We start from the raw sequence: 57,671 nt of genomic DNA on the forward strand, positions 1-57,671 counted from the left end.
ATAAGGTTTTCTATCCATAATTATACAATGTTGAAAAATATACCCATAATGCTTGTTTTTGAAAATGTGTAATTCTAAGAAATACAGAGATATTTTAAGAAAACGTTAGATTATAGAGGGAGGTTTACAAAATGAATTTTCAGCAAATTATTTTAGCGTTAAATAAATTTTGGTCTGAACAGAACTGTATTATTCAACAACCCTATGACATTGAAAAGGGTGCTGGCACCATGAACCCAGCAACCTTCCTCCGGGCGCTAGGTCCTGAGCCTTGGCGGGTGGCCTATGTGGAACCTTCCCGTCGGCCCACCGATGGCCGCTACGGGGAGAACCCCAACCGGTTGCAACACTACTTCCAGTATCAAGTGATTTTAAAACCATCACCGGATGATGTTATTGAAGTGTATTTAGATAGTCTTAGAGCCATTGGCATTGACCCGGAACAGCACGATATTCGTTTTGTGGAAGACAACTGGGAGTCTCCCACTTTGGGAGCCTGGGGCCTTGGTTGGGAAGTGTGGTTGGATGGTATGGAGATTACCCAGTTTACCTACTTCCAGCAATGCGGTGGCATTGACTGCAAACCGGTATCCGCAGAGATCACCTATGGCTTGGAGCGGCTAGCCACCTTTATTCAAGGGGTGGACAGTGTTTATGACATTGAATGGGTAGATGGCATTAAATATGGTGACGTTTATCATCAAAACGAAGTGGAACAGTCTGCTTACAACTTTGAAGTGGCTGATACCGATATGCTGTTCAAAATGTTTGATATGTTTGAGGCCGAAGCCATTCGGGTGGCCGAAAGGGAACTGGTGCTACCGGCCTATGATTACGTACTTAAATGTTCCCACACCTTTAACCTGTTGGATGCCAGGGGGGCCATTAGCGTCAGCGAGCGCACCGCCTATATTGGTCGGGTGAGACACTTGGCTCGACTTTGTGCCCAAGGTTATGTGCAGCAGCGTGAAAAATTAGGCTACCCACTGCTGAAAAAGGAGGCAAAATAACATGGCCAAGGACTTCTTATTGGAAATCGGTATTGAAGAAATTCCTGCTCGGTTTATTGAACCGGCGTTAAAGCAATTAAAGGAATTGACAACTAAGCAATTAAGCGAGCTGCGGATTGATTTTGACGAGATCAACACCTACGCCACCCCCCGTCGGCTGGTGCTGTATATTAAAGAACTGGCAGAACAACAGCAATCATTGACTAAAGAAGTTAAAGGCCCTGCTAAAAAGGCGGCCTTTGATGCCGACGGCAATCCCACTAAAGCCATTCTAGGTTTCACCAAAGGCCAGGGTGTTGCTGTTAAAGATTTGGAGGTACGCCTGTTAAACAACGTGGAGTATATGTATGCCATTAAAAAAGAAGAAGGACAGTCCACTGCCAAGGTGTTGACGGAAATTGCTCCTCAAATTATCTCTCAATTACACTTCCCCAAACCAATGCGTTGGGGAGACTTAGACTACCGCTTTGCCCGTCCCATCCGTTGGATTGTGGCTTTGTTCGGCAGTAAGATTGTACCCTTTGTGTTGGCAGATAAAGCCAGTGGCCGCTTCACTTACGGTCATCGTTTCTTAAGTGACGGGGCGTTGAAGGTAGAAACCGCCGCGGACTATTTTGAGGTACTAAAGAAAGGATATGTGATTTTAGATAGCCACCAGCGTCGGGAAATTATTTGGCAACAGGTGCAGCAGTTGGCCGCCGGTGTGGGTGGTAAAGTGGAGCCAGATGAAGACCTGTTGCAAGAGATTAGCAATATTGTAGAATATCCCACTGCCTTAATGGGAAGTTTTAAAGAGGATTACCTAAGGTTGCCAGATGAGGTGATTATCACCCCCATGCGGGAACACCAGCGTTACTTCCCGGTGCAGGATGCCAATGGCAAACTGTTGCCTAAGTTTATTGCCGTCCGCAACGGCACTGACAAGTACTTAGATATTGTAACCGCTGGCAATGAAAAGGTATTGACGGCGCGGTTGGCAGATGCTCAGTTTTTCTACCAAGAAGACTTAAAAACCCCGCTGGCCGATAAAGTTGACGGCCTTAAAAAGGTAGTCTGGTTAGAAGGCCTGGGCACCGTTTATGCCAAGGTGGAGCGCATTGCTAAACTGGCGGCAAACTTTGCTGACGCCCTAAAGGCTAACGATCAGCAAAAACAACAGGTGGCTCGGGGGGCGCTGCTGGCCAAAGCCGATCTAGAAACCAACATGGTTTATGAATTTCCCGAGTTGCAGGGGATTATCGGCCGGGAATATGCACTGCGCAATGGTGAAGACGGGGCAGTGGCAGAGGCTATTTATGAGCACTATTTGCCTCGGTTTGCCGGCGACGAGTTGCCTGCCAGCTTGCCTGGTCAAGTGCTGAGCTTGGCAGATAAAATGGATAGCATTGTCGGATGTTTTGCCATCGGCATTCAGCCCACCGGCTCCCAAGACCCCTATGCTTTACGTCGCCAAGCATTGGCCATTGCTCATATTATTTTTGCTGCCGGTCTGCCGTTGTCACTTAAAGATATGGTTGTCAGTGCGTATAACGGTTATCAAAACAACGTAGAATTAAAACTAAGTTTAGAGCAAGTAACGGAAGAAATATTAGAATTCTTTAAGCAGCGGATTAAGGGTATTTTTACCGACGAAGGCCTTTCTTACGATACCATCGATGCAGTGCTGGAAGCGGGCTTTGACAACTTGGCTGATGCGTGGCAGCGGGGGCAGGCGCTAACGGAGTTTCGGCAACAGGCGGCCTTTAACGATCTGTTAACTGCCTTTAACCGGGCAAACAATTTAGCCAAGAAATCGGCAAGCACTGTCATTAATGAAACATTATTGCAACAGGAGGCCGAAAAGGAACTATATCAAAAGTATGTCACATTTAATAATGTGATGGATCAATATTTAGCAGTTAAAGACTATCAAGCTGCCCTCAATGAGATAGCAGAGTTATTGACGCCAATCAATAACTTTTTTGAGCAAATCATGGTGATGGTGGATGACGAAGCGTTGCGCAACAACCGGTTGGCGCTACTTTACAACCTGGCCAATCGTATGAAGGCGGTGGCGGACTTCTCGAAAATTGTAGCTTAATAAAAAAATAATGCACATAAATAATAAAAATTTTAGTAAAAAGGAGGGATTTTTTAACCGATATCTAATATAATTAGTATGTCACAATTAATAAAGGGGTGATGGGATGGAGCTTACCCACCGCCAGGAAAAAATATTAGAAATTGTTAAAGCAGAGGGTCCGATAACCGGAGAGAATATTGCAGAAAAGCTGAGTTTGACTAGGGCTACGTTAAGGCCTGATTTAGCAATCTTGACTATGTCAGGCCTGTTGGAAGCTCGTCCCCGGGTAGGATATTTCTACAGTGGCAAATCACCGGAACGGATGGTTGCTGAAAAATTAAAGAGAATTTCAGTTGGGGATACCAAATCAGTGCCCATCGTTGTTAATGAAAATTGTTCGGTTTATGATGCCATTGTCACGATGTTTATTGAAGACGTGGGCACGTTAATCATTGTCGGTGACAACGGAAAATTAGAAGGAGTTGTGTCCCGAAAGGATTTTCTAAAAACCACCATTGGCGGTCAAGATATACACAAATTACCAGTGGGGGTAGTGATGACCCGAATGCCCAATGTGGTGGTGGCCCAACCAGAAGATTCGGTATGGTTGGCAGCCCGGCGTTTGTTGACCCATGAAGTGGACTGCTTGCCAGTGGTCCGTCCGATGTCTGAAAATGCCGATGATGGTTATGAAGTGGTTGGGCGTTTTACCAAAACCAATATTGCTCAACTGTTTGTAGAACTGGTGGAAGAATAGAGTTTAGGGGGCGTTTGCTATTAGCCAAATAGTGGATGCAAAGCCAAAGGTTTATGTGGTGTCAGATTCTGTTGGCGACACTGCAGAATTGGTGGTCAAGGCAGCAGAAAGCCAATTTAACCACGATGTTGTAGAAATCATTCGGGTACCCTATGTAAAATCTACCCGTGATATCTTTGATGTTTTAAAGGATGCATCGGTCAATAATTCAGTAATTGCTTATACCTTGGTACTGCCGGAACTAAGGGATTTACTGGTGGCCGAAGCTGACCGACTGAATATTCCAGTGGTGGATATTATGGGACCAATTATGAATGCCATTTCACTCATCACCAATCGGGCACCTAGACATGAGCCTGGTTTGGTGAGAAGGTTGGATGAAGAATACTTTAGAAAAGTGGAAGCCATAGAATTTGCTGTTAAATATGATGATGGTAAAGATCCCCGGGGCATCACCAAGTCAGACTTGGTGATACTGGGAGTGTCCCGCACATCTAAAACACCACTGTGTATGTATTTAGCCCATAAGCGTATTAAAGCAGCCAATGTACCGTTAGTACCAGAGGTATCGCCACCGGATGAAATATTCCAACTGCCACCCGGCAAGGTTATTGGTTTAACCATCCGTCCGCAACAGTTGAATGTAATTAGGCAGGAAAGATTGCGCACGCTGGGTTTAACATCCCATGCCGATTACGCCAGCATGGAACGGATATTAAAAGAGTTGGAATATTCAGAGGAAATTATGAAAAAAGTTGGTTGCACCGTCATTGATGTAACCAATAAAGCGGTGGAGGAAACGGCCAGTAAAGTGCTGGAATACTTCTATCGCAATAACAGACAAAGGCGTTAACAGTATTACCAAATTTATTCCAGGGAGGAATTTGTTGAGCTATGTCAACTGCTAAGTATGTTTATTTTTTTAATGAGGGACGAGCAGATATGAAATCATTGCTCGGTGGTAAAGGCGCCAACCTGGCAGAAATGACCAATATTGGTTTGCCGGTCCCCCCAGGGTTTATTATTTCCACCGAGGCCTGTATTGATTTTTACAATGCCGGTCAACAGTTCCCAGCCGGTATGGAAGAGCAAGTGCTGGCCCAGGTAAAACACTTGGAAGAAGTCACTGGTAAAAAGTTTGGCTCTAAAGAGAATCCACTTTTAGTATCTGTTCGCTCCGGTGCAGTTATTTCGATGCCCGGTATGATGGACACTGTCTTAAACCTAGGTTTAAATGATGAAACAGTGGCAGGACTGGCTGCCAATACCAATAACCCTCGCTTTGCTTACGACTGTTATCGTCGTTTCATTCAAATGTTTGGTGACGTAGTTTTAGGTATTGAGCACCATAAGTTTGAATCAGTACTGGATAAAAAGAAGTTTGAGAAAAATGTTAGCTTTGACAATCAACTAACTGCAGAGGACTGGCAAGATGTAATTGAGCAGTTCAAAGATATCGTGGAAAGGGAGTATGGCAAACCGTTCCCACAGGATCCTTCCGAGCAATTATTTAATGCTATCTATGCTGTGTTTAACTCTTGGAATACTGAACGGGCTGTGGTGTACCGAAAAGTACACAAAATTCCCGATGACTTGGGAACAGCCGTTAACATCGTCACCATGGTATTTGGAAATATGGGTGATGATTCCGGTACTGGTGTGGCCTTTACCCGTAACCCATCCACCGGAGAAAAGAAACTATATGGTGAATACTTAATTAACGCCCAAGGCGAAGATGTGGTGGCCGGTATTCGCACCCCACAACCAATTTCTAAGCTGGAAGAGGAAATGCCAGCGGTATATCAACAGTTTGTAGATACTTATCAACTGTTAGAAAAACACTATCGTGATATGCAAGATATTGAGTTTACCATTGAACGGGGTAAACTTTGGATATTACAAACCCGTAACGGTAAACGCACCGCCCAAGCTGCCATTAAGATTGCTGTAGACATGGTGTCAGAGGGTTTAATTACCAAAGAAGAAGCCATCACACGGGTAGACCCCAACCAGTTGAACCAACTGTTGCACCGCCGTATTGATCCAGATGCCAAACTGGAGGTGGTTGCCAAAGGTTTACCGGCATCCCCTGGCTCAGCTTGCGGTGCAGTGGTTTTTGACGCCGATGAAGCTGAAAAGCTAGCTGGTGAAGGTGAAAAGGTAGTGCTGGTGCGCATGGAAACCACACCTGATGATATTCATGGCATTGTGGTTGCTCAAGGGGTATTAACCTCCCGGGGCGGAATGACCAGTCATGCTGCGGTGGTAGCCCGGGGCATGGGTAAACCGTGTGTTTGCGGTTGCGAAGCGTTGAAACTGGATTATGCCAACAACACCTTTACAGTTGGCGAGTTAGTGGTTAAAAAGGGAGATGTAATCTCGATAGACGGCAGCAGCGGTCAAGTGATGTTGGGCGAAGTGCCAATGATTGACCCAGAGCTGTCCGATGAGTTCCAAGCATTGTTAGATTGGGCTGACGAAATCCGTAAATTGGAAGTAAGAGCTAACGCTGATAACCCAGCAGATGCTGCTAAAGCCAGAGAATTTGGTGCCCAAGGTATTGGTTTAACCCGTACCGAGCACATGTTTATGGCCCAAGATCGTCTGCCAATTGTACAAAAAATGATTTTAGCCCATGACTTTGAAGGTAGGAAGGAAGCATTGGCTGAGCTACTGCCAATGCAACAAGATGACTTCTACGGCATTTTAAAAGCCATGGATGGACTGCCGGTATGTATCCGCTTGCTGGACCCACCGTTGCATGAGTTCTTGCCAGATGCTGAAGAATTGGCGGTAGAAATTGCCACCATGAAGTTAACTAACGCCACTGCCGCAGACATCAAGAAGAAGGAAGACCTGCTGCGTCAAGTGCGGTCATTGTCCGAGTTTAACCCAATGCTGGGACATCGTGGTTGCCGCTTAGGTATCACCTTCCCAGAAATCTATGCTATGCAGGCCAGAGCAATCTTCCAAGCCACTGCCCAATTGGTAAAAGAAGGCGTTGACGTAAAACCAGAGGTAGAAATTCCACTGGTTATTGAAGAAAAAGAGCTGGGCTTCTTAAAAGATGTAGTGGTTGACATGGCTAATAAAGTGAAAGAAGAAACTGGAGTTGATTTCCATTACCAGGTGGGTACCATGATTGAGATGCCAAGGGCAGCGCTGACGGCAGATGAAATTGCCGAGCATGCAGAGTTTTTCTCCTTTGGTACCAACGACTTGACCCAAACCACTCTAGGCTTTTCCAGGGACGATGCCGAAGGCAAGTTTTTACCTCATTACATTGAGCGGAAGATTTTAGCCGACAACCCATTTGCAGTGCTGGACCGCAAAGGGGTTGGTAAACTAATGAAAACAGCTGTGGAACTAGGCCGTAAAGTGCGCCCAGACCTGTTAATCGGTATCTGCGGTGAACACGGCGGCGAACCAAGCTCAGTGGAATTCTGCCACATGATTGGCTTAGACTACGTCAGCTGTTCACCATACCGGGTGCCAATTGCCCGCTTGGCCGCAGCCCAGGCCGCTGTAAAACACTAAAGGCTAATTGAAAGGCGGCTCAATAGAGGTTGGTCAGAGGTAAAAAGCCCTTGTGTATCAAAGATTTGAGGGCATAAATATAAAATAAAGTAAGGGTATTATCTTTTGATATTTTTGAGGGATAATACCCTTTTTTATTTGGTCATTTGCATTTTGTAACAAAAACGGGCTATTATGGAACAATTTAAAGTTCTATTATGATGTCTTAGGGTTAGAAATAATTGCAGATTTCGGAGCAAATGTGACATTAAGCGTAAGCGTGGTATTAAAAAGGATAGATACATGGAAGGATTTTATTAGAACTGATAAAATCTTCTTTCAAAATAATGCTCGTGAGCTGTATTTTGAAGGAGAGGACATGGGTACTTTTGCAAAAAAGCTGTTCCTTCCTGTCTAAAGTGCCGTTCCCTTGCTTGGTACAAACAACCGGGACATGTCAGCACCCTCCAATTCAAGCAATTTTACTTTTGTATGAACGCCCGCGGCATACCCTGTCAAGCTGCCATTTGAGCCTACAACCCGGTGACAAGGGATAATGATAGATATGGGATTATGCCCAACTGCCCCGCCTACCGCTTGACTTGACATGCTTTCCTTGTTCATCTTCGCCGCCATTTTTTTTGCAATGTCGCCATAAGTGATAACCTTGCCATATGGTATTTCACATAAAATATTCCATACTCCTTGACGAAACTTGCCGCCAACGGGAGCTAACGGCAATTCTGAAATGTCGGGCTTTTCACCCGCAAAGTATCTGTCCAACCATTTTTTAGTGGTGTCGAATATCGGCATGTCGTTGCTTTCTATCATATCTTCCAGTATAGTATCCCCGTGATACTTTTGTCCCTCAATCCATAAGCCAACAAGACTACTTCCGTCACACGCAAGTGTAATTATTCCTAAGGATGACGGATATGTTGCTCTATAATACATTTTATACCTCCTATAGTGTGTTCCAAAGGTTAACGGTGGCATAACTGCGCCACGGTCGCCATGCTGCTGCCATTTTCAATAATTCCTTTGCTGTGTAGGGCTGTAATGCCTTTTTTAAGCCCGCATCTGTTTCAAGGAAAGCGTCAGGCTATTCCATAGTACGCATAGCAATATATTGTGATGTCCAGCTTCCAATACCTCGAATAGCCATCAACTTTTCCCATCAAAGCGAGCGTCTTTCGCTTTAAATGCTGCATATAGACCGCTATCGTTATCTATCATTATTTTTCGCCTCCTTGCTTGCAGTCGATTTAATTATATCGCGTTTAACATAAATATCTCGCTATTTTCGGACATGTTTTTTATATAAGCAATTTCTGAAACAATCGTCTATACGATTTTGTGCAGTTAGTCAAAACAGTCATACAACTTTTGAATTACAAGAAGTGTTCCATAATAGCAAAAATGTATTATCAACTGCATTCTGAACACGCAATAGTAAAAACGGTGATTGGTCTATTTTGATAGCTGGGCTCAGGCCTCTGTTAACAACAAAGACCAATCAAAGTAATAATTTAATAAGTATAAAAACAGGGTATACACTTAATTTTTAAGGGGGTTACCCTGTTTTTGTTTTTTTTACTAGATTTTAGGCAAATGTAAGAGTATAATTTGGCATAATGAATATTAGTAGAAAAGTGTGAATCAGGAGGAGGTGATAATCGGATGAGACGGGTGCGATATCAGGTCGCATGTAGCCTGGATGGCTATATTGCGGGACCGAACGATGAATTTGATTGGATTACGCCGGAGCCTTCGTTCGACTTCGAGGCGCTGTATGCGCAATTCGATACGTTACTGATGGGTCGGCGTACGTACGAGATTGTACGTGCATTGGGTGAGAGCTTTCGCGGAAAGCAAGTGATCGTCGCCTCGCGGTCGCTTCGGAAAGCTGATTATCCCGACGTCGAGATCGTGAGCGAGGGCCTTGAAGCGCGAGTTAAAGAGCTTCGTGCACAACCTGGTCGTGATATCTGGCTCTACGGCGGAGGGGATCTTTTCTCCCAGCTTCTCGCCTGGAATCTGGTTGATACGGTCGAACCAGCGGTCATTCCTATCCTTCTGGGAGGTGGGGTGCAATTGCTCCCCTCGAATGGGATTCGTCGGCATTTGACCCTCGTGGGGCACCGCAACTACCCCAGTGGGATGCTTCTCCTCGAATACAAGGTGTAGCTGGCGGCTTGTTTGGTTTCATTGTCCCATTGCAAAATCAAAGATTCTAAATCTAGTTTTAGATGCTTAACCATTGCATCTATAAACGAATACAGAGAAAGGAAGGTTCAAAATAATGAAAAAATCCTTAATGTGCGGTCTAATATTAGTATTTATGTTCTTGGCTGTAAGCACCAGCGGTTTTGCTAGCGCGGCTCCAGTTGATGGTGTAGCTCCTCCATTGCAGGTGCAATTAAACGGCTCCATAGTAAATGTTCCCCCTTATATGAGTGTAATCGAAGGCCAGGTCATGGTACCATTGCGGTGGTCAGCCGATTTACTGGGAGCTACTTCGGTAGAATGGGATGCCGCCACCCGTACGGTAACTATAACGACCCCGCAGGATTTCTATAGTATGGAGAAATTCAGCGCTTATTCCAGGGCCCTAAAGTCTCCTATTGAGGACATTAACGATCAAATCCGTCCCTTGCCGGATAAGGTTAAAGACATGGGGTTACCTGAACTGCTGCCCGACCGGCATTTTGTATTGAATCTGGAAAAGTTTAGGCCGGCAAGAGAAGGACTGACCCTGCCTGCACCCAGACCTTATATAACCATCACTATTACCAGTCCGGACGGCACTTATGAACATAGCAGCGTGGCACACAGTATCGAAAACTACCAGGATCATTATTACCTGCCTATGGACTGGCTAGGATATTTATTTAATGCCCGGGTTAGTTATAATGAGGCGAGCAATATACTGTCTATTCAGAGCCCTGATCTGGAGCAAATCAAATCCGAAATTGAACGGATAGAAAATGTCCTTATTCCTCACAGTGCTGATGAAGCCATAGAATTGTGGGGTCGGGGCGAGCAAACCCGCAATGGAGCTCTGCAATACGCAGCTTTGTCACCCCAGCTGCGTCAGGAAGCAGATCAAAGCGCTTATGTTCTTCAATCTTACTGGGTTACCGGCGGTTCAAGCCCCCAGGTAGGTCCTATAAGCATAGAAAGTCGGAAGGAAATCAGCGATACTAAAGTCGAGTATACCCTCTCTTTCCCGGAAATCTCTTCTGGCCAGACCTATGCTATAGCAACCGAAAAAATGGTGGTGGAGAAGCTTCATCATAACGGCCGGGAAGGGTGGTTCATAACTGAACTGTTTCAGTCCAGCGGCTATGGGATTATTGAAGGCGAGTTCTCATTAATGGATTCCAAACACAGCGATTGGTCTATTTTGATAGCAGCCGCCCAGGCCGCTGTAAAACACTAAAGGCCAATCAAAGTAAGCCATTAGTCTGCAAGTGACTGAGCCAGGCCCACCGGCGAACTCTGATACGTCGGAATATACAACAGCATAATATGTTATATTAATATAAATCGCAATAAACCTATAGGGGACGTGCATATGACAGAATTCTGGGAATCAAGTTTTATAGAAAAACAAACCATGTGGGGGTTTGAACCTGCAGACTCCGCAATACTTGCAAAGGACTTTTTTCTTGAAAAAGGGATTAAAGACATTTTGATACCAGGCATTGGATACGGTAGAAATGCAAAGGTTTTTATTGATAATGGAATTAATGTAACAGGTATTGAGATTTCCCAAACAGCCATTGAACTATCAAGACAAAAAGGACTTGATATTAAAATCTATCATGGTTCAGTAACTGACATGCCTTTTGACAACAAGCTTTATGATGGAGTATTTTGCTATGCACTTATTCATTTATTGAGTGAAAGTAATAGAGAGAAATTAATAAAAGATTGCTATAATCAGCTAAAGTCCAACGGATATATGATTTTTACTGCTGTTTCAAAGGAAGCACCAATGTATGGAAAGGGTAAACAGCTGGGTAAAGACTACTTCGAGATAATGGAAGGCGTAAATATGTTCTTTTATGATTCTGGCTCAGTAAAAGAGGAGTTTGGAAAGTATGGGCTGATAGAAGTTTCAGAAATTAATGAGCCACATAAAAATATGGAAAATAAACCTCCATTGAAATTCATCATTGTAAAATGTAAAAAAGAACTATGAAACTTATATGGTGATTAACTGCATTTCTTATGAAATTTGCCAAAATCTTAATTTTTCTCCAAACTATTGACATAGATTCAAGGCCTATATGCGGATGGAGATCGGAACACGAACAAAAACAAATATATAGTAAATCCCTCCGGGAAAAAGGAAGGGTACTCACCCAGCAATATGTTGCCCTTCCAAATCACAGCGAACATCAAACGGGTATGGCCATCGACTTGGGACTCAATCAGCCGGACATTGACTTTATTCGTCCCCCCTTTCCATATAACGGGGTTTGCGGGATATTTCCCTTACTAAATTAACCAAATACGGATAAAGCAGAGGAGCAACTTCGTGAAATCATCTTTTATGTTGCGGATGATTCGCGAAGTGTAGATATTGCGATAAATTATCTGGACAAGATAGAAACCGCAATAAACAGATTAAAGGGTTTTCCAAGGTCGGGAAATACACCAAAATATTCAATTTTAAGAAAACAGGGATATCTAGTGCTCATTGTGGAAAGACATCTTGTCTTTTATAAAATAGATGATGAAAAAAAGACTGTAACGGTTTATGCTGTGGTAGATTCTGCCGATGAGCCGTCCTATGTTCCGGCTTTGCATTATTTATTTCTTTTAGTACCATTATATACAAAGGCTTTGGGATCCATTTTAATAAAGGTCCCTTTATCAATGCCGATATCCTTACCACAACAACACTTTATTTTATCATTTTCTTTGATTATATCACTGTAAAGTTTTTCAATCCTTGCTTTGTGGCAACGTAAAACCTCACCTTTACCAATTTTATCATACTTCCACAGTTTATTTTTACAAGAGGCACATCTAATTATTAACAAAAACTTTCTCCCCTTCGAAATTAGGTACAACTATTTCTTTAGCTGGATTTTGTCATTAGTTTAATAGAATTTTGCCAATATGACAAGACATCAGCATTTATCCAGCATTCTATTGAATTTGTAAAAAAGTAACTGGAGGTGTAATATAATCAATTAGATATCAAAAACTTTAGCGTGCTATCGGATTCGTAATGGTATATAAAATATGCAAGGGGGCTACATATGGTAGAAATCGTTGATGTGACTAAAGACAACTTAGAACAAGAACACATTTGCTGTGCAATTTCTAATAATAAGGATTGCCAGGTATTAGCAAAGAAATCTTGGCTTGCAGAGAGATTTGATGATGGTCTGGTTTTTAAAAAAGGCAATGTGCGAGGGAAATGTTTTATTGAGTATATTCCGGCGGAAAAAGCATGGGCGCCAATTGAGGCTGAAGATTACATGTATATTAATTGCTTTTGGGTTTCTGGACAGTTTAACGGGAAGGGCAACTCCAATTTGCTTTTGGACGAGTGTATTAGGGATAGCAAAGCTAAAGGAAAAAAAGGGCTTGTGGTATTGTCCTCTAAAAAGAAGATGCCATATCTCTCTGACCCCAAATATCTGCGCTACAAAGGTTTTCAATTGGCTGATTCCGCTGATCCCTATTATGAATTGCTATATTTACCTTTTAATAGTGAAATACAAAAACCACGTTTTAAAACCACTGTGAAAAATCCTAAGATTGAACAACAAGGATTTGTGCTGTATTATTCACATCAATGTCCGTTCACTGCTAAGTATGTTCCATTAATTGAGAGTGTAGCCAAGGCAAAGAACATTGCATTTAAATCGATTCGATTTGAGACTATGGAACAGGCACAGAACGCCCCTGCGCCTTTTACATCCTATAGTTTGTTTTACGACGGTGAATTTGTAACTAATGAAATTCTATCTGCCAAAAAGTTTGAAAAAACTTTATCCAATAAAGGACTGTAACTAATGGTGATTTGCTAGAAAAATTGAGCATGGCATATAACCAGGGTATTGCCCCATAATAGTTTAACTGCTCCATGGGTCATCAGTCCACCAATTTCGGTGACTAGACCTTTTATCGATACAAACAGTGGTGTCCAGCTAGGGTCGGTAAAGGGATAAGGTCGATCATTCGTTTTGTTTCTTTGGCTTTTTGTTCACCATCCGGCAACTGCTTCAAATGGAAAAAGATAATTACCAGAGCTTTTATAATTTGCTTGACAAAGGCAATGAACTGTGTTATTATAACCTGCAAATTATTAGTTTAACTTGTTGTGTTAGGGATGCCTGTTATTGTAAGGAAATAAGTTATCACAACTAAACAATTACATTAAACCTAAGAACAAGAATAGTAAAAATAACAGCTTGCATTCAGAGAGCCGCCGGTTGGTGAGAGTGCGGTTGCAAAGTTATTTTGAATGGACTTGTGAGGGAAGCCCGAAATCAAAAGAGAGTAGGCGCTTACGGGGATCCTGCCCGTTATCAGTAGGATGCATATGATGGTATGCAAAATGAGCGGGCGTAGAAATACGTCAATTTGGGTGGCACCGCAGAAGCTAAAGCTTTTGTCCCTATCTTGGGATGAAGGCTTTTTTTATATTTTTCTTTAGGCGTTTTAAAAAAATTCTTGGTAAGCAACAGGTTACCTATTTATGAGCAAAAACTAGCTAACAACTAAATAATTGTGTTAAACCTAAGAACAAGAGTAGTAAAAATAACAGCTTGCATTCAGAGAGCCGCCGGTTGGTGAGAGTGCGGTTGCAAGGTTATTTTGAATGGACTTGTGAGGGAAGCCCGAAATCAAAAGAGAGTAGGCGCTTACGGGGATCCTACCCGTTATCAGCAGGATGCATATGATGGTATGCAAAATGAGCGGGCGTAGAAATACGTCAATTTGGGTGGCACCGCAGAAGTTAAAGCTTTTGTCCCTATCTTGGGATGAAAGCTTTTTTTATATCTTCTTTAGGCGTTCTACACTGTTTAAATAAAAAGGAACTCATTTAATCAATTAAAAAGAGGTGATTATTGTGGTAACCCCTGATTACAGAGTAATCAAGCAATTGGCAAAAGAGTACAATATCATTCCAATTTGCAAGGAAATCTATGCTGACATTACAACACCAATTGCAATTTTACGAAAAATTTCCCGCATAAGCAACAGGTACTACCTACTGGAGAGCATTGAAGGCGGTGAGAAATGGGGCAGGTACTCATTTCTGGGCTTTAATCCTATCGCTCATGTAGCATGTAAAAACGGAAAGATAACCATTGTGGATAATGACAAGCAAATAGTGCATTCCCTCAAACCGCTTAAAGAACTAAGGGCATACCTCTCGCAATATAACGCCCCAAAGCTGGCAGGAATGCCACCATTTGCCGGAGGGTTTGTAGGATACTTCTCCTATAGCATGATTGGATATACAGAACCGGTATTAAAGCTCAGGAGCAGTGACTTCAATGATTTTGACCTGATGTTGTTTGACAAGGTAATTGCTTATGATCATCTAAAACAAAAGATTAGCATAGTGGTAAACGTGCGGACTGATGAGTTAGAACAAAATTACAGTAACGCCCTTGCTGATGTTGACGATGTCATTCGGATAATTACTGAACAGGCTTTGTTGCCCAAATCCAAAGTGAAAAGCAAACCTTACTTTACTTGCAATGTGTCAAAGGAAGAATACTGCAATATGGTTGATAAAACAAAGGAACATATAAAAAATGGTGATATATTTCAAGCGGTCATTTCCAGGCGGTTTGAAACGAAGCACGAGGATAGTCTTCTTAATGCTTACCGGGTTTTAAGAACAACTAACCCATCTCCATACATGGTGTTTATGCAAAACGGTGATGTTCAGTTGATCAGTACATCTCCCGAAACCCTAGTAAGGTTGCAAAATGGGATCCTTTCAACCTTTCCGATAGCTGGATCGAGGCCTCGGGGCAAAAACAGCGAGGAGGACAAAGCACTGGAAAGGGAATTGCTGGCAGATGAAAAAGAATTGGCCGAACACAACATGCTGGTTGATCTGGCAAGGAATGATTTAGGGAAAATATCAAAGTATTCCAGTGTGCATGTTGCAAACTATAAAATGGTACAGCGCTATTCAAAGATTATGCATATCACTTCTGAGGTAGAGGGATGCATTAAGGAAGGAAAGGACGCGCTGGATGCAATAGAAGCGCTTCTGCCAGCAGGGACTTTGTCCGGAGCGCCTAAGATTCGTGCATGCCAGATTATTGAAGAACTGGAAAAGGAGCCAAGGGGAATATATGGCGGAGCCATAGGCTATATAGACTTCACCGGCAATATGGACATCTGCATTGCAATACGTATGGCAGTGAAGAAGAATGACAAAGTGCATATTCAGGTGGGGGGAGGAATTGTGGCAGATAGCATTCCGGAGAAGGAATATGAAGAATCTGAAAACAAGGCCAGGGCGGTAATAGAGGCTATTATTGCAGCAAGGGAGGTGGATGAGTGATGATTTTGTTAATTGATAACTACGACAGCTTTTGCTATAACTTGGTCCAGCTTGCAGCAGCTATTAATAATGATGTTCGGGTGATTCGCAATGATGAAACGACTGTGGAAGAAGTAAAAAAAATGTGCCCTTCTCACATTATTATTTCACCAGGCCCAGGCTATCCCAAAGATGCCGGCATTTGTGAAGCGGTTATTAACCAAATGAAGGGAAAGGTTCCCATTCTTGGCATATGCCTTGGTCACCAGGCAATATGTGAGGTGTTTGGAGCTTCTATTGTACTGGCAAAGCGGTTGATGCACGGAAAGCAAAGTAACATTCATATTGCCAATGGAAGCAGCATATTCAAGGGCTTGCCACCTATAATACAGGCGGCGAGATACCACTCGCTGATAGCGCAAAGAGCGTCCCTGCCGGATGAACTTTTGGTAATTGCAGAAGATGACGGAGGGGAAGTAATGGGGGTAAAACACAGGGATTATCAAATATATGGTCTTCAATTCCATCCAGAATCTATATTGACACCACAGGGCGCTGTAATAATGAATAATTTTTTGCAAATAGGTGGTGAAGCATGTTGATAAAGGAAGCAATTAATAAATTGTTAAACAAAGAAAACCTTTCTCTTGATATGACCAAATCGGTTATGGATGAGATTATGAGCGGCAATGCCACAAACGCACAGATAGCATCATTTATTACAGCCATGAGGATGAAGGGTGAAACAATAGACGAAATCACAGCCTGTGCAATGATTATGAGAAAATATGGCACCAAACTAAAGCATCAGGGCGATGTTCTAGATATTGTCGGTACCGGGGGAGATCAGTCATATTCATTTAATATATCCACCGTTTCTTCCTTTGTAATTTCAGCGGCAGGCGTACCTGTGGCAAAGCACGGCAACAGGAGCGTATCCAGCAAATGCGGAAGCGCTGATGTGCTGGAGGCGCTGGGGGTAAAAATAGATATTCCTGTTTCAAAGAGCGAAAGAATTTTAAAAGAAATCGGAATCTGTTTCATGTTTGCTACCCACTACCATTCTTCCATGAAATACGCCGCACCTGTAAGAAAAGAACTGGGGGTACGTACCATTTTTAACATTTTGGGCCCCCTTGCAAACCCTGCCAATGCAAATTTGCAATTGCTGGGCGTGTATGATGAAAATCTGGTGGAGCCTCTTGCCAGAGTGCTTTCCAACCTCGGCCTGAAGAAAGCCATGGTGGTGCATGGACATGACGGCCTGGATGAAATATCTTTAACCACTTCATCCACGGTGTGCGAAGTAAATAATGGTTATTTGAACAGTTTCTTTTTAGATCCGCGCCAATTTGGTTTTGAATACTGCAAGCCCGAGGATTTAACTGGTGGCGGTCCGCAAGAGAATGCTGACATTGCCCGAAGAATATTAAGTGGCGAAAAAGGCCCCAAAAGGGACACAGTGTTGCTGAACTCTGCAGTTTGCCTTTATATGTTTTATGACAGCATTACCTTGAGGGAATGTGTAAAGATGGCAGCAGACATAATCGACAGTGGCAGGGCGCTGGAACAGCTAAACAACTTTGTCAGGTTATCCAATGCGGAAGATTAAGCAGAAGGTTGGTGGCAATATGATTCTTGAAACTTTGGCTGCATCCACCAAGATGCGTGTGGATGCAGCTAAAAGAAGAGTAGCCTTTGATGATTTGAAATCTCAAGTTTTTTATCAAGGAAAGGTAAAAGGCTTTTATAAACAGGCAGCTTTTGCATTTGAGAAAATACTAAAGAGTAAAGAAATTTCCTTCATATGTGAAGTAAAGAGGGCTTCTCCGTCTCAGGGGATGATAGCGCCGGCCTTTCCCTATCAAAAAATTGCTGTTGATTATGAAAAGGCCGGAGCCCATGCCATTTCGGTACTAACAGAGCCGGAGTATTTTAAAGGAAGTGATATTTATCTTAAAGAAATCAGCCAGTTGGTAAATATACCGGTGCTTCGCAAAGACTTCATTGTAGATGAGTATCAGATTTATCAATCAAAGTTGATTGGTGCCGATGCAGTATTACTAATCTGCGCTCTGCTGGATACAGATACCCTCAAGAGATATATCGGAATCTGTGATGAACTAGGTCTGACTGCTCTTGTGGAAGCCCATACCAAAGACGAAGTTAACTCCGCAATTGAGGCGGGAGCAAGGGTAATTGGGGTAAATAATCGCAATCTTAAGACCTTTGAGGTTGATATCCGCAATTGCATAACTTTGAGGGAACTGGTTCCTGAAGATACCATTTATGTGGCGGAAAGTGGTATTCAAACGCGAAATGACATCTCGGTGCTTAAAAAAGCCGGAGTAGATGCGGTTTTGATTGGAGAAGCACTGATGAAAAGTGCGGACAAAAAAGCTATGCTGTCATACCTAAGGGGCGGTAAGAATGACTAAGATTAAAATATGTGGTTTAATGCGGGAACAGGACATAGACACAGTAAATAAAGCCCTTCCGGATTACATTGGTTTTGTTTTTGCCCGGAGCAAAAGACAAATCGATGCTAACAAGGCAAAAACGCTGAAAACACGTTTGCACCCTTTTATAAAGGCAGTGGGGGTTTTTGTCAATGAAGAAATCGATAATGTCGTTAAGCTTTGCAACTCCCAGGTGATTGATATAATTCAGCTCCACGGCGATGAAAGTGAGGATTATATAAGGAAACTAAAAAATTGTGTTTCAAATAAAATTATCAAGGCAATCAGAGTGAAGGGTTTGGAAGACATAAAAAGAGCGATGAAATTTTCCTGTGACTACTTGCTATTTGATGCCTACCATGAAGGGATATATGGGGGCAGCGGTAACACCTTTGACTGGTCTATCATCTCTAATGATATAAACAAACCGTATTTTCTGGCGGGAGGTATTAATTCCGCCAATATAGTGCAGGCGATTGCACAACACAGCCCTTACTGCATTGATATAAGCAGCGGAGTAGAGACCCATGGGTATAAAGATCCACAGAAGATAATGGATATTGTAGCGAGGGCAAAGCAAAATCATGTAATTGGAAAAGGATGATGCATATGTCAAATGGAAGATTCGGAATCTATGGTGGCCAATATATTCCGGAGACACTGATGAATGCTGTTATTGAGCTTGCAGAGGCATATGACCGTTTTAAAGATGATCCAGAATTCAAGACAAAGCTTGACTGTCTTCTGCAGAATTATGCCAGCAGGCCTTCCCTGTTATATTTTGCTGAAAAAATGACCAAAGACCTGGGCGGGGCCAAAATTTATCTCAAAAGGGAGGACCTTAACCACACGGGTTCCCATAAGATCAACAATGTGTTGGGGCAGGTGCTCTTGGCAAAATCTATGGGCAAAACCCGTGTGATTGCTGAGACGGGAGCTGGACAGCATGGTGTTGCTACAGCAACCGCTGCTTCGCTTATGGGTATGGAATGTGAAATATTCATGGGCAAGGAGGACACCGACCGTCAGGCACTTAATGTTTACCGTATGAAGTTACTGGGTGCAAAAGTGCATGTGGTGACGAGCGGTACCCAAAGGCTGAAGGATGCGGTGAATGAAACCCTACGGGAGTGGAGCAGGCGTGTTGATGATACTCATTATGTACTGGGTTCTGTAATGGGGCCTCATCCCTTCCCTACCATTGTTCGCGATTTTCAAAGCGTTATTGGGCGGGAAGTGAAAAAACAAATATTAGAAATAGAAGGCAGGCTACCCGATGTATTGGTGGCATGTGTTGGCGGAGGAAGCAATGCCATAGGCCTTTTTTATGATTTTATTGACGAGCCAAATGTCCGCCTTATTGGCTGCGAGGCTGCCGGTCATGGCATTCATACCCAAAAGACGGCTGCCACAATGACAATTGGAAGGGTAGGTATTTTCCATGGCATGAAGTCATATTTTTGCCAGGATGAGTACGGGCAGATTGCTCCAGTCTATTCCATTTCAGCCGGCCTTGATTATCCGGGGGTAGGCCCCGAACATGCTTACCTACATGACATTGGTAGGGCAAAGTATGTACCGGTTTCTGACGATGAAGCTATAGAAGCCTTTGAATACTTGGCCGGTGTAGAAGGAATTATTCCAGCAATTGAAAGCGCCCATGCGGTTGCTTACGCTAAAAAACTGGCACCTGCAATGAGACCGGAGCAAATTATAGTGGTTGGCCTTTCGGGCAGAGGGGATAAAGATGTTGCCTCAATAGCACGCTACAGGGGGGTGCAGATCTATGAATAGGCTCCAACAGGTATTTGCCAATGGAAAAGCCTTTATTCCGTTTATAACTGCAGGTGATCCTTCGTTAGAAATAACTGAGCAATTGGTGCTTGGTATGGCAGAGGCCGGTGCTGACTTAATTGAGTTGGGTATACCATTTTCTGATCCGGTTGCCGAAGGACAGGTGATTCAGCATGCTAATATCCGTGCTTTAACTGCTGGCGTATCGGTGGACAAAATATTTGACATGCTCAAGCAAATTCGCAAGACATGTAATGTACCGATAGCTTTTATGACCTACACCAATCCGGTATTCGCATATGGTGCCGACAGGTTTTTGCAATATTGCCAGGCTACTGGTGTTGATGCGCTGATCGTTCCTGACCTGCCCTTTGAAGAAAAAGGGGAACTGATGCCATTCTGTTTGCAATATGGAGTTAGCTTAATTTCATTGATTGCGCCTAGCTCCAACAACCGTATCCGCATGATTGCTAAGGAAGCACAGGGGTTTGTTTATTGTGTATCCTCCATGGGGGTAACCGGTGTGCGACAGGACATCGGCAATGATGCACGGCAAATGGTAAAGCTCGTAAAGGAAGTTAATGATATTCCATGCGCAGTAGGTTTTGGCATTTCAACTGCGGAACAGGCAGCGACAATGGCTGAGTTTTCCGATGGCGTAATTGTGGGAAGCGCCATTGTGAAAATTGTGGAGCAATATGGCGCCCGATCTGTACCCCATGTTGTAGAATATGTACGCATAATGAAAAAGGCAGTCCGTAAAGGACTTTAACATCACAGAATAGCAGTGGCCCAGGCGCATTGGTTAAAAATTATGTTTAGTTTTTGTTGAATAAAAACTGTTGCTTAACCCACTATTTTTGTGTTACAAATGAATCAATTACTCTATGCCGGGGGGAATATCTTATATAATGAATGACGAAAAGGCGAGAATACTTACTCTGGTAGAAACAGGGAAAGTCACTGCTGCCGAAGGATTAGAATTAATTAAGGCCTTTGAAGCAGAAACAACTAATAATGATGAAAACAGTCAAGTGTTAATGTCCCGCAATGTAGCTAAAACATTACATGTGCGGGTTGAAGGGGATAAAGTTAAAAAGGCAAATATCAGCTTTCCATTAAACCTAATCAAAGCGGCGTCTAAATTTATGGGCATTGGCATGAACTTCATCCCCAAAGAAATCCGCATGGAATTAGAAAGCAAAGGTATTGACCTAAGCCAGCTGGACTTTGAAGAGCTAATTAAATTAATAGACCAAGGCTTAATCGTGGATAAACTGGTGGATATTGATGTGAACGATCCGGAAAAGGGGTTAATTAAAATAAAAGTATATGTGGAATAAGTGTTTTGTTATTATAAAATTAGAGTGCCGATGGCACTCTAATTTTATTTGGAGGGAAGGAGAATGACCATGACCAATCAACGGAGACTTTTTATAGCAGTTAATCTGCCCACTGACGTAAAAGGACAGTTACACCAACTACAACGTCAGCTTTATGTACTGGGTGGTGGTATTAAATGGGTGGAACCCTATAACTTTCATATTACTATTAAGTTTTTAGGAGAAACTGATCAACAACAATTATCGGTGCTGGAGGGGGCGCTGGCCCAATCAGTAATTGGCATTAATCCCTTTGGGCTGCACCTCAACAAATTGGGGACTTTTCCCCAAAGGGGAACACCGCGGGTGGTATGGGTTGGTCTGGGGGGAGATATAAACTGCTTAAAGACATTACAGCAGCAGGTAGAACATCGGTTGGCAGCGGTTGGCTTTGCCCCGGAAAAACGCAAGTTTTCTCCCCATCTTACATTGGGAAGGGTGAAAACAAATGTTGATGGGTTGCTAACGGCAATTACCACCATTAAGGCATTGGATGTCAATTTTGCGGTAAACTCGGTGGAACTAATGCAGAGTGTATTGACAGGGAAAGGTCCGGTATATAGTCGACTGGCAAGTTATGGTTTGGGGTAGCAGGTATTAAAAAGATTATGTGGAAATAGAATTAAGTAATTATCGCTGGAATAAAGTTAATTTAAACCTCTTAAAAAACGACTGTAAGTACTTAAGTGGTTAACTAGCTAAGGAAGGTGATTTTATCATGTTGATAATCGCATTAAACGGCAGTCCCCATACAGATGGCAACACTGCTTTCTTATTGCGGGAAGCATTGACAACAATAGAACAAGAAGATGGTGTAGAAACAAAATTTTTTCAAGTGTCAGAGGCCATCGCCCAGGCAAAACATCCCTTTTGTACCTGCTGTTCCACCCCCTGCAGTGGTGCATGTTTTAAGGGGACAATGCTAGAGGAAATGTATCAAGACCTGCGTAAAGCCGATGCTTTAATATTGGGTAGTCCGGTGTATTTTGGTACAGTGACTGGGCAAATGAAGGGATTTTGGGATAAAACTAGGCAATTGCGTAAAGAAAAGGCACTGGTGGACGTTGTAGGGGCAGCCATCACTAATGGTGGTTCCTATTATGGTGGTCAAGAAAGCACTGCCCGGGCATTGCAGGAAATTATGCTGACCCAAGGCATGACGGTGGTGGGAGATGGTTTTTATGGTGACGATGCCGGTCACCAAGCAGTCTGTGCCCAAAGGCCAACAGCAGAGGATCGGGTGGCTATAAAAAGGTGTAAAGTTTTGGCTAAAAGAGTGGTGGCGTTGGCCAGAGCAACGGCAGAAATGAGACGTATGCAACGGGAAGAATAAAGGGCAATAGCAAAGAATCTGAACGGGAGTGATGTTGTTTTGGAAAGTCGTTGTATTACCGAAGAACTGGAAGAGACGTGGTTGTCACCCTTTGCGGTTACCAGTAAAGCTAGCCGGGGCAGGGTGCATCCAGAAGAACAATGTCCGGTGCGAACTGTTTTTCAACAGGACCGAGATCGCATTATTCATTCCAAAAGTTTTCGCCGTTTAAAACATAAGACCCAAGTTTTTATTATTCCCGAGGGTGATCATTATCGCACCAGACTGACTCACACTTTAGAAGTTGCCCAAATCGCCCGCACCATTGCTCGAGCGTTGCGTTTAAATGAAGATTTAACTGAAGCCATTGCCCTTGGCCACGATTTAGGCCATACGCCCTTTGGGCATGGAGGAGAAAGCGAATTGGATCGGATATACAGCAAAGGCTTTAAACATAACGAACACAGCTTGCGGGTGGTGGATAAACTTGAAGGCCCTGGGGGGTTAAACCTAACTTGGGAGGTGCGGGATGGCATTGTTAACCACACCGGTAATAATCGTCCTGCCACCCTTGAGGGCATGGTTGTTAAATTTGCCGATCGCATTGGGTATATAAACCATGACATAGATGATGCTATTCGGGGAGGGATTTTAAAACTGTCAGATTTACCTCGCCACAGCCAACTGATCTTGGGTGATAAACATAGTGATCGGATTAATACAATGGTGATAGATGTAATCAAAAATAGCACCGGTAAAAGTAGCATTCAAATGAGTGACCAAGTAAGTCAGGCTATGAGCGAGCTGCGAAATTTCATGTTCGATCATGTGTATATTGGTTCAGCGGCCAAGCGGGAGGAAGATAAGGCCCGGTTGGTAATTCGTAACATTTATCAATACTTTTTAGAGCATCCGCAGCAGTTGCCACCGGAATATACTTGGAGCAATGAAATAGATTTGGAACGGGCGGTGGTGGATTACATTGCTGGGATGACCGACCGCTATGCTATCCGCGTATACCAAAAAATATTTTTACCCAGTCCTTGGGTGGATAAAATGGAAATGTTTTATATGTTTTAAATTATGGAAATACTATTGTTGTTCTATCTCTATTTGTCAATAAAAAAATGTCGAACTAGGGAAGGAAAAAGGCTAAGTGATAGCGAATTGTTGTTAAACTAAGATTTTAATAGAATTATATAATTGGCGAAACCACCCTTATAAAAAGCAGGAAAAAGCGATAAAAGAGCGAATTTGTACATTAAGGGTAAACATTTTATTAGAGGGGTGGTGTTTATGGGGTATATTCCAGAAGAAATTATTGAAGAAATTCTGCATAAAACAGATATCGTTCAAATAATTTCAGAATATGTATTATTAAAGAAACGTGGCAAAAATTATTTTGGCATATGCCCTTTTCACCAGGAGGATACGCCGTCCTTTAGTGTTACGCCAGACAAACAGATCTTTTATTGTTTTGGTTGTAACGCCGGTGGTAATGTCTTAAAATTTCTCATGCTGAAAGAAGGGATCAGTTACCCAGAAGCCATTCGCATGGCAGGTGTAAAAGTGGGGGTGCACGTTCCCGACCATTACAATACTAATAATACCCGAGAAAGCCAAGAAAGGCAACGGTCTTATAAAATTATTGCCACGGCCAGCAAATTTTTTCAACAACATCTATTATATCATAAAGATACCGAAGCACGAAATTATTTGCAGAGCCGTAATATTTCCAGTGACATGATCGAAACCTTTCAAATTGGCTATGCCCCTAGCGGGTGGAATAATCTGCTTAACTTTCTCGCTGCTAAAGGGGCCAAAGTGGATGAATTATTTAAATTGGGCTTGATTGTAAAAAGTCAGCAGGGCACCAATTATTATGATCGCTTTAGAAACCGAGTAATGTTACCCATTCACGATGCTGCTGGTAGAATAGTAGGTTTTGGCGGTCGGACAATAGATGGTGGTAATCCTAAGTACCTTAATTCCCCAGAAACACCCTACTTTAACAAGCGGCACTTGCTCTATGGATTGCATTTGGCAAGGTCTGCCATTCGTGACTGTGGCTATGCCGTTGTAATGGAAGGCTATTTAGATGTGGTGGCCGCGCACCAATATGGTATTAAAAATACAGTTGCCACCCTGGGTACAGCCTTAACTAGAGATCAGGTAAAGCTTTTAATGCGCTATACTGATGAAATTGTAATTTCTTATGATGCCGATGCTGCTGGGGTGCAGGCGGCTATTCGCGGGCTCGATATTATCCAACAATTGGGGTGCCGAGTAAAGGTATTGCACATTCCGGAGGGGAAAGACCCTGACGATTTTATTAGGGCCCATGGTGTTGATGGCTGGCACAAATTAATTAAATCCGCGTACAATTTAATAGATTTTAAATTGCATATCGCCTTTCGCAAGGGAATACCCACTTCTGTTCCAGAAAAAATATCGGTTTTGCAGGAAATTGTACCCAACTTGTCGAACATTAAAAATTCTGTTGAGCAGGAAGAAAGCATTAAAAAAGTGGCGTCAGCTTTAAGTTTAAGTTGGGAATCTGTTATTAGTGAATTAAAGCGATACCAAACAGATTTAGGAAAAAAATCCCCAAATGGGGATAAATTTGTTATCAAAACAGATAATAATATAAAAAGGAAAAGTAAGCTAACTGCCCGTGAACAGGCCGAATTTTTACTTCTTGGGATAATATTAACAGATTTTGAGCTTTTTTCAATAGTTAAACAAGAAATTAAGCTTGAGCATTTTGGCAGTGGCGAGAATCAAAAGATATACAGTTTGCTATTAAAGAGTACAGATGAGCAGAGAAGAGAACCGGCAATGTTAATGCAGCATCTAAATGAAAAGGAACAGAATACATTAAGCCGATTGTTAAGTCAGCAAATACCCGGTGAAAATCCGGTTGATATATTGAATGATTGTATAAAAATTATTAAAGAACAAGCTGGCAAAAAACATCAACAGCAGTTGTTGATGCGATTAAAAGAAGCTGAGAGGGCTGGGGATATGCAACAGGTCGCGGAATTATTACAACAGCTACAGCAGCTCAGTAATACTATGAATACAGATTTGCCCTAGAAGGGGGAAGAATTGTGAAACAAGATAAAAAACAAGAACAATTTATGAACTTATTGGAAAAAGGCAAAAAACAAGGATCTCTAAATTATAAAGAAATAATGGATGCCTTACAGGGTGTTGATTTAACACCAGAACAAATAGATGATATATATGAAAAGCTAGCCTCTATGGGTATTGAGGTTATTCCAGAGTCAAATGAAATTGAAGCACTGGATTCTAATGACATAGGCGTTGAAGATGACAGTGCAGAAGATGTTGATGTAGAGGTAGACCTAAGTGTTCCTGAAGGTGTTGGTATAGATGACCCTGTTCGGATGTACTTAAAAGAGATTGGCAGAGTGCCGCTTTTAACACCGGAACAAGAGGTGGAATTAGCCTTAAGAATGGAACAGGGAGACGAAGAGGCTAAAAGACGTCTGGCAGAAGCAAACTTAAGGTTGGTGGTTAGTATTGCCAAACGTTATGTGGGTCGAGGCATGCTTTTCCTAGATCTAATTCAAGAGGGTAACTTGGGATTAATTAAAGCGGTAGAGAAATTTGATTACCGCAAAGGATTTAAGTTTAGTACCTATGCCACTTGGTGGATTAGGCAAGCAATTACCCGGGCGATAGCCGACCAAGCCAGAACCATTCGCATACCGGTGCACATGGTGGAAACCATAAATAAATTAATTCGTGTTTCTCGTCAGTTACTGCAAGAACTTGGCCGTGAACCACTGCCAGAAGAAATTGCTAAAGAAATGAACATTACCGAGGAAAAGGTACGGGAAATAATGAAGATTGCCCAAGAGCCGGTTTCGTTGGAGACGCCCATCGGTGAAGAAGAAGATTCCCACTTGGGGGACTTTATTGAAGACCATGATGCTAAAGCTCCGGCAGAAGAAGCTTCATATACGCTGCTGAGGGAGCAATTGGATGGAGTATTACACACTTTAACTGACCGGGAACAACGGGTATTGCGGTTAAGATTTGGCTTGGATGATGGCCGGGCCCGCACGCTGGAAGAAGTTGGCCAGCAGTTTGGTGTTACTAGAGAACGGATTCGCCAAATCGAAGCTAAAACACTGCGTAAGCTACGTCATCCCAGTCGTAGTAAGAAACTAAAAGATTATTTGGATTAAAAGAAATCAAGAAAAAGGTATTGACCTAGAATTTAATAATATGTATAATATGTTTTGTTGATAGCGCTCCTCGATAGCTCAACGGTAGAGCAACCGGCTGTTAACCGGTAGGTTGTAGGTTCGAATCCTACTCGAGGAGCCAACTTAATCTCTAAATATGGGCCCATAGCTCAACGGTTAGAGCGCCCGGCTCATAACCGGTCGGTTCTAGGTTCGAATCCTAGTGGGCCCACCAATTCAAAATTGCTTTTCTTGGCCCCTTGGTCAAGCGGTCTAAGACACCGCCCTTTCACGGCGGTAACACGGGTTCGAATCCCGTAGGGGTCACCATGGGCGATTAGCTCAGCTGGGAGAGCGCCTGCCTTACAAGCAGGATGTCGGCAGTTCGATCCTGTCATCGCCCACCAAGCAAAAACACCTGGTATTTATGCCAGGTGTTTTTTAGTATACGAAAAAGGCAATTATGAATTTTGCATGAGTATTTGATGGGGTTTGATTTATCAAACCCACAGAACGTAGCATTTGTTGATAGATAATTTTTGTATTAAGGGGACGGTTCCCTTGACAAGGGCAAAGGAGTTTATCATGTTTTACAAACAAATCGATACTAATCAACAGTTAAATAGCGATCACGCTTGTTTTGATAATGAAATTGCTTTGCTTAAGGATAACATATTAAAAAATTACGGCATAGATATGAAAGTTAATATTAGATACAGCCGGAAATTTACCATGGTCACCATGTTGGACAAAGAGCAACCCCTTCCCGGAGACTGGCAAACAGAGTTCCAATTTCGTACCTGTGGTGTTAATAACAACGGAATATTTCTCAAATTTATTAGACTGCCCAAAGCTAAACAGCGCCTTGGTTTGGGTTCCTACTGTGTGCATTGGCTAGAGGACTGGGCCCAACGGTTTGGTTATAAATATATTGTTTTTAGCTCCAAAGGCACTGCCCAAGGTTTTTGGTATAAGATGGGTTACCATTGCAGTGAAGACCCGGATTTTATTAACGAACTTAATCCCGCTGTGCTTAAGAGGCAAAAAACCTCTAGAATTTAGTGACGTAACGTCGCTCAATTCTAGAAGTTTTTTATGCCTTTATTTTCTTTGGTTGTACCAGCCGCCGAAACCGGGGCCAAAGCCTCCGCCCCAGCCACCACCGAAACCGCTTCTGTAGCAAGGACCTTCACAAATCCAAGGACCAAATGGGTTACCGAACAGCGGACGGCAGGGACCGTTACAAATAAAAGTTCTAAAACCATAGCCTGGGAAACCGCCGTAGCCACCGCCAAAACCGGGGCCAAAGCCAGGCCCGTAACCCTGTCTGGTTTGCTCACGAGTTCTCAAAATAATCCCTCCTTTTGTAGTTGTAATAAAATATGATAAAATGTACTACAATGTTACATATATTTCCTAAATTATTTATTAAATGCAACCCAGCAAAAAAGGGATATATCAACTATCTGGAGAATGATTGAATTATGAGTAAAAATAAAATGGTTACTAATATGTTATCCAGCCGCTTGGCCACTTTAAGCAACTATGTTAAGCCAGGAAGTGTGATGGCTGATATCGGTACAGACCATGGGTACTTGCCTATTTATTTAGTAAAATCTGGAATTTGCCCCAAGGCAATTGCTTGTGATGTGCGGCAAATGCCATTGGAAACTGCAAGAAAGAATGTTTTAGCAAATTGTTTAGACAAAAAGATTGAGTTGCGGTTAGGTGATGGTATCCAGGTTCTAAAGCCTGGCGAAGTGCAAGTGGTTAGTATTGCTGGCATGGGGGGTAGCACCATTCGGCAGATATTAAGTGACAAACCAGATGTGTTAGCTGAACTGGACCGTTTGATACTACAACCGATGGGTGATGAAGAAAGCTTAAGACAGTGGCTACTGACCAATGGTTGGCGTATAATAGATGAAGAACTGGTGCTGGAGGATGAACGCCTTTATACGATTATTGTCAGCGAACAGGGTGCAGAACCATTGCCGGAACCAATTGTTTTAGAAATTGGCCCCAGGCTAATGGAAAAGCATCACTCTCTATTGCCTCAACTTATTGCTAGGTTACAGGATAAGTACAGGCTGATGATTAACGGTTTAGCTAAAAGCAATCGCGCAGAAACCCAAGCTAAATTAGCATTGGCCAAAAAGCGCCTACAGGATTTAGAGGAGGTGGCAACAAAGTGTCAGTAAAAAACAGAGACTTATTTCGGTTGATAGAAGAACTGGCACCAAAGCAACTGGCTGAAGATTGGGATAATGTTGGCCTCCAGGTTGGTAATGACATTGGTGAAGTCAAACGGGTATTAGTAACGTTGGATGTGGATGAAGCGGTTGTAAAGGAAGCAATAGAAAAGGAAATAGATTTAATCATCGCTCATCATCCACTGTTGATGAAGGGGATTAAGAGCATCAACATCGATAGCCCCAAGGGGCTGGTGTTGTCCCAGTTAATAAAAAATAATATCACTGTTTACGCTGCCCACACCAATCTAGATATTGCTGATGGTGGCGTTAATTCAGTGTTAGCTGACAAGCTGGGGTTACAAAACGTCGAAGTGCTGGCTGTAACCGGTAGCCAAAGATATATTAAACTGGTGGTATTTGTACCGATGGAACATCAAGAGCAAGTGAGAACAGCTTTGACTAATGCCGGAGCTGGTTGGATTGGAAACTACAGTGATTGTACCTTCCGCACCACTGGTACTGGCACATTTTTGCCCCGGGAGGGGGCTAACCCCTTTATAGGTGTCGAGGGAAAGGTGGAGCAAGTGGCAGAGGTACGGATTGAAACCATTGTGCCGGTGGAAAAATTAGCCGCTGTAGTAAAAGCTATGGAACAGGCTCACCCCTACGAAGAGGTGGCCTATGATGTTTATCCACTTAATAATCAAGGCCCGGTTTTTGGCTTGGGCAGAATTGGTACCCTAACAGAAGCGGTACCCTTTACTGAATTTGTATTGCAGTTAAAAGAAGCCTTAAATTTAAAGACAGTTAAAGTTGGCGGAGATCAGCAAAGACTAATTAAAAAGGTGGCACTGTGCGGTGGGTCTGCCGCTGATTTCTGGCCAAAAGCGTTGGCTAAGGGTGCAGATGTTTATGTATCTGGGGATGTCAAATATCATACTGCCCAAGACATGGTGGCAGCAGGTTTGTGCTTTGTGGACGGGGGGCACTACGGTACAGAGATTCCGGTTGTGCAAGTACTATGTAATTACTTAAAAACCCGTTGTGTTGAAGAAAACTTTAATGTGGAAATAATGACAACTAAATCATATCAGGAGCCTTTTGTATATTTATAGGATGGGGTATTTTAGCCTCATCCTTATTATTTTTTAGAGAGGAGAGATTATATGAATAGTGTTAGACAGTTATGGGATTTGCAACAGTTAGACTTGCAACAGATTGAGAAACAAAAACTCCTTAAAGAAAACAAACTGCTTAAAGACTTATGCTTAATAAAAAATGAAGTGACAACCGGTGTGGAAGAATTTAAAAAGCAAAAGGCCGACTATAAACAGTTAAAAATGGCAATAACTGTTTTAGAAGCTCAAGTGCAGGAGTTAAAAACCAACATAGAGCATCTCAACGACAAATTGAGTGATGGCAGCGTACCTAATCATAAGGACGTGGCGGTGATTTATGCAGAGGTGCAGCAGTTACAACAAAGGATTGTGGATATTGAAAATGAAGAGTTAATTTTAATAGAAAAACAGGAAGACAGTAAAAGTAAGTTAGAACAAAAGTCAGCATATTTAAAAGAGAGAAAAGCCTTATATGATCAATTAAAAGCAGATTATCAAGCCTTTAAGCAAGATCTGAAACAACAAATTGCTGTAATTATATCAAATAAAGAGCAGTTAAAGTGTGCGATTAAGGATGATTCTATGCTGCTATATCAAGGATTACTTAAAAGGTATCTCAATCCAGTGGCGGTAGTAAAGGACGGTATTTGTGGTGGCTGTCACCTGGCATTAACTGCCCAACAAAGGAATCAATTACGGGTTGCGCAAAGCCTTGTTAAATGTGATCATTGTGGTCGACTGATTTTTATTAATGATAAAGACTTGATTTCCATTAATGACCATTGAAGTACCAGGACATGGATGTTATAATATAATTTTCAGAACAGCTCAATAATGCGAGTAAGTTAGATGATCGCGGGTACCATACCGAAAGGTGGTACTCGAGGAAAGTCCGAGCTCCATCGGGCAGGGTGCTGGATAACGTCCAGTGGAGGCGACTCCAAGGATAGTGCCACAGACATGTAGACCGCCTAAGTCTGGTTAGCCAGACCGGCAAGGATGGAACGGTGCGGTAAGAGCGCACCAGCGGCTAGGCGACTAGTCGGCTAGGTAAACCCCACCTGGAGCAAGACCGAATAGGGGAACAATGGGGCGGCCCGTCCTGTTCCCGGGTTAGGTCGCGTTGAGGCGTTAGGCAACTGGCGTCCCAGATAGATGATCATCCAAGACAGAACTCGGCTTACAGATTTGCTCGCATTCATAATTAAAGAGTTATGGGAAACTGGCTGACGTATATTTATACATTGGGCCAGTTTTCTTTGTGTTATAGTATTAACGCTTATATAATTATTATATACATTGGGAAAGATTTTCGGTGAAGTGTGTGTGACATCAAACCACCTAATCCAAATTATCCCACTATAGGATCGAAATTAATGGGCAGTGATATAACTTATCTTATCTTATTAGCTAGTTAAGTTCAGTTAAAGAAGATAAGATAACTGGAGGGGAGGAATTTATGGTGTGTACAGTAAAATGTAATAATTGTGACTGGGTTGGAGAAGAGGAAGTGGATTGTCAACAGTAAACTAGACAACTTTTTTAAGGTGCGTAAATTTATATTGCATAGGTGTCATATAACCGAGTGTGCTATGAATTCGAATATGGTTATACCAATGAACATAGTCATCTAGCTCACTAGTTAGTTCTTCTAAACTTCCAAAATGACAACCTTTTACAAACTCTGTTTTAAAAATTTTAAACATTGCCTCTGCTACCGCATTATCATATGGACATCCTTTCATGCTTAGGGATCTCTTGATATTGAAAATTTCTAGTGCATCGTCTATGAGCTTATTTTTAAACTCATTACCACGATCGGTATGAAACAGGCATATTTGGTTTAAATTGCCCTGAATAGTGGATATGGCTCGGTAGACTAGTGGTGCATCTTTATTAGGACCAGCACTGTAACCGATAATTTCCCTATTAAAAAGGTCAACTAATAGACATACATAATTCCAGGTCATACCGACACGTACGTATGTTAAATCACTAACCACAACGGATAACTGTTCTTCTTGCTTAAATTGTCTGTTGAGTTCGTTTGATACCGGGGATTCGTTACAATTTGTTTTATGCGGTTTGTATTGAGCCACAGTGTATTTTGATACTAGGCCATTTTCCTTCATGATTCTGCCAATTCTCCTACGGGAAGCGATGAATCCTTTCTTTTTTAGCTCGACTTTGATTTTACGTGTTCCATAGTTCTGGCGGCTAGCATGAAAGATGTCTATGATGGCTAATACAAGTTTGTCCTCTGGTTCCCTTTCTTTTGCTTCATAATAATAGGTACTTCTAGGTAGTTGTAGGACTTTGCACATTGCTGATATCGAGTATTTGTGTTGGTTTTGCTTTATCACAATTACTTTCGTCCTAGTATCAGCGCAGCTTGCTTTAAAATGTCGTTCTCCATTAGCAATTGTTTGTTTTCTTTACGTAGCTTGGCTAATTCGACCTGCTCTGGTGTTAGATTATCTTTTTCTTTAAATGAACCTGTCTTTTGGCTTTGTTTAATCCATTTATCTAAAGCTGATGGTGTTAATTCGTATTCACGGATAATTTCTTTCCTAGGCTTGCCGTTATTATATAATTGCACCATCTGCTGTTTGAATTCATCTGTATAGGTTCTTCTTTCTCGTCTGGTCATAGTAGCCTCTCCTTAGTTTTAATATTAATAGTCTACTTGACCTTAAAAAATCTGTCCAGTTAAGTGTAACCTATCCACACTCTATTTATAGAATATCATAAGCGTAAGCAACGTTGTTAATGCTACCAAAGTGATGAAAACCCTTTATATTATAGAGAAAAATCATCACTTTCCTAGTAGATGTAAGATGAAGTTATTCAACGATATTTGTGATTTCCCTAACCTGCCTTATATACAACCAGACATTCCTCTGGGTATTAGTGTTGGTTATTCTACCCTCTGTGATTTTCATTTGGTTGGTTTTAAGCTTATATAATACCTTGTGAAATTTGACGTGTTTTTGAAAATTGCATATTAAAACGTAACCCGTTAGTATATAAACTAAGGGTTGATATTTTAATTAGCCTGCAAAGGGGAATTCCATTAGCAATTGTCTAAGGGTACGTAACGCACCGCTTAGACAATCCACGTCATAAAGCGATTAGAAAAAAGGGGGACAACATGGTTACACCATATCTGGTTTTTAACGGTAATTGTAGTGAGGTTTTAGATTTCTATCAAAAAGCGTTTAAAAGCGAAATTGGAACGGCAATGCCATACGGAGAATATGTTCCAAATGATGTTGAGAATCCACCATCTGATTTAAGTACCTGGATTTTACACGCTGAAATGCAAATCTGCGGAACAACTTTTTGGTTTGCTGATGAAATAGGGATTTCGGCAAAGGGGAATATAGTTCGACTAACCGCAACCATACCTACACACAAAGAGGCACAGAAAATATTTGATCGGCTGAAAGAAAGTGCCAGGATCACGCTTCCACCGACTGAAACATTTTATAGCACATTCCATGCAGCCTTGACTGACAAATTCGGAGTCGATTGGAACATCGTAGCGGAAGAGGCACCAAAGCTCAAATAACGGTTGCTGAATCTGATTCGTATTCTCTATATTTAACGACATAACTCATGGCAGTTCACAGATTTTGATGCGTTTAGTAAAATTAATGCAAATTAGCAAGTGAGAGTGGGGTGGAGTCGCTGAAAAGATCATTATACATTATTATTGGACTGCTATTTCTGTTTTCAGTTGGTTGTGGTAAGAGCGCTAGTGGAGATGAAAAGACTGCCGAAAACTATGTAAAATCTCAAGGTTATGAGATTGCTTCTCGTATCGGGGAAGTAGGTAAATATACTTTAGAAAAAAGTAAACTTCATGGGGGAACGGGAACTATACCATATCAACAAGCGTGGGGTGTACAGAAGATAGAACCAGAAAAATATTTTGGCAAAGAAATTGTTAAATATGGCTTTACTGTAAAAATCACCCAATACAAAAGCGAGATAACAATGCTAAAAACGGGGTAAACGTTTACGTTATGTTATCAGATGGTAAAATTATTGGCGGATATTCGTGCCCAAATGCTAATGTTGTAGGAGCATCTTACTATTCTATAGATGGAAGGACATTAGAAGAGGTAACAGGTTTAAGTTTTCAACAATGGCAGGAGAATTGGAAAAAGAAATATGGTAGTTAAAGCTAGTATCGTATATTCCTATAAACTGATATGACTCGGGAGTACTTTAAGAAATGATTATATAAACGGGAGTATAAACCAGCAAATAGAAAGTTGCATCTGAGCTTTCACTTTCAAGTAAAGTAAGATATTCTGTATTGAAAAATTTATGTCTTTCCAAGTAATCAGAAACTTCTTCATCTTATTTCAGCTTATAAAATTATTTGTAAAAAGTACCTATAAAAGCCTCAGTTCAATTACTAAAGATAAAAAGAAGAACTGTTTAATTGTTCCTCCTAAACAGTTCCCCTTTGTATTTATCTCTTATTTTCTTCCTAATGTGTTTACAGCATCTAAAAGTCGCTCAGGTGTGGTATGGGTATAAATGAGGGTGGAATTTATGTCGCTGTGTCCTAACACCTCTTTCATTGTAACAATATCCACCTTATTTTTGATGAGCAATGTTGCACAAGTATGTCTTAACCAGTGAGGCGTTATTTTTTTAATAGCGGCCTTAGTAGTATGGTTGTTCAATACCCTCCGAAGGGTATCTGCGTTAACACGGTTCCCGATCCGATTAGTAAAAACAGCCTGATTAGTTAACGGAAGCCGTGATTGAAGGTATACCCAAAGATGTTCTTGTACATCTTCATTCATTGGAACAACCCTATCTTTACTCCCCTTACCATTATATATAGTAATTGAGGCATTCTTGAAATCAACGTCAGACCAGTTGAGCTTGATTAATTCAGAGCGTCTTAAACCCATAAAAGCTAACACCCGTAGTAAAGCACTATTTCTTTTTTGGAATATGCTAGTATCATTGTCTGCCACATATAGAAGTAAATCGAGCTCTTCTTGTGTTAAGAACTTGGGTATTTTTTTGTGAACCTTCGGTAGATCTACTCTAGCCATAGGGTTTGTAGTTAAAATTTCCTCATTAACAAGGTAGTGGAAAAAGGAACCAAATGAATCCAGTCTCCTTTTTATGGTTGTTGGGGAATATCCTGCTCGTTTGAGCCAGACAGTGTACCTTCTTAATATTTTTGCATCAATTTGTGTGATATCATCCTCAAGGTTGTATTTGTCAACTGAAAACTGCACCAAAATATAATTAAAAACTACACCACCTGGGTCAAAAAAATTATTGTTGCTCAATCCACTGTTTCGTTTCCTTTAGCCTAAATGAATTGCCGTTCATATTGACTATGTAGGCCTTATGAGTTAGGCGGTCAATCATAGCTGCTGTCATCACTGGGTCTTGAAAAATCTCATCCCATCTATCAAATGATAAGTTAGTTGTGATAATAACCGACTTTCTACCAGCTCTTAGAGATAAATGTGTAAATAATAGCTCTGAACCCTCCTTATCAAAGGATATGTACCCTAATTCATCTGCCACAACCAAGTCATATTTTTCAAATTTGTTTCCCAATGCTTGAAGCATTTTTTGAGAGCGGCTTTCCTTAAGTTGGTTTATGAGCAGTGGCACGGTTGTGAAGAGCACTCTATAACCAGCAATACAAGCTTTGATACCTAAGCCTATGGCCAAATGGCTTTTACCAGTCCCGGGATTACCGGCCAAAATCAAATTTTGACCGGTTTTAATAAATTCTAGGGAACTTAAAACCTTTAGCTTCTTTTGGGCATCTTCGGGCAAATCTTCTACTATTAAGTCCTCTAAATATTTCTTGTATGGGAAATTGGCCAACCTAATCCGGCTCTGTTTAGCATTTTCACGCCTATGATCTGCTTCTTTTTGCAAAATATTAAACAGAAATTGCTCATAACTTATGTCTCTTAGATTAGCTTCTTTAATTTCGGAATCAATACTGCTCTTGATGGTTGGCAGTTTTAAATATGTTAAAAGGGGTTCCAATTCCTTTAATACGGCTTTTTGCTCTTTGCTGCCATTCATACTATCACCGCCGGTTTAAATTTGTTACTTGCTTCAGGTATAAGTGAATTAAATTCATCTAACATTTCAATGGATTTTTGGGTAGTTTCTGAACACTTAGTATTATCCACAACCAAACTAACCTGCGGGCTTGTTCTGTTAACTATGGCCTTTATTTTATCTGTACTAATATCTAAGGGGCTAATCCTTTCCAGGGATTTGATAGCTTCTTCAATCTTTTCCAGCCCTTTTTCCAGCACCAGCTTAATCAGGTCTATAAATTCTTTTTCCTTTTTGATATAATACTGATGGTATATTTTTTGGAGCCTAGGGTTAGCTTGTCGCAGTGCTGTGCTTGAAGCTAATGCCCCGGGCTTTCTTTGTAATGTCTCCAAGTAATGATCAATCTTAATGCTCCACTCATTGAATCCTAATTTCCTGCTATGCTCTGCAATTTTAGCCCCCTCGTAGAAACACTTAACACAGTCAGAGTATACCTTCACAAATACCATTTTACCTACGTGTTGCTCCGGAACGGAATAGTGGCAACTATCTACTGTAATTGTTGAGTATTTGTCCACTCTATGGTCGGCTGCCCTGGCAGCATCATACATAGGCATTTTAGGTAGTAGCCATTCTTTTTCTTGTCTTAAAATTTCAAATGCAGTCTGGTTGTTGTTTAGTTTTTGTGGTTTGTTATTTAATTTAAAACAAACTTCTTCTAGGTAGTTGTTTGCTTCTTCAAGTGATTCAAAGCTATCCCTGAAGGCAAAGGCCTTACGTCTTACATACTCAACGCTACGTTCTACGTGACCTTTCTCGTTTCCAGCCCGTATATTGCAAAACCTAAATTTAAAACCATAATACATTGACAGTTTTAACAAGTTATCAGTTGGTTCTTTTTCATTACTTCCTACAAATTTTTTAATTACTACTTTCATATTGTCATAAACCATCGTTCTATAAACACCATTAATACCATCAAAGAATAGGGCATGGGCCTCATTAAAACAGGCGGTATCTTGTTTGGTAAATAGTCTGGAATATCTGAAGTTACCTTTTGCTCCTGTAAAAACAGCCATTTGGTATGTTTTAAACCCAGCACCAAGATCTAGTTTGACTTCACCCCAATCAAATTCACAAATATCCCCCAACTCGTACTCTGCTTTTATATAGGCTTCGCCACCTTTATTCGTTAGTTTTCTAATTGTGTTGCAAACTGTGGGGTAACTAATATCATATCCATCAGCCATAAGTGCTTCATAAATATCAATTTTCTTCTTTTGCTGCTTGGCTTGTCCTCTAGCTCTTTTTTGTTCGTTTTCTTTTAGGTAATATTTAATTTTATCAACAATCTCATCAGTTAGCTTTCGTTTACTTCGGTTAGCACTGTTGTATTTAGGCTTTTCAACTATATAGTCAGTTAATTCTTTTACATCAATGTTATTATCTGCTTGTAATAGCTGATTACGCCTTTCTTCATAATCCCGCACATATTTGGTTACAGTCCGTCTATTGATACCAGTTTCTTTGGAAATTGCTCTTAATGATTTCCCATCTCTAAAAGCGGAGATAACAATATGCTGCTTTTCACTCAAAGTTATCACTCCGTTTTGCTCCCTCCATAAAGTTATTTACAGAGGGTATTTTACTTTTTAGTGGTGTATTTTTCAATTATTATCCTGGTGTACTTTTATTTTATTACAAGCAGAAGGTAGTTTTCGACAAGAAAACGGTAAAAACAGCGAGCATCGAGGTTATAGGCTACGAGTGTGCCTTTTGCCTGCTCTTTTGCTTCTTGGTATTCAAGAAACAGGTCATGGGCGTCGAATAGTTTCATTATAAAAAGGCCTCCTTTAAATTTAGGCCCTTGCATAAATATACATTCAGTTAATAAATATTCACAGCTTCCTATAACCCCAGAAAATTTACTTACGAGCTTCGGAGAACTCGGCTTACAGACTTGCTCGCACAATTTTTTAAATTTAAAATGCTATTTTGTAACACATTGTGTAGGCCTGCCATATGATGTATTGATTAAATAATTAAGGAGGCAGATATAATGGGTTACTATGGTGGCGGCGGTTATGGAGATAATTCTTGGATTGTATTTTTAGTTTTGATTCTTTTATTAATGGGATCCCCAGGTTATGGTGGCGGTTATGGTGGTGGATTCTACGGTGTTGAAAATAAATAGTTAAACAAGGGCCTCACAGTATTGGTGAGGCCCTTGTTTTGTGTCCGTCATCCCCCCAAGGTAATATCTTGGTTTTGATACCAATCCAGTGCTTGGTAAAAATGCTCTGGCTGGAAATCTGGCCACAGGTGATCAATTATAAAAAAGTCTGCATAGATGGACTGTACTGGTAAAAAACCACTTAGTCGCCGGCGACCACCCCATCTGATAATTAAATCAATTCGCGATATATCGGCAGAGGCAATACTCTCGTGTAATTTGCCCCCACCGCTGCCGCGGGTTAAGCCATGGTTTAAATCCCACTTCCAACCGTAGTTGACCAAAAAGTTTACTTTAATTAAACCTCGACCGAATTTCTGCCTAGTGGTAAAGGGCAGCAGTTCTTTAGGAAATTGAGGTGATTCAGAGTTACCAATAACTAATAATGATGCATCTCTGTTGGCTAGAATATTGACCGCATCTACACAGGCTTTTTGAAAAGCTTGTTTTTGTTCCGCCGGGCGTTTGGTATTGTCTTGGGTAAATCCATAAAAAGTTAGTTCTGGAATGCCTAATTCTAAACAGGTTTCGTAAAGTAAAAAACCTGGGTTGACCCCATGACTATAACCATCTTGTTTGCGATATCCATTTTGCACAGCCCATCTTCTATTGCCATCGGGAATGATGCCGATGTGTTTTGGTAACCGCTTAAATTTAACTGGAGCCATGTTTGCACCTCGAAAATTATAAATATTTGCGTTATATGGTTAATATTAGCCTTCTGGCAGCTGCATATACATTAAAAATGTTGGTATCCCAAAAATCTATATTAAGCATTGGGATGGTTTTTGCTATAATGATAGAGAAAGGGAGGTGCAGCTCATTAATTTATCACAGAGATTAAAAGAAAATGGTATGCTACAGCCAAACCGGGAGGCCATAGTATACAATGATAAACGCATTTCATATCAAGAGCTGGATCAACTGGTAGATAGATTTGCAAATGGATTGATATCCCTAGGGGTAAAACCTGGGGATAAAATGCTAATTTCTCTGTCAAATTGTCCTGAGTTCATCATTGCTTATTATGCTGCACTAAGAATGAAGGTAGTTGTGGTACCTGTAAATCCAAGTTATACAACTGGTGAATTAGCTGTTATTATGAACGATTGTCAACCCAGTGTGGTGGTTACTGCGGAAGCAAGTTTAAATACCTTTAATAATTTAAATTTGACCACTAACCCAAGGTTTATTGCCATTAATGCCGCCAGTGGCAATGATCGGTATTTTTCCTTTGATGGTTTAATGGAGAGTAGTGATGCTGCGGCCATCGATATTCAAAATGACCAGAAAGACATAGCTGTACTTTTGTATACATCAGGCACCACAGGGGCCCCAAAGGGGGCAATGCTAACCAGTAAAAACTTATACAGCAATGCGGTGGCCATTACAGAGGTTTTGGAGATAACCAGCGATAATAAAATATTTTTGGTTGCCCCGGTATATCATGCGGCAGCGCAATCTGTTTGCATGAACACTGCCATTAATTGTGGTGCCACGTTAGTTATCCACAATCGTTTTTTGGGTCCACAAATACTTTTGGAAACCATTGAGAAAGAGAAAGTAACTTTTTTATTTGGACCACCTATTTTTTATGTGTTATTGTGCAATTATACCGATTATTATCAACACAACTTTGAGTCACTGCGCTATGTTATATCTGGGGCAGCAGCGCTGCCAGAAAGTGTCTTTAATAAATTTAAAGATATCTATGGTATAGAAATTATTGAAGGCTATGGATTATCTGAGGCTTCACCGGTGGTATCGGTAAATCCATATCGTGGTACTAAAAAGGTTGGTTCTATCGGGTTACCGCTGCCAGACGTACAAGTTAAAATTGTGGACGATGATTTTAACGAACTGCCGACTGGGCAAATTGGGGAGTTGGCAGCAAAGGGTCCCAACATCATGAAGGGTTATTATCAGAAAGAAACAGAGACCAAACAGGTTTTGCTCAATGGTTGGTTGCGTACCGGTGACATGGCCTATATTGATCAGGATGGTTATATTTTTCTAGTGGATCGCAAAAAAGACCTAATCATTAGGGGCGGTATGAACATCTACCCCAGAGAAATAGAAGAGGTTTTACACACCCATCCCGATGTATTGGAAGCGGCAGTGGTTGGGATACCGGATGAACTAAAGGGAGAAGAATTGAAGGCGTTCATTGTCACCCGGTCTGGCAATGAGATTAGTATAAGAGAAATAAAAGAATTATTAAAGGATAAGGTGGCATCCTTTAAAATACCAAAGCATTTTGTTTTTGTACCAGAACTACCCAAAAACTCCTCGGGTAAAATATTAAAAAGAGAGCTACAAAAGACACCTTAGGGTGTCCTTAGTAGCTCTCTTTGTGTAATTTCGGGCTGTCCTTACTCAGCATTTAAAATTTTTCTTATTTGTTCTCCGGTTAAAATTCGCTGATCCTCTAACTGCTTAGTAATGGCATTGAGGACAGGCCTTTGTTGTTCCAAAGTCTTTAACACCGTTTGATATTCTGGTATTACTACCTGTTGGTAAAGGTGTGCTTGCTCTTCTTCCGTTAAGGTGTCCCACGCCACTGGGCCAACGGGTGATAAACCGTTGTTGCAGAGTTTGATCACCAACTCCTTAACAGTGTTTAAATCATCGCTGGCACTGATATATTGTTGACCATCACTGCACATCACTTCTTCCGCCGCCAGACCAGCTAGGTAAATTCTGATACTTTTATATATGTCTTCTTTGGTTAATAGTCTTGAGCTGGATTGTCCCACAACAAAACCGCTTGGTAGGGACTGACCAAACCAACCGTGGACCTTTGAAATATCGGTTGTGTTTATAATTTCTGCTTTAACGGTGCTACCTGGCAACTCTATTTCTCGCATCACTGCATGCCCAGCTTCGTGAATGGCAATGCGATTAAGTTCAATGGTGGTCCAGGGGTCTGGCTTACCGATCAAATTGCCAATGCCGTAAGTATAAAAGGATGATAGCGCCAACGTAATGGTGGAGGCAGCTACACCAACAATTACTGCATAGGTGGCAATGGTCACCGTTTGTTGGTAACTAAACTGAGGTTTGACCAGTTTTTGGATTATAAAAAGAAAGACAGCACCAAGCATAATTAAACCAAGGGTAATAAAAGTCAGCCTGCTTAGTACGTCATTTATGTTTACCAGTAGTTGATACTGTTGTATAAATACCAGTTGGTGCAAAGGCAGATAAGCTGCTGCCATATAACCCACTGACAATAATAAAAGAATTGCGGTAAGCATAAAATACCTCCTTTCAATATAAATCGACAACGTTTTGTTTCCACAACTAAGGCACATATTCCTGTCTAATGTAAAATAAAAAAGCAGGCATAAACGCCTGCTTTTGGTGCCATGGGACGGAATCGAACCGCCGACACGAGGATTTTCAGTCCTCTGCTCTACCGACTGAGCTACCGTGGCCAATATGGTGGGCGATGACAGGATCGAACTGCCGACATCCTGCTTGTAAGGCAGGCGCTCTCCCAGCTGAGCTAATCGCCCTTATTGCGACAATGGTTATAATAACAAAATATGCCCTTAATGTCAACTTTTTTAGGTAAAAAAATGCTGGACCGCTAAGTCCAGCCTAACTGTATAAGTATAGATAGTTATACAATTGAGAGAGAAAAGATTAGTGTCCTAGATATAATATATGAAAGTCAAAGCAAAAAACTGTCATCTATACGACAAAAACCTTATAAAATCTCTAAAAATAACCTATAAAATGACATTACCTCCTACGCTTAAATTTAATGAATCCTAAAACGAATAAAAGTCCCCCAATACCTCCTACCAGACCGGCATTTTCCCCCATAAACATACTGGCACCGATGGTTAAAAAGCCAATTAGTCTAAGAAACCATTGTATTTTTGGCAGCATTGGTTAATTCACCTCCGTAATAGTTAAGTAGTTATTTACCATATAAAAAGAAGTTCTAAATTTAAAGCTAAAGTATAATTATGGAAAATAGAGAGAAGCTTGTTATTTTTTTTTCAAACCTATAGATTTTTAGAAGGATTATTTACATTGATATAGAATAGATTATAACAAAAGTTTCTAAATTTTTATTAATAAAGTTTTACAGTGCTTTAAAATTTTAGATATTTATAACAATAATGGGTTAGGACAATAATTATACTTGTATAAAACATAATAATATGATATCATTTAACAAACAATTTATTAGTTGCTTAACAAACAATTTTTGTTAGTGAACAAAGGCACAAACCCTCAACAAATATTTTTTTAATTCGCTGTGTTCACATTATCACAATCACAAACTTCGACATATTTCTTCTTGTTTTTATATATATATCTTGTGTTATTGAAGGGGGGAGGCAGTATGTCTGAAGCGGATGGTATAAGGAAGTACGACCCAGAGTTTACAAAAAGAGTTTATCAAATGGATAATGGCCGTTGGGTGAAAAAGTGTATGCAGTGTGGTATCTGCCCCACTACGTGTACTTTGAAGGGAATGATGGATCACTCACCGCGAAGAATTATCCAACTTATCCGTGCCGGTGCGAAGGATGAGGTTTTAAACAGTAATACTATGTGGTTATGTACTTCATGTTATACATGTGCTTGTCGCTGCCCACGGGGTGTACCAATGATGGATATCATGCATGATCTCTGTCATCTGGCCGAAGAAGAAGGAATTAAAAACAACAAGGCTCTAATGTCAAAGGTATTTTATAACGACGTGGCCAATCGTGGCCGTGTTTGGGAGGGTGGCTTAACCCTGAAGTATGGTTTAAAACTTGGCATTGGCAATGCGTTAAAACTGGCCCGTGAAATGCAAGATGTCGGTATGGAAATGTTTAAACATAAACGTATCCCGATTATACCGGCAAAAGGCATCAAAAACCCTAGTAAACTAAGAGCTATAGTTGATAAAGCGACAGCTTTGGCAAAGGAGGAGGGCTAATATGAAATATAGTTATTATCCGGGATGTGCCAGTGAAGGAACCGGGGCAGCTAACTATTATGCTTTCCTAGCGGTTGCTAAAGCATTGGGTATAGAGTTGGAAGAGATAGAGGATTGGAACTGTTGCGGTGCCACCGTTGCTTCCAGTGTTATTGGCGAATTTCCAGCCCAGGTGGTGGCGGCACGGAACTTAGCGTTGGCTGCAAAAAAACCAAACGATATTATCACCGCCTGTAGTTCCTGCTATGCAATTTTAGGCTTGGCCAATAGGAAGTTTGCAGAGGAAAAGTTTAAAGAGAAAGCTAATATCGCTTTAAAAGAAGATGGTTTAGCTTACAATGGCAATTTAAATGTACGCTTTATACTGGATGTTTTGGCCAATGATATTGGAACAGAAAAAATTGCAGCGGCGGTGAAAAAGCCTTTGACTGGGTTAAAGGTTGCTGGTTATGTGGGATGTCAAAGTGTTAAGGCGTTGTACAAAGAATATGATGACCCTGAGTACCCTAGTGCAATGGATAAAGTTATCGCTGCCCTTGGTGGTCAACCGGTTGATTTTGAAAACCGGAGCAAGTGTTGTACAGGATCAATGGCTTTAAGTGCACCAGATATTACCATTACAGCAGTACACCCAATAATTGAAGGGGCTGCTAAGGCTGGGGCGGATATTATTGTTACCCCTTGTCCATTATGTCAAATGAACTTGGATGTATACCAGGGTAAAGCCAATAAACAATTTGGCACCAATTATCAGTTACCGGTGCTGTTTATTACTCAATTGATGGCATTGGCTTATGGGTTGAGTAATGATCTCGGTCTTAAGTATTGCGTAGTTTCACCAAAGCAAAAGTTGGCCAGTTGGTTGTAAAAATAATGTAGAAAAAACTTTGAAACTTTTTTCTCAAACAAGAAGGAAAAATTATATTTATATGGAATCTTACTATAAAAAGGTAAGCAAATAATAAAGATTAGCGTAAATTAAGTATCACTGCAATTGACCTTGTGAGCGATATAACCTTCACAATTCGACAATTTGCAGTGTAATATTACAAAAATATAAAAATAAAAAGGAGGCACAAGCAAATGGCACTAGTTCAACCCCATGGTGGAAAGTTGACACCGGTCTTGGTACCTAACGAACAACGCCCTGAATATGTAGCAAAAGCTAAAACTCTGCCAGTGATCAGAATGAGCTCTCGCGAAACTTCTGACGCTCTGATGATTGGTATGGGTGCTTTCAGTCCGTTGACTGGCTACATGAACAAAGCTGACTACGAAAGCGTAGTAGAAACCAAGCACCTTGCAAATGGTCTGGCATGGCCAATTCCCATTACTTTATCCGTAACTAAAGAACAGGCTGCTGAACTGAAAGAAGGTCAAGAAGTAGCGCTGGTTGACGACGAAACCGATATTTATGTTGCTATTCTAACTGTAGAAGATAAATATGAATACGACAAAGTTAAAGAATGCAAATCTGTGTTCTTCACAGATGACGCTGAGCACGCCGGCGTGCAAAAAGTTATGTCCCAAGGCGAAGTTAACATTGGTGGTTCAATTGTAACCTTCAGCGAATTGGGATACGCCAGAAATTATGCTGGTTTCTATGCCCATCCAGCAGAAACCCGTGCGCTCTTCGAATCTAAAGGTTGGAACACAGTGGCCGCTTTCCAAACCCGTAACCCATTGCACCGCTCCCACGAGTTCCTGTGCAAGATTGGTAACGAAGTTTGTGATGGTCTGTTCATCCACCCAATCGTTGGTAAATTAAAGCCCGGCGATATTCCGGCTGAAGTTCGTTTCAAGTGTTACCAAGCTCACTTAGAGAACTACTTCAACCCAGCCACTGTAGCACTGAAAGTTTATCCGATGGAAATGCGCTATGCTGGTCCTAGCGAAGCTATCCTGCATGCTATCTTCCGTCAAAACTTTGGTTGCAGCCACATCTTAATCGGTCGTGACCACGCTGGTGTTGGTAGTTACTATACACCATATCAAGCTCAAGAAATGTTTGATCAATTCAAGCCAGGCGAAATTCTGTGTCAGCCAATTAAAGTTACTGCTTCTTACTACTGCAAGAAGTGTATGGGTATGGCTACAGAAAAGACTTGCCCACACGGCCCAGAAGATCGCATTGCCATCAGTGGTACTAAAGTTCGCGCTATGTTTGCAGCAGGCGAATTGCCACCGCTTGAATTTGGTCGTAAAGAAGTACTAGAAATCCTCACTGAGTACTATCAGAGTCTAAACAAGTAATTTATTGAAATTAAGGATTAAGGGTTGGGAGAGAAAAGGTTAGTGTCTATAAATATAAAAAAACCTCTCTCCCACACACTTCAACTAAAATCCAAAACTATGGGAATAGGAGGTTAAATTATGCCTAGTTATGTAATTCAAGAAAAGTGCGATGGCTGCAAAGGTCAGGACAAAACAGCTTGTATGTACATTTGCCCTAACGACCTAATGGTTCTGGACAGAGAAAAAATGAAAGCCTACAACCGTGATGTATCAATGTGCTGGGAATGCTACTGCTGTGTTAAGATTTGCCCACAACAAGCTATTGACGTTCGTGGTTATGCTGACTTTGTACCTATGGGTGCCAGTGCTGTACCTTTAAGAAGTTCTGACAACATTATGTGGACCGTTAAGTTCCGTAATGGTAGCATTAAACGCTTTAAGTTCCCAATCAGAACCACTGAAGAAGGTAAAGCTGTTCCTGATGGTGGCTACGAAACACCTGGCGAATTAAATGATGAGCTTCTGTTTACTGAGCCTGCATCAATTGGTTTAGATGCATTACCAACTTTGAAAAAATAATTATTTAAATTTTAAATACTGATAATAACGAATTTAGAAGGAGGTTAATATAATGCCGGTTAACTTTGAAACTGTTGAAGTTACTACTGATATTTTAATCCTCGGCGGTGGTATGGCTGCGTGCGGTGCTGCTGTAGAAGCTGCTTATTGGGCAAAGAAAAATGGTTTACAAGTAACTCTTGTTGACAAAGCTGCTATGGACCGTTCAGGTGCTGTTGCTATGGGTCTGTCAGCTATTAACCAATATCTAGGCCTTGCAAAAGGTGAAAACACTGTAGAAGATTATGTAGCATACGTTAAGAATGACTTGATGGGTATTGCTCGTGATGACTTGGTTTACAACATTGCTCGCCACGTTGACTCCTCCGTGCATCTGTTTGAAAAATGGGGTCTGCCAATTTGGAAAAACGAAGAAGGCAACTATGTGCGCGGTGGCCGTTGGCAAATCATGTTAAACGGTGAATCCTACAAAGTAATTGTTGCTGAAGCTGCTAAGAACGCTCTCGGCACTGACAACATCTATGAGCGGGTTTACATTGTTGAGCCTTTAATGGATGGCGACAGAATCGCTGGTGCTATCGGTTTCAGTACCCGTGAAGAAAAAATTTACGTTTTCAGAGCAAAAGCAGTTCTGGCTGCTATGGGTGGTTGCGTTGGCGTATTTAAGCCTCGTTCCACTGGTGAAGGTTTAGGCCGTTCCTGGTACCCACCATTTAGCTCTGGTTCTTCTGCATACTTTACAACCGTAGCTGGCGCTGAAATGACTTGTCAAGAAGTTCGTTTCATCCCTGTACGTTTTAAAGATGCTTATGGTCCTGTTGGTGCTTGGTTCCTACTCTTTAAATCACAAGCCACTAACGCATTGGGCGAAAACTACATGCAAACCAACCGTGATGCGCTGAAAGATTACGGCGTTTACGGTACAGTTAAGCCTGTGCCAGCTAACCTGCGTAACTATCTATCAATGATCGACGAAAACGCTGGTAAAGGACCTATCTACATGCAGACTGCAGAAGCTATTGCCAACTTGGCTGCAGAATATAAAGACGATCCTAAGGCATTCAAGAAGAAAATGAAGTCCTTAGAAAACGAAGCTTGGGAAGACTTCTTGGACATGACTGTATCACAAGCCATCCTGTGGGCAGCTTGCAACATTGCTCCTGAAGAAAGAGCTTCTGAAATTGCTGCTGCAGAACCTTACTTCATCGGTTCACACTCCGGTGGCTCAGGTGCTTGGGTATCCGGTCCTGCAGATATAGCTCCACCTGAATTACAGTGGGGTTACACCAACATGACAACCGTTAAGGGTCTGTTTGCAGCTGGTGACGCTTCTGGTGCTTCCAGCCACAAGTTCTCCTCCGGTTCACACGCTGAAGGACGTATTGCTGGTAAAGCTATGGTTAAGTTTGCTGTAGAAAACCCAGAATTACCAAACGTTGATGCTGCCAAGGTTGAAGAACTGAAGGCTAAAATCTTGAAGCCGATGGTACTCTTCGAAGAAAAGAGCGGCTTTACCACTGACCCAGACGTTAACCCAGAATATATCCTGCCTAAGCAGTATATGTTCCGTCTACAAAAAATGATGGATGAGTATGCTGGTGGTGTATCCGCTAGATTCCAAACCAGTAAAGCGTTGTTGGAAAAAGGTCTTGATTACCTAATGATGTTGAAAGAAGACAGTGAAAAATTAGCAGCCCGTGATCTGAACGAGTTAATGAGATGTTGGGAAAACATCCACAGAACCTTACAAGCTGAAGCTCACATTCATGCTGTATTGTTCCGTGAAGAAACTCGTTACCCAGGTTACTACTTCCGTACTGACCTACCAAAAATGGACGAAGAAAACTGGCTCTGCTTCGTTAACCAAACCTACAATGCCGAAACTGGCGAGTGGACAATGATGAAGAAGCCTATGTTCAGACTGTTTGAATAAACTAGATAACTAGTTTGACAAATAAATGGCCCGTGGCCCTTACAGGCCACGGGCCATATCAATATCTAGATTTATATTAAAAATTTTGTAACTTATTTATTATTTATTAGTGCCTATCCACTGATAATTGGAATAGGGGTGAAATGATGGGAAACAAAAGTATATTAGTCGTGGGTGGCGGTATGAGCGGTATCACTGCCGCTGTTGAAGCTGCCGAAGCTGGTTGCGAAGTTTTTCTAGTGGAGAAGAATTCCTATCTGGGCGGTAAGGTGTCCCAAATCAACAAATACTTCCCTAAAATGTGTCCGCCAAACTGCGGTTTAGAAATTAATTTTCAACGGATTAAAAAGAACCCCAAAATTAGAGTGCTAACTCTTGCTGAAGTAGAAAGTATCTCCGGTACAGAGGGAAACTTTGATGTGAACATTAAATTGAATCCCCGCTTTGTTACTGATAACTGCACCGGTTGTAATAAATGTACCGAAGTTTGTCCTGCAGAAAGAGCTAATGATTTTAACTTTGGCTTAGACAAAACCAAGGCTATTTATTTGGCCCAACCCTTTGCCTTTCCAATGAAGTACGCCATTGATGTTGCTGCTTGTCAAGGTGTCTCCTGTGGCAAGTGTGTTGAAGCTTGTGAATATAGCGCCATTGACCTCAATATGCAACCTCAAACAATGACGGTTAATGTTGGTGCCATTATTTGGGCCACTGGTTGGAATTCCTACGATGTGGAAAAATTAAGTAATTACGGCGGTGGCCGTTATGCCAACGTGGTTCCAAATATTGTTTTAGAGCGGATGGCTGCTTTAACTGGCCCCACTGCAGGCAAAATTCTGCGCCCATCTGACCAAGCCGAACCAAAGAATATTGCTTTTGTACAATGTGCTGGTTCCCGCGATGAGCATCACCTTAAAACATGTTCTTCCGTATGTTGTATGGCTACTTTAAAACAAATTAACTATGTTAAAGAACAATACCCCGATGCTAAGGTGACGGTTTACTTTATGGATATTCGGGCGATGGGTAAACATGAGGATTATTATCAGCAGGTAATGGAACAAGACATTAAGTGGATTAAAGGTAAGCCCAGTGAAATTAAAGAAAACCCTGATAACCAAAACCTATTGGTGTTATCAGAGGATCAATTCACCCAAGAAATTAATACCCTTGAATATGACATGGTTGTACTGGCCACAGGTATGGCTCCGGCAACAGCTGACGTTAAAGTTCCCGCAGAAATGAACTATGACGTTGATGGATTTGTATTGGCTGGACCTGGCATTTATGGCGCTGGCTGCACTAAAAAACCTGGGGATGTTGCTACATCAGTCCAGGATGCCACCGCTACTGTGCTGAAGGCGATACAATCTACGGTGAGGGGGTAATGTAATGGACAAAAAAGTAGGAGTTTATATTTGTACCGGTTGTGGTATCGGTGATGCCCTGGATGTTGATGCTATTTCCAACGTGGCAAGTAAAGAATATAAAGTTCCGGTATGTAAAAATCATCCCTTCCTCTGTGGCTCTGAGGGTGTAGAACTGATTAAAAAGGACATAGAGGCTGAGGAGATTAATTCAATAATTATTGTTGCCTGTTCTAAGCGGGTTAATTATGATGTGTTTGATTTTGGTGGCGATAAAATAGTGGAGCGGGCCAATTTGAGAGAGCATGTGGCCTGGGTACACGAAGAAGATGATGAAGACACCAACATGTTGGCTGAAGACGTCATTCGCATGGCTTGCACTAAGGTTAAAGCGATGGAATTACCAACTCCATATGAAGTGGAAGATGCTTCTAAAGCCATCCTGGTGGTGGGTGGCGGTTTGGCTGGTATGACTGCTGCTTTAGAATCTGCCAAAGCTGGTTACAAAACAGTGTTGGTGGAAAAGGAAGCTAATCTAGGTGGTTGGTTAAATAAACTCTACAAAGTGACACCATTAAAGGCCCCTTATACCGAACTGGAAGATCCAGCGGTGGCTGAAAGGGCGAAAGAACTGACTGAAAACCCCAACGTAACTGTCTATACATCGGCTAAGATTAAAAAGATTGCCGGTGCACCTGGGATGTTTGATGCCACCATTGATGCCAATGGTAAAGAAGTGGCTGAACGGGTTGGTGCCATTGTACTGGCCTCCGGTGCAGTACCAGTAGAAGCTGAAAAAATTAATTATTTAGGCTACGGTCAATATAAAAACGTGATTACCCATGCGGAATTGGAACAAATGGCTAAAAGCGGCAAGCTTGTGCGTCCTTCTGACGGACAGGAAGTAAAGAAAATTGCCTTTATTCAGTGTGCCGGTTCCAGGGATAAAGAGCGTTTGCCCTATTGCTCCCATGCCTGCTGTATTGAATCTTTAAAACAGGCCACTTATGTTACGGAGTTAGCTCCGGATGCTTCCACTTATATCTTCTATAAGGATATTCGTTCATCGGGTACTTACGAGCACTTCTATGCTAAGGTGCAAGAAACCGGTGCGGTATTCATTAAAGGTGAGATTAAATCTGTCAATGAAGCTGGCGATGGTTCGTTAACTGTTCAGTCAGAAGATGTTTTGTTGGGCGGTACAGCCCAAGTTGAAGGTGTAGACCTTGTGGTATTGGCCACCGGTATGGTGCCAAGCACTGCCTTTGGTCACGATCATGCATTAGAGGCTCAAGATGAAGCACAAGACGAAGCGGCCGCCGCCACTGAAGAGGATGCTGCACCAAAAGACATAATTCTTGCTTCTGACATTCTAAACTTGGAATACAGACAGGGCCCGGAATTACCGACGTTGAAGTATGGTTTCCCGGATTCACATTATATCTGTTTCCCCTACGAAACCCGTCGAACAGGTATATACGCCGCCGGATCTGTAAGGGCACCAATGGATATGGCTAAGGCTGTAACCGATGCTACCGGTGCAGCGCTAAAGGCCATTCAATGTGTGGAACAAACCGCTCAAGGTGCAGCTCTACACCCCAGAAGTGGCGACTTATCATATCCTGAGTTTAACTTAAATCGTTGTACCCAATGTAAACGTTGCACTGAGGAATGTCCTTTTGGTGCCATAAACGAAGACGCCAAGACTAACCCATTGCCGAACCCAACCCGTTGTCGGAGATGCGGTACCTGTATGGGGGCTTGCCCAGAGCGGATTATTTCCTTTAAGAACTATTCAGTACCAATGATTGGTAATATAATTAAATCCATTGAAATTCCGGAAGAACTGGACGAAAAGCCCAGAATTCTAATCTTTGCTTGTGAGAACGACGCTATACCTGCCTTAGATATGGCTGGTATCAACCACTTGAAATACAATCCATGGATACGGATTATACCCGTTAGGTGTCTTGGTTCACTGAACTTGGTATGGATCGCTGACGCTATGAGTTCTGGATTTGACGGTGTGTTATTGATGGGCTGCAAGCATGGCGAAGATTATCAGTGCCACTTTATTAAAGGTAGTGAACTGGCTGAAATCCGCCTATCTAAAGTTTCGGAAACCTTAGATAGATTAGGCTTAGAGTCTGAGCGTGTACGCGCTGTTGAAGTTAACATTATGGATTATATGGAAATTCCCAAAATGTTAGATCAGTTTGCTGAGGACCTGGAGGAGTTTGGTCCTAACCCAATGAAGGATTTCTAAGTCATAAAAAATTTGTATATCGAACAAAGAAAAGACACTACCCAACGGGCAGTGTCTTTTCTTTGCATAAGTATTGGCCTAACGTCTTAGTTGTTTGTCAAGATTTCTAAACTTGTTAGCTATATAGTTTAATAATATTAAATTGTCTAAATTTATTTGTTTTCCATTAATATACTTGAAGCAGGGCATTCCGGTTTGTTATAATTAGCTAGTTACAGTGACAATCTTTATTGTCACAGATAAGAAAATACCTTATAATGTCACTCGTATGCGAATCAAATTAGATTTATTAAATATATTAAATAACATGAATTTCTAACTAAGCTACATATTGTACTAATAGGATATAACTCTATAAAATTTTAAGGAGTGATGTTTGTAAAAAGTTAAACAAAAAAATGAATATTATTCTGACACCATAAATTAGGAGGTGAATATTTTTTTTACGTTTATGCGAAGTTAATGAAAAAGTTGGTAACAAGGTGTAGCGATATTTGAATACTAAAAGTAATACAGCAGAATACTAGATAGAGTGGCTGCTGGAATATTTATAATGTTATTAGATCATAGAATTTGTCTTTTTGGAGGTGTGTCATATGGATCAGATTGGAAAAGTGAAACAGATGGGTTTCGGACAAGCATTCAGAACAAATTTTCTGGGTGACGCTCCGAACTGGTACAAAACAACTATTCTCGCCTTTCTGGTGTTAAACCCTATTTTGATGTTTACCGTCGGTCCGTACGTTACCGGTTGGTTGTTGATTGCCGAATTTATCTTTACCCTTGCCATGGCGCTAAAATGTTATCCGCTCCCTGCCGGTGGACTGCTGGCCATCGAAGCCGTTGTGCTTGGGCTTACTAGCCCGGAAGCGATCTATCACGAAGTTGCATTGAACCTCCCGGTGATTCTGCTTCTGATGTTCATGGTTGCCGCGATTTATTTTATGAAAGAAGGTCTTGTGTACCTGTTTACCAAGATCCTTACTAAGGTACACTCTAAAATCGCCCTTGCATTCCTGTTCTCTATCATGGGTGCATTTCTTTCCGCTTTTCTGGATGCATTAACGGTAACGGCGGTGATTATCGCGGTGGCATATGGGTTCTACGGCATTTTCCACAAGTATGCTTCAGGTGGCGAAAATGAAAAGTATGCCGTCAATAGCGACAATAGTGTTGATAAAAAATATCAGGAGGACCTAGACCAGTTCCGGGGTTTTTTGCGCAATTTGATGATGCACGGTGCTGTGGGTACTGCGCTGGGTGGTGCAACGACCCTGGTTGGTGAACCGCAGAACCTACTAATTGGCACCATTATGGAATGGAGTTTCGTTGATTTCTTTGTAAACTGTGCACCTGTATCTATCCCGGTACTAATCGCCGGTCTTGCAACTGCCATTCTTCTTGAAGTCACCAAGTTTTGGGGGTACGGTTATCAGCTTCCAGAATCCGTGCGCAAGGTTATGGAAGATGACGTCAAAGCCAAAGATGCTGCGATGGATATTCGTGATCGTGTACGCTTGATTATTATGGCCATAGCCGGCGTGCTGTTGATTTTAGCGCTGGCGCTGCATTTGGCAGAGGTTGGTATTATCGGGCTGACAATTATCATTCTGCTTACCGCTTTAAATGGGGTTACTGATGAAGGAAAAATCGGTCATGCCTTTGAAGAAGGATTGCCCTTTACTGCACTGCTGATTGTGTTTTTCTCCATCGTTGCAGTTATTCATGACCAGCATCTGTTTGCGCCCATCATTCAGTGGGTACTGAACATGGACGGACAGAATCAACTGGTGGCTTTCTTTGCGGCAAACGGTGCCCTTTCTGCAATCAGTGACAACGTATTTGTTGCTACCATATATATGACCGAAACACAAAAAGCCTTTGAAATGGGCGGCATTGCGGTGGATCAATACAACAAGATGGCAGTTGCAATTAACATGGGTACAAACATTCCTTCCGTTGCTACACCAAACGGTCAGGCGGCGTTCTTGTTCCTGTTAACCTCTGCCCTTGCTCCGCTGATTCGCCTGTCTTACATGGAAATGGTGAAACTGGCTCTGCCATACACCATTGTTATGACTGGCACAGGTTTGCTGGCAACAATGTTTCTGTTATAATTTTAAAATAGCAAATATAAAATGAAGCGCTACATCTAAGCGAAAAGGGGCTATTGCAAAAGTTTGCAACAGCCTCTTTTTTATTATGTAGCCACAAACAAATTGACGTAAATTGAAGGATTAAATTTGTTAATGTAGAATTATATACCAAAAATTATCTTTTTGTTACCGGAGGAGGGTTAATTTGAGACGAATAGTCATTGATAACATCAAAGCAGGAATGTGCGTAGCCCGCCCGGTTTATAACAGTGATGGTCAAATATTGTTAAATAAAGGGGTAATATTAAACAGCAGATATATCCAAAGATTAAAGGAATTTAACATTATTGCCATCTACATAGACGATGGACTACTGCCTGAACTTGAAGTTGATGACGTAATAACTGATGAAACTCGAATTAAAGCGGTAATTAATATTAAGAAAATTTTAGCTAAGCAAACAGACCACAATATAGGTAATAATATTATTGTTCCCACCGCAGTAATTGAATCTGTCAATGACATTATGGACGAGTTATTGAGTACCCATAATATTATGGTAAACTTAACCGATATTAGAAACAGCGATGACTATGTTTTTTATCATTCTGTTAACGTTTGTGTTTTGGCAATCATTACCGGCATTGCCTTGGGCTATGATCGCAGGCGCTTAAAGGATTTGGCAGTGGGGGCAATGCTCCATGACATCGGCAAGATAAAGGTGCCTAAAGAAATTTTAAATAAACCTGGTCGGTTGACAAGTGAAGAATTTGCGGTGATCAAAAAGCATTCTCAATGGGGTTATGAAATGCTAAAAACTAATTTTAATGTTAGTGCTATATCTTGTGTTGCGGCCTATCAGCACCATGAACGATACAATGGCGAAGGTTATCCCCAGGGCTTGGAGGGTGACCAAATCCATGAATTTAGCCAAATTGTGGGTTTGGTTGACATGTATGATGCCATAACCGCAGACCGAGTTTATCGGCAAGCCTTTCCACCCAATGAGGCTTACGAAATGATTGCCGGCACCGGGGATTATTTTTTTAGGTATGATATTGTCAAGGCCTTTTTAGACCATGTAGCAGCTTATCCTGTGGGAACAATAGTAGAATTAAATACTGGGGAACGGGGCATAGTGGTGTCAACCAAAATGGGATTTTCATTGCGTCCCAAAATAAAGTTGCTATACGACAGCGATGGCCAACCAATTTTAAATTGTACATATTTAGATTTAGCAGAGAGTACCAACACAGTGGTAACCCGCATTTTACGAGGAGATGAATTAACCTTAAATTTACTAGCTGGTCGCAAAAATAACCCCTAAGGGTTATTTTTGCTATATTGGCATGAGTATAAAAATTTAAGCATATTTAAAAACTAATAAATACAGTGACTGTGGGAGAGGTGAATCGGTGATTAAAAGTGTAATTAAACAAAAATTATTGATACTAGGGCTATTAATGGCAATGCTGATTGTATTGGCCATTGGCTGTAACAATCAAACTAACACCAAGGACAATCAAAATGAGGATAAAGTAGCTCAGCAAACAGAAAATGTAGTTACCTATCCAGGTATTGGACCCAATACCATTGCAGAAATTGTAGAAAAGGCTAGTCCAGCCGTGGTAAAAATAGAAACCCTGGTGGTGGAGGAAGTTAACAACCCATTGTTAAACGACCCCTTTTTCCGCCAGTTCTTTGGTGGCAACATTGAACCCCAAGCCAAAGCCAGACCGGGATTGGGGTCTGGTTTTATAGTGTCAAAGGATGGTTACATTGTCACCAATCAGCACGTTATTGATGGAGCCAGTAAAATTCAAGTGCGCATTAAAGGTCAAGATGAACCTATACCTGCTGAGGTGGCCGGGGCAGATTATGATTTAGACTTGGCAGTGCTAAAGATTAAGGCCAATAAAGATTTGCCCACGCTAAAACTGGGTAACTCTGATGCCATTAAGGTTGGCCATTGGGTAATAGCCATTGGTAGTCCTTATGGCTTGGAAGATACCGTCACCGTTGGTGTAATTAGTGCCAAAGAACGCCCCGTTGACATTGAGGACCGTCATTACAAGCATTTGTTACAAACAGATGCTTCCATTAATCCCGGTAACAGTGGTGGCCCCTTATTCAATCTTAATGGAGAAGTGGTGGGCATAAATACCGCGGTGAATGCCCAAGCCCAGGGAATTGGTTTTGCTATTCCCACCAGTACAGTACAAGAGGTGCTGGATGAATTAATTGAAATCGGTCGGGTAACTCGCCCTTGGATGGGTGTGCAAATAGAAACGGTCTCAAAGGAGCTGGCTCAGTACTATGGCTTAGATCAGGACTGGGGCGTACTGATAGGTGGAGTGGTGCAGAATAGCCCTGCTCAAATGGCTGGGTTAAAGCCAGGGGATATCATTACTAACATTGATGGTAAAAAGGTGACAACCGTTGATGAACTCACAGATATCGTTGAATCTAAGGAAGTTGGCGAAAAATTAAATGTTGATATTAATCGGTCAGGTCAGAAATTGCAGGTGATACTTAAAGTGGCTGAAAGACCTACCACCGGTAGCTAAAATGTGAGCTAAACACCGCCAGACATGAGGTGGTGTTTACTTTTATTAATGGTCGGAAAAAATAAGGACATGAAAATAAAATTACCCTATGGAGAATCTCAAATAGAAGCGGATATAAATGATGATAACGTTGCCGGCATTATTATGCCAAAGGGCAATAATAGTCAACAATTATCTCGAGATATAGTGGTAACAGCGTTGGCAAACCCCATTGGAAGTGATAGCATCCCTGTTTTGGTTAACCGAAATAAGCCTCGACAAATTGCCATCATCATCAGTGATGTCACCAGACCAATGCCATATGATGATATGCTGCCACCGGTACTCAATGAGTTGTTACAGGCGGGTGTAAAACCAGAACAGGTTACCATTGTGATTGCCACCGGTTGTCATCGACCCAATACCAAGGCTGAAATAATTGCGGCACTGGGCAGTGATATTGCAAACACCTATCACATCATCAACCATGATTGTAAAAGTAATCTTAAATCTGTGGGCTATTTGTCCAGCGGTATCGAATTGTTGATTAACTCGGCGGTAGCCGATGCTCAATTGAAAATTGCGTTGGGATTAATCATCCCCCATAAGTTAGCGGGCTATTCCGGTGGGTCTAAGGCAGTATTGCCTGGGGTTGCTGACTTTAAATCCATTACAGAGAATCATCGACTAATGACTAAACCCCATGTACAGGCCGGCAGTTATGAGCGGAACCCGGTGCGCAAACAAATGAATGAAGCTGCTCGGTTGGCGGGAGTAAACTTCATTCTTAATGTGGTTACTAACCATCAAGACCAAGTGATAGCGGCAGTGGCGGGGGATACCGACTTGGCTTGGCGACAGGGGGTTCAACTATGCCGAGAAAGTGCTTTGGTAAAGGTACCTAAAAAATGCCCGGTGGCGATAATCAGTTGTGGTGGCTACCCGCGGGATCTTAATGTTTATCAGGCAATCAAACCGATAGTCAATGCTGGTAAGCTGATCAATGGCGGTGGAACCATTGTGGTCTGTGCCCGCTGTCAAGAGGGA

General features: G+C 41.6%; 54 protein-coding genes, 6 tRNA genes, 1 other RNA gene, 3 pseudogenes and 2 other annotated features (1 of these 66 running past the window's edge). Of the genes and pseudogenes, 50 read left to right on the top strand and 14 right to left on the bottom strand.

Annotated elements, in window-relative coordinates; all coding sequences use genetic code 11:
- Positions 1–131: 131 nt before the first annotated feature.
- The 6 genes from glyQ (at position 132) to V6C27_07980 (ending at position 7,763) form a co-directional block, all read left to right on the top strand.
- On the top strand, positions 132–1,010 hold the full coding sequence (gene glyQ, locus V6C27_07955; protein MEG6616356.1) for a glycine--tRNA ligase subunit alpha: 879 nt from the start codon (positions 132–134) through the stop codon (positions 1,008–1,010).
- A gap of 1 nt (position 1,011) precedes the next feature.
- Entirely contained in the window at positions 1,012–3,090 is a 2,079-nt protein-coding gene (glyS, locus tag V6C27_07960) for a glycine--tRNA ligase subunit beta (protein ID MEG6616357.1), read from the top strand.
- Between the two features lie 106 nt (positions 3,091–3,196).
- Complete coding sequence (locus V6C27_07965; protein MEG6616358.1) at positions 3,197–3,829, top strand: helix-turn-helix transcriptional regulator; 633 nt, start codon at positions 3,197–3,199, stop codon at positions 3,827–3,829.
- Between the two features lie 28 nt (positions 3,830–3,857).
- Positions 3,858–4,682, top strand: a complete 825-nt coding sequence (locus tag V6C27_07970) for a pyruvate, water dikinase regulatory protein (GenBank protein MEG6616359.1) — start codon at positions 3,858–3,860, stop codon at positions 4,680–4,682.
- A gap of 41 nt (positions 4,683–4,723) precedes the next feature.
- Complete coding sequence (gene ppdK, locus V6C27_07975; GenBank protein ID MEG6616360.1) at positions 4,724–7,366, top strand: pyruvate, phosphate dikinase; 2,643 nt, start codon at positions 4,724–4,726, stop codon at positions 7,364–7,366.
- A 136-nt stretch (positions 7,367–7,502) separates the two neighbouring features.
- Entirely contained in the window at positions 7,503–7,763 is a 261-nt protein-coding gene (locus V6C27_07980; GenBank protein MEG6616361.1) for a hypothetical protein, read from the top strand.
- Here the strand turns inward: V6C27_07980 and V6C27_07985 are convergent.
- Positions 7,760–8,299, bottom strand: coding sequence for a methylated-DNA--[protein]-cysteine S-methyltransferase (locus tag V6C27_07985; protein MEG6616362.1), 540 nt, complete (start codon positions 8,297–8,299; stop codon positions 7,760–7,762). The two genes, V6C27_07980 and V6C27_07985, sit on opposite strands and share 4 nt — an antisense overlap.
- A 726-nt stretch (positions 8,300–9,025) precedes the next feature.
- Between V6C27_07985 and V6C27_07990 the strand changes: the two genes are divergently transcribed.
- The 5 genes and pseudogenes from V6C27_07990 to V6C27_08010 all read left to right on the top strand — a co-directional run bounded on the left by V6C27_07990 (position 9,026) and on the right by V6C27_08010 (position 12,124).
- Positions 9,026–9,532 carry a dihydrofolate reductase family protein gene (locus V6C27_07990; protein MEG6616363.1) on the top strand — a complete coding sequence of 169 codons (507 nt, stop codon included), beginning with the start codon at positions 9,026–9,028 and terminating at the stop codon, positions 9,530–9,532.
- 115 nt (positions 9,533–9,647) lie between these two features.
- The gene (locus tag V6C27_07995) at positions 9,648–10,787 is read left to right on the top strand and encodes a copper amine oxidase N-terminal domain-containing protein (protein ID MEG6616364.1); all 1,140 of its coding nucleotides are present in this window, start codon (positions 9,648–9,650) and stop codon (positions 10,785–10,787) included.
- A 135-nt stretch (positions 10,788–10,922) separates the two neighbouring features.
- Positions 10,923–11,552, top strand: a complete 630-nt coding sequence (locus V6C27_08000; GenBank protein ID MEG6616365.1) for a class I SAM-dependent methyltransferase — start codon at positions 10,923–10,925, stop codon at positions 11,550–11,552.
- 29 nt (positions 11,553–11,581) lie between these two features.
- Positions 11,582–11,836 (top strand): annotated as a pseudogene (locus tag V6C27_08005) (D-alanyl-D-alanine carboxypeptidase family protein).
- A gap of 42 nt (positions 11,837–11,878) precedes the next feature.
- Positions 11,879–12,124, top strand: a pseudogene (locus V6C27_08010) (type II toxin-antitoxin system RelE/ParE family toxin).
- A 38-nt stretch (positions 12,125–12,162) separates the two neighbouring features.
- On the opposite strand, the gene V6C27_08015 reads toward V6C27_08010, so the two are convergent.
- Positions 12,163–12,399: a hypothetical protein gene (locus tag V6C27_08015; GenBank protein MEG6616366.1), complete on the bottom strand. Its 237-nt coding sequence runs from the start codon at positions 12,397–12,399 to the stop codon at positions 12,163–12,165.
- Positions 12,400–12,621: 222 nt separating this feature from the next.
- Between V6C27_08015 and V6C27_08020 the strand changes: the two genes are divergently transcribed.
- A complete protein-coding gene (locus tag V6C27_08020; protein MEG6616367.1) occupies positions 12,622–13,380 on the top strand; it encodes a YoaP domain-containing protein in 759 nt (252 codons plus the stop codon).
- Between the two features lie 14 nt (positions 13,381–13,394).
- On the opposite strand, the pseudogene V6C27_08025 reads toward V6C27_08020, so the two are convergent.
- Positions 13,395–13,520 (bottom strand): annotated as a pseudogene (locus V6C27_08025) (hypothetical protein).
- A 226-nt stretch (positions 13,521–13,746) separates the two neighbouring features.
- Positions 13,747–13,993 (top strand) — a binding site (T-box leader).
- A 110-nt stretch (positions 13,994–14,103) separates the two neighbouring features.
- Positions 14,104–14,350: a binding site (T-box leader), on the top strand.
- Positions 14,351–14,441: 91 nt separating this feature from the next.
- Here V6C27_08025 and trpE point away from each other — a divergent pair.
- From trpE to V6C27_08115, 18 genes are all read left to right on the top strand, one after another.
- On the top strand, positions 14,442–15,902 hold the full coding sequence (trpE, locus tag V6C27_08030) for an anthranilate synthase component I (protein ID MEG6616368.1): 1,461 nt from the start codon (positions 14,442–14,444) through the stop codon (positions 15,900–15,902).
- Positions 15,902–16,483 (top strand): aminodeoxychorismate/anthranilate synthase component II, encoded by a 582-nt coding sequence (locus V6C27_08035; protein ID MEG6616369.1) that lies wholly within the window; start codon positions 15,902–15,904, stop codon positions 16,481–16,483. The genes trpE and V6C27_08035 overlap by 1 nt, the downstream gene beginning before the upstream one ends.
- Positions 16,480–17,493: an anthranilate phosphoribosyltransferase gene (trpD, locus tag V6C27_08040; GenBank protein ID MEG6616370.1), complete on the top strand. Its 1,014-nt coding sequence runs from the start codon at positions 16,480–16,482 to the stop codon at positions 17,491–17,493. The genes V6C27_08035 and trpD overlap by 4 nt, the downstream gene beginning before the upstream one ends.
- A 19-nt stretch (positions 17,494–17,512) precedes the next feature.
- Positions 17,513–18,319, top strand: coding sequence for an indole-3-glycerol phosphate synthase TrpC (trpC, locus tag V6C27_08045; GenBank protein MEG6616371.1), 807 nt, complete (start codon positions 17,513–17,515; stop codon positions 18,317–18,319).
- Positions 18,312–18,944 (top strand): phosphoribosylanthranilate isomerase, encoded by a 633-nt coding sequence (locus V6C27_08050; GenBank protein ID MEG6616372.1) that lies wholly within the window; start codon positions 18,312–18,314, stop codon positions 18,942–18,944. Before trpC ends, V6C27_08050 begins: the two co-directional genes overlap by 8 nt.
- 5 nt (positions 18,945–18,949) lie before the next feature.
- Positions 18,950–20,134 (top strand): tryptophan synthase subunit beta, encoded by a 1,185-nt coding sequence (trpB, locus tag V6C27_08055; protein ID MEG6616373.1) that lies wholly within the window; start codon positions 18,950–18,952, stop codon positions 20,132–20,134.
- Positions 20,127–20,906 (top strand): tryptophan synthase subunit alpha, encoded by a 780-nt coding sequence (gene trpA / locus V6C27_08060; GenBank protein ID MEG6616374.1) that lies wholly within the window; start codon positions 20,127–20,129, stop codon positions 20,904–20,906. Before trpB ends, trpA begins: the two co-directional genes overlap by 8 nt.
- A gap of 139 nt (positions 20,907–21,045) precedes the next feature.
- Positions 21,046–21,477, top strand: a complete 432-nt coding sequence (locus V6C27_08065; protein ID MEG6616375.1) for a hypothetical protein — start codon at positions 21,046–21,048, stop codon at positions 21,475–21,477.
- 63 nt (positions 21,478–21,540) lie between these two features.
- The gene (thpR, locus tag V6C27_08070) at positions 21,541–22,107 is read left to right on the top strand and encodes an RNA 2',3'-cyclic phosphodiesterase (protein ID MEG6616376.1); all 567 of its coding nucleotides are present in this window, start codon (positions 21,541–21,543) and stop codon (positions 22,105–22,107) included.
- A 127-nt stretch (positions 22,108–22,234) separates the two neighbouring features.
- Positions 22,235–22,849, top strand: coding sequence for a flavodoxin family protein (locus V6C27_08075; GenBank protein MEG6616377.1), 615 nt, complete (start codon positions 22,235–22,237; stop codon positions 22,847–22,849).
- A gap of 39 nt (positions 22,850–22,888) precedes the next feature.
- The gene (locus V6C27_08080) at positions 22,889–23,908 is read left to right on the top strand and encodes a deoxyguanosinetriphosphate triphosphohydrolase (protein ID MEG6616378.1); all 1,020 of its coding nucleotides are present in this window, start codon (positions 22,889–22,891) and stop codon (positions 23,906–23,908) included.
- Between the two features lie 216 nt (positions 23,909–24,124).
- Positions 24,125–25,924: a DNA primase gene (gene dnaG / locus V6C27_08085; GenBank protein MEG6616379.1), complete on the top strand. Its 1,800-nt coding sequence runs from the start codon at positions 24,125–24,127 to the stop codon at positions 25,922–25,924.
- Positions 25,925–25,938: 14 nt separating this feature from the next.
- Entirely contained in the window at positions 25,939–27,045 is a 1,107-nt protein-coding gene (gene rpoD, locus V6C27_08090) for an RNA polymerase sigma factor RpoD (GenBank protein ID MEG6616380.1), read from the top strand.
- A 67-nt stretch (positions 27,046–27,112) separates the two neighbouring features.
- Positions 27,113–27,187, top strand: a tRNA-Asn gene (locus V6C27_08095).
- A 17-nt stretch (positions 27,188–27,204) separates the two neighbouring features.
- A tRNA-Ile gene (locus V6C27_08100) sits at positions 27,205–27,280 on the top strand.
- 19 nt (positions 27,281–27,299) lie between these two features.
- Positions 27,300–27,375, top strand: a tRNA-Glu gene (locus V6C27_08105).
- Position 27,376: 1 nt separating this feature from the next.
- Positions 27,377–27,452: transfer RNA gene (locus V6C27_08110), tRNA-Val, on the top strand.
- A gap of 178 nt (positions 27,453–27,630) precedes the next feature.
- Entirely contained in the window at positions 27,631–28,107 is a 477-nt protein-coding gene (locus tag V6C27_08115) for a hypothetical protein (GenBank protein MEG6616381.1), read from the top strand.
- A gap of 39 nt (positions 28,108–28,146) precedes the next feature.
- On the opposite strand, the gene V6C27_08120 is transcribed toward V6C27_08115, so the two are convergent.
- Complete coding sequence (locus V6C27_08120) at positions 28,147–28,395, bottom strand: hypothetical protein (GenBank protein MEG6616382.1); 249 nt, start codon at positions 28,393–28,395, stop codon at positions 28,147–28,149.
- 134 nt (positions 28,396–28,529) lie between these two features.
- Here V6C27_08120 and V6C27_08125 point away from each other — a divergent pair, with 134 nt between their 5' ends.
- The 4 genes from V6C27_08125 (at position 28,530) to rnpB (ending at position 31,557) form a co-directional block, all read left to right on the top strand.
- Positions 28,530–29,246: a class I SAM-dependent methyltransferase gene (locus V6C27_08125; protein MEG6616383.1), complete on the top strand. Its 717-nt coding sequence runs from the start codon at positions 28,530–28,532 to the stop codon at positions 29,244–29,246.
- Positions 29,237–30,355 carry a Nif3-like dinuclear metal center hexameric protein gene (locus tag V6C27_08130; protein ID MEG6616384.1) on the top strand — a complete coding sequence of 373 codons (1,119 nt, stop codon included), beginning with the start codon at positions 29,237–29,239 and terminating at the stop codon, positions 30,353–30,355. Before V6C27_08125 ends, V6C27_08130 begins: the two co-directional genes overlap by 10 nt.
- Positions 30,356–30,406: 51 nt before the next feature.
- The gene (locus tag V6C27_08135) at positions 30,407–31,144 is read left to right on the top strand and encodes a C4-type zinc ribbon domain-containing protein (GenBank protein ID MEG6616385.1); all 738 of its coding nucleotides are present in this window, start codon (positions 30,407–30,409) and stop codon (positions 31,142–31,144) included.
- Between the two features lie 51 nt (positions 31,145–31,195).
- Positions 31,196–31,557, top strand: an RNA gene (rnpB, locus tag V6C27_08140) — RNase P RNA component class A.
- Between the two features lie 330 nt (positions 31,558–31,887).
- On the opposite strand, the gene V6C27_08145 is transcribed toward rnpB, so the two are convergent.
- Positions 31,888–33,008, bottom strand: a protein-coding gene (locus tag V6C27_08145) for an IS3 family transposase (protein MEG6616386.1) whose coding sequence is annotated in 2 segments (ribosomal slippage) — positions 31,888–32,759 and positions 32,759–33,008 — 1,122 coding nt in all. Because the reading frame shifts where the segments join, the coding sequence is not laid out codon by codon here.
- Positions 33,009–33,509: 501 nt separating this feature from the next.
- Here V6C27_08145 and V6C27_08150 point away from each other — a divergent pair.
- From V6C27_08150 to V6C27_08160, 3 genes are all read left to right on the top strand, one after another.
- Positions 33,510–33,929 carry a glyoxalase/bleomycin resistance/extradiol dioxygenase family protein gene (locus tag V6C27_08150; protein ID MEG6616387.1) on the top strand — a complete coding sequence of 140 codons (420 nt, stop codon included), beginning with the start codon at positions 33,510–33,512 and terminating at the stop codon, positions 33,927–33,929.
- A 110-nt stretch (positions 33,930–34,039) separates the two neighbouring features.
- Positions 34,040–34,375 carry a hypothetical protein gene (locus V6C27_08155; protein ID MEG6616388.1) on the top strand — a complete coding sequence of 112 codons (336 nt, stop codon included), beginning with the start codon at positions 34,040–34,042 and terminating at the stop codon, positions 34,373–34,375.
- Positions 34,376–34,386: 11 nt separating this feature from the next.
- Complete coding sequence (locus V6C27_08160) at positions 34,387–34,545, top strand: hypothetical protein (protein ID MEG6616389.1); 159 nt, start codon at positions 34,387–34,389, stop codon at positions 34,543–34,545.
- A 303-nt stretch (positions 34,546–34,848) separates the two neighbouring features.
- Here the strand turns inward: V6C27_08160 and V6C27_08165 are convergent, their stop codons facing one another.
- The 4 genes from V6C27_08165 to V6C27_08180 all read right to left on the bottom strand — a co-directional run bounded on the left by V6C27_08165 (position 34,849) and on the right by V6C27_08180 (position 38,261).
- Positions 34,849–35,682, bottom strand: coding sequence for a tyrosine-type recombinase/integrase (locus V6C27_08165; GenBank protein ID MEG6616390.1), 834 nt, complete (start codon positions 35,680–35,682; stop codon positions 34,849–34,851).
- Positions 35,669–36,442 carry an IS21-like element helper ATPase IstB gene (gene istB / locus V6C27_08170; GenBank protein MEG6616391.1) on the bottom strand — a complete coding sequence of 258 codons (774 nt, stop codon included), beginning with the start codon at positions 36,440–36,442 and terminating at the stop codon, positions 35,669–35,671. The genes V6C27_08165 and istB overlap by 14 nt, the downstream gene beginning before the upstream one ends.
- Positions 36,439–38,028, bottom strand: coding sequence for an IS21 family transposase (gene istA / locus V6C27_08175; protein ID MEG6616392.1), 1,590 nt, complete (start codon positions 38,026–38,028; stop codon positions 36,439–36,441). Before istA ends, istB begins: the two co-directional genes overlap by 4 nt.
- An 86-nt stretch (positions 38,029–38,114) precedes the next feature.
- Positions 38,115–38,261, bottom strand: coding sequence for a hypothetical protein (locus V6C27_08180; protein MEG6616393.1), 147 nt, complete (start codon positions 38,259–38,261; stop codon positions 38,115–38,117).
- A gap of 222 nt (positions 38,262–38,483) precedes the next feature.
- Between V6C27_08180 and V6C27_08185 the strand changes: the two genes are divergently transcribed.
- Entirely contained in the window at positions 38,484–38,618 is a 135-nt protein-coding gene (locus V6C27_08185) for a hypothetical protein (GenBank protein ID MEG6616394.1), read from the top strand.
- 47 nt (positions 38,619–38,665) lie between these two features.
- Here the strand turns inward: V6C27_08185 and V6C27_08190 are convergent, their stop codons facing one another.
- Positions 38,666–39,325 carry an undecaprenyl diphosphate synthase family protein gene (locus tag V6C27_08190; protein MEG6616395.1) on the bottom strand — a complete coding sequence of 220 codons (660 nt, stop codon included), beginning with the start codon at positions 39,323–39,325 and terminating at the stop codon, positions 38,666–38,668.
- 145 nt (positions 39,326–39,470) lie between these two features.
- Between V6C27_08190 and V6C27_08195 the strand changes: the two genes are divergently transcribed.
- Positions 39,471–40,988, top strand: a complete 1,518-nt coding sequence (locus V6C27_08195; protein MEG6616396.1) for a long-chain fatty acid--CoA ligase — start codon at positions 39,471–39,473, stop codon at positions 40,986–40,988.
- A gap of 41 nt (positions 40,989–41,029) precedes the next feature.
- Here V6C27_08195 and V6C27_08200 read toward each other — a convergent pair whose 3' ends face one another.
- The 4 genes from V6C27_08200 to V6C27_08215 form a co-directional block, all read right to left on the bottom strand.
- Positions 41,030–41,914: a hypothetical protein gene (locus V6C27_08200; GenBank protein MEG6616397.1), complete on the bottom strand. Its 885-nt coding sequence runs from the start codon at positions 41,912–41,914 to the stop codon at positions 41,030–41,032.
- A gap of 104 nt (positions 41,915–42,018) precedes the next feature.
- Positions 42,019–42,094, bottom strand: a tRNA-Phe gene (locus V6C27_08205).
- Between the two features lie 5 nt (positions 42,095–42,099).
- Positions 42,100–42,175, bottom strand: a tRNA-Val gene (locus V6C27_08210).
- A 229-nt stretch (positions 42,176–42,404) separates the two neighbouring features.
- Positions 42,405–42,554, bottom strand: a complete 150-nt coding sequence (locus V6C27_08215) for a hypothetical protein (GenBank protein MEG6616398.1) — start codon at positions 42,552–42,554, stop codon at positions 42,405–42,407.
- A gap of 463 nt (positions 42,555–43,017) precedes the next feature.
- Here V6C27_08215 and V6C27_08220 point away from each other — a divergent pair, with 463 nt between their 5' ends.
- The 11 genes from V6C27_08220 to larA all read left to right on the top strand — a co-directional run.
- A complete protein-coding gene (locus tag V6C27_08220; GenBank protein ID MEG6616399.1) occupies positions 43,018–43,602 on the top strand; it encodes a 4Fe-4S dicluster domain-containing protein in 585 nt (194 codons plus the stop codon).
- Between the two features lies 1 nt (position 43,603).
- Positions 43,604–44,470: a CoB--CoM heterodisulfide reductase iron-sulfur subunit B family protein gene (locus V6C27_08225; protein MEG6616400.1), complete on the top strand. Its 867-nt coding sequence runs from the start codon at positions 43,604–43,606 to the stop codon at positions 44,468–44,470.
- Between the two features lie 215 nt (positions 44,471–44,685).
- Complete coding sequence (gene sat, locus V6C27_08230) at positions 44,686–45,855, top strand: sulfate adenylyltransferase (GenBank protein ID MEG6616401.1); 1,170 nt, start codon at positions 44,686–44,688, stop codon at positions 45,853–45,855.
- A gap of 120 nt (positions 45,856–45,975) precedes the next feature.
- Complete coding sequence (aprB, locus tag V6C27_08235) at positions 45,976–46,416, top strand: adenylyl-sulfate reductase subunit beta (protein MEG6616402.1); 441 nt, start codon at positions 45,976–45,978, stop codon at positions 46,414–46,416.
- 52 nt (positions 46,417–46,468) lie between these two features.
- Positions 46,469–48,349, top strand: a complete 1,881-nt coding sequence (gene aprA / locus V6C27_08240; GenBank protein ID MEG6616403.1) for an adenylyl-sulfate reductase subunit alpha — start codon at positions 46,469–46,471, stop codon at positions 48,347–48,349.
- A 146-nt stretch (positions 48,350–48,495) separates the two neighbouring features.
- Complete coding sequence (locus tag V6C27_08245; GenBank protein MEG6616404.1) at positions 48,496–49,737, top strand: CoB--CoM heterodisulfide reductase iron-sulfur subunit A family protein; 1,242 nt, start codon at positions 48,496–48,498, stop codon at positions 49,735–49,737.
- Positions 49,738–49,741: 4 nt separating this feature from the next.
- Positions 49,742–51,982, top strand: a complete 2,241-nt coding sequence (locus tag V6C27_08250; GenBank protein ID MEG6616405.1) for a hydrogenase iron-sulfur subunit — start codon at positions 49,742–49,744, stop codon at positions 51,980–51,982.
- Between the two features lie 596 nt (positions 51,983–52,578).
- Complete coding sequence (gene nhaB, locus V6C27_08255; GenBank protein ID MEG6616406.1) at positions 52,579–54,099, top strand: sodium/proton antiporter NhaB; 1,521 nt, start codon at positions 52,579–52,581, stop codon at positions 54,097–54,099.
- 184 nt (positions 54,100–54,283) lie between these two features.
- The gene (locus V6C27_08260; protein ID MEG6616407.1) at positions 54,284–55,405 is read left to right on the top strand and encodes an HD-GYP domain-containing protein; all 1,122 of its coding nucleotides are present in this window, start codon (positions 54,284–54,286) and stop codon (positions 55,403–55,405) included.
- Positions 55,406–55,493: 88 nt separating this feature from the next.
- Entirely contained in the window at positions 55,494–56,645 is a 1,152-nt protein-coding gene (locus tag V6C27_08265) for a trypsin-like peptidase domain-containing protein (protein MEG6616408.1), read from the top strand.
- Positions 56,646–56,714: 69 nt separating this feature from the next.
- On the top strand, positions 56,715–57,671 hold the 5' portion of the coding sequence (gene larA, locus V6C27_08270; protein MEG6616409.1) for a nickel-dependent lactate racemase. Its footprint extends 306 nt past the window's final position; the window shows 957 of its 1,263 coding nt (coding positions 1–957); the start codon lies at positions 56,715–56,717; its stop codon lies beyond the right edge, outside the window.

The organism is Peptococcaceae bacterium 1198_IL3148, assembly GCA_036763105.1.
Taxonomy (GTDB): domain Bacteria; phylum Bacillota; class Desulfotomaculia; order Desulfotomaculales; family Desulfohalotomaculaceae; genus JBAIYS01.

Coding starts and splice junctions, on each gene's coding strand:
- V6C27_08135 (MEG6616385.1), top strand. CDS start 30,407: ATGAATAGTGTTAGACAGTTATGGGATTTGCAACAGTTAGACTTGCAA.
- glyQ (MEG6616356.1), top strand. CDS start 132: ATGAATTTTCAGCAAATTATTTTAGCGTTAAATAAATTTTGGTCTGAA.
- V6C27_07990 (MEG6616363.1), top strand. CDS start 9,026: ATGAGACGGGTGCGATATCAGGTCGCATGTAGCCTGGATGGCTATATT.
- V6C27_08150 (MEG6616387.1), top strand. CDS start 33,510: ATGGTTACACCATATCTGGTTTTTAACGGTAATTGTAGTGAGGTTTTA.
- V6C27_08075 (MEG6616377.1), top strand. CDS start 22,235: ATGTTGATAATCGCATTAAACGGCAGTCCCCATACAGATGGCAACACT.
- V6C27_08215 (MEG6616398.1), bottom strand. CDS start 42,554: ATGCTGCCAAAAATACAATGGTTTCTTAGACTAATTGGCTTTTTAACC.
- V6C27_08160 (MEG6616389.1), top strand. CDS start 34,387: ATGTTATCAGATGGTAAAATTATTGGCGGATATTCGTGCCCAAATGCT.
- V6C27_08000 (MEG6616365.1), top strand. CDS start 10,923: ATGACAGAATTCTGGGAATCAAGTTTTATAGAAAAACAAACCATGTGG.
- glyS (MEG6616357.1), top strand. CDS start 1,012: ATGGCCAAGGACTTCTTATTGGAAATCGGTATTGAAGAAATTCCTGCT.
- trpC (MEG6616371.1), top strand. CDS start 17,513: ATGATTCTTGAAACTTTGGCTGCATCCACCAAGATGCGTGTGGATGCA.
- aprA (MEG6616403.1), top strand. CDS start 46,469: ATGCCGGTTAACTTTGAAACTGTTGAAGTTACTACTGATATTTTAATC.
- V6C27_08220 (MEG6616399.1), top strand. CDS start 43,018: ATGTCTGAAGCGGATGGTATAAGGAAGTACGACCCAGAGTTTACAAAA.
- trpA (MEG6616374.1), top strand. CDS start 20,127: ATGAATAGGCTCCAACAGGTATTTGCCAATGGAAAAGCCTTTATTCCG.
- thpR (MEG6616376.1), top strand. CDS start 21,541: ATGACCATGACCAATCAACGGAGACTTTTTATAGCAGTTAATCTGCCC.
- V6C27_07965 (MEG6616358.1), top strand. CDS start 3,197: ATGGAGCTTACCCACCGCCAGGAAAAAATATTAGAAATTGTTAAAGCA.
- V6C27_08050 (MEG6616372.1), top strand. CDS start 18,312: ATGACTAAGATTAAAATATGTGGTTTAATGCGGGAACAGGACATAGAC.
- V6C27_08225 (MEG6616400.1), top strand. CDS start 43,604: ATGAAATATAGTTATTATCCGGGATGTGCCAGTGAAGGAACCGGGGCA.
- V6C27_08185 (MEG6616394.1), top strand. CDS start 38,484: ATGGGTTACTATGGTGGCGGCGGTTATGGAGATAATTCTTGGATTGTA.
- V6C27_08245 (MEG6616404.1), top strand. CDS start 48,496: ATGGGAAACAAAAGTATATTAGTCGTGGGTGGCGGTATGAGCGGTATC.
- V6C27_07995 (MEG6616364.1), top strand. CDS start 9,648: ATGAAAAAATCCTTAATGTGCGGTCTAATATTAGTATTTATGTTCTTG.
- V6C27_08020 (MEG6616367.1), top strand. CDS start 12,622: ATGGTAGAAATCGTTGATGTGACTAAAGACAACTTAGAACAAGAACAC.
- dnaG (MEG6616379.1), top strand. CDS start 24,125: ATGGGGTATATTCCAGAAGAAATTATTGAAGAAATTCTGCATAAAACA.
- ppdK (MEG6616360.1), top strand. CDS start 4,724: ATGTCAACTGCTAAGTATGTTTATTTTTTTAATGAGGGACGAGCAGAT.
- V6C27_08115 (MEG6616381.1), top strand. CDS start 27,631: ATGTTTTACAAACAAATCGATACTAATCAACAGTTAAATAGCGATCAC.
- sat (MEG6616401.1), top strand. CDS start 44,686: ATGGCACTAGTTCAACCCCATGGTGGAAAGTTGACACCGGTCTTGGTA.
- V6C27_08200 (MEG6616397.1), bottom strand. CDS start 41,914: ATGCTTACCGCAATTCTTTTATTATTGTCAGTGGGTTATATGGCAGCA.
- V6C27_08250 (MEG6616405.1), top strand. CDS start 49,742: ATGGACAAAAAAGTAGGAGTTTATATTTGTACCGGTTGTGGTATCGGT.
- istB (MEG6616391.1), bottom strand. CDS start 36,442: ATGAATGGCAGCAAAGAGCAAAAAGCCGTATTAAAGGAATTGGAACCC.
- V6C27_07985 (MEG6616362.1), bottom strand. CDS start 8,299: ATGTATTATAGAGCAACATATCCGTCATCCTTAGGAATAATTACACTT.
- V6C27_08180 (MEG6616393.1), bottom strand. CDS start 38,261: ATGAAACTATTCGACGCCCATGACCTGTTTCTTGAATACCAAGAAGCA.
- V6C27_08190 (MEG6616395.1), bottom strand. CDS start 39,325: ATGGCTCCAGTTAAATTTAAGCGGTTACCAAAACACATCGGCATCATT.
- V6C27_08065 (MEG6616375.1), top strand. CDS start 21,046: ATGAATGACGAAAAGGCGAGAATACTTACTCTGGTAGAAACAGGGAAA.
- aprB (MEG6616402.1), top strand. CDS start 45,976: ATGCCTAGTTATGTAATTCAAGAAAAGTGCGATGGCTGCAAAGGTCAG.
- V6C27_08125 (MEG6616383.1), top strand. CDS start 28,530: ATGAGTAAAAATAAAATGGTTACTAATATGTTATCCAGCCGCTTGGCC.
- trpB (MEG6616373.1), top strand. CDS start 18,950: ATGTCAAATGGAAGATTCGGAATCTATGGTGGCCAATATATTCCGGAG.
- V6C27_08035 (MEG6616369.1), top strand. CDS start 15,902: ATGATTTTGTTAATTGATAACTACGACAGCTTTTGCTATAACTTGGTC.
- nhaB (MEG6616406.1), top strand. CDS start 52,579: ATGGATCAGATTGGAAAAGTGAAACAGATGGGTTTCGGACAAGCATTC.